The 57,382-nt window shown below is 58.8% G+C and carries 58 protein-coding genes (1 of these 58 cut by a window edge); 54 read left to right on the top strand and 4 right to left on the bottom strand.

The features are described 5' to 3' along the window. The 20 genes from glyS to DW233_RS03585 form a co-directional block, all read left to right on the top strand. Positions 1 to 1,523, top strand: the 3' portion of a protein-coding gene (gene glyS / locus DW233_RS03680; RefSeq protein ID WP_118266752.1) for a glycine--tRNA ligase subunit beta. It extends 574 nt beyond the left edge of the window; only the last 1,523 of its 2,097 coding nucleotides appear in the window; the start codon falls outside the window, past its left edge; its stop codon occupies positions 1,521 to 1,523. A gap of 34 nt (positions 1,524 to 1,557) precedes the next feature. Further along, positions 1,558 to 2,433 carry a pyruvate, water dikinase regulatory protein gene (locus tag DW233_RS03675; protein WP_118266750.1) on the top strand — a complete coding sequence of 292 codons (876 nt, stop codon included), beginning with the start codon at positions 1,558 to 1,560 and terminating at the stop codon, positions 2,431 to 2,433. Positions 2,434 to 2,759: 326 nt separating this feature from the next. Continuing rightward, on the top strand, positions 2,760 to 5,510 hold the full coding sequence (gene ppdK / locus DW233_RS03670) for a pyruvate, phosphate dikinase (RefSeq protein ID WP_118266748.1): 2,751 nt from the start codon (positions 2,760 to 2,762) through the stop codon (positions 5,508 to 5,510). 209 nt (positions 5,511 to 5,719) lie between these two features. Continuing rightward, positions 5,720 to 6,061 carry a 50S ribosomal protein L19 gene (rplS, locus tag DW233_RS03665; RefSeq protein ID WP_006236098.1) on the top strand — a complete coding sequence of 114 codons (342 nt, stop codon included), beginning with the start codon at positions 5,720 to 5,722 and terminating at the stop codon, positions 6,059 to 6,061. 93 nt (positions 6,062 to 6,154) lie between these two features. Beyond that, positions 6,155 to 6,943: a ribonuclease HII gene (locus DW233_RS03660; protein ID WP_055250018.1), complete on the top strand. Its 789-nt coding sequence runs from the start codon at positions 6,155 to 6,157 to the stop codon at positions 6,941 to 6,943. Between the two features lie 189 nt (positions 6,944 to 7,132). Beyond that, on the top strand, positions 7,133 to 7,618 hold the full coding sequence (locus DW233_RS03655) for a YraN family protein (protein ID WP_006236100.1): 486 nt from the start codon (positions 7,133 to 7,135) through the stop codon (positions 7,616 to 7,618). Beyond that, positions 7,618 to 9,141, top strand: coding sequence for a YifB family Mg chelatase-like AAA ATPase (locus tag DW233_RS03650; protein WP_117766659.1), 1,524 nt, complete (start codon positions 7,618 to 7,620; stop codon positions 9,139 to 9,141). The genes DW233_RS03655 and DW233_RS03650 overlap by 1 nt, the downstream gene beginning before the upstream one ends. After that, a complete protein-coding gene (locus tag DW233_RS03645; protein WP_334202454.1) occupies positions 9,138 to 10,073 on the top strand; it encodes a DNA-processing protein DprA in 936 nt (311 codons plus the stop codon). Before DW233_RS03650 ends, DW233_RS03645 begins: the two co-directional genes overlap by 4 nt. 14 nt (positions 10,074 to 10,087) lie before the next feature. Further along, complete coding sequence (gene trmFO, locus DW233_RS03640; RefSeq protein WP_118266746.1) at positions 10,088 to 11,425, top strand: methylenetetrahydrofolate--tRNA-(uracil(54)-C(5))-methyltransferase (FADH(2)-oxidizing) TrmFO; 1,338 nt, start codon at positions 10,088 to 10,090, stop codon at positions 11,423 to 11,425. Next, positions 11,422 to 12,342, top strand: a complete 921-nt coding sequence (locus DW233_RS03635) for a tyrosine recombinase XerC (protein WP_117736674.1) — start codon at positions 11,422 to 11,424, stop codon at positions 12,340 to 12,342. Before trmFO ends, DW233_RS03635 begins: the two co-directional genes overlap by 4 nt. 219 nt (positions 12,343 to 12,561) lie before the next feature. Further along, positions 12,562 to 13,290 carry a 30S ribosomal protein S2 gene (rpsB, locus tag DW233_RS03630; RefSeq protein ID WP_006236109.1) on the top strand — a complete coding sequence of 243 codons (729 nt, stop codon included), beginning with the start codon at positions 12,562 to 12,564 and terminating at the stop codon, positions 13,288 to 13,290. Positions 13,291 to 13,335: 45 nt separating this feature from the next. Then, complete coding sequence (gene tsf / locus DW233_RS03625) at positions 13,336 to 14,205, top strand: translation elongation factor Ts (protein ID WP_022094736.1); 870 nt, start codon at positions 13,336 to 13,338, stop codon at positions 14,203 to 14,205. 117 nt (positions 14,206 to 14,322) lie between these two features. Continuing rightward, the gene (gene pyrH / locus DW233_RS03620; protein ID WP_040359955.1) at positions 14,323 to 15,045 is read left to right on the top strand and encodes a UMP kinase; all 723 of its coding nucleotides are present in this window, start codon (positions 14,323 to 14,325) and stop codon (positions 15,043 to 15,045) included. Positions 15,046 to 15,047: 2 nt separating this feature from the next. Then, complete coding sequence (gene frr / locus DW233_RS03615) at positions 15,048 to 15,584, top strand: ribosome recycling factor (protein ID WP_006236112.1); 537 nt, start codon at positions 15,048 to 15,050, stop codon at positions 15,582 to 15,584. 1 nt (position 15,585) lies between these two features. Then, positions 15,586 to 16,380, top strand: a complete 795-nt coding sequence (locus DW233_RS03610) for an isoprenyl transferase (RefSeq protein ID WP_117637242.1) — start codon at positions 15,586 to 15,588, stop codon at positions 16,378 to 16,380. Between the two features lie 2 nt (positions 16,381 to 16,382). Then, positions 16,383 to 17,297: a phosphatidate cytidylyltransferase gene (locus DW233_RS03605; RefSeq protein WP_233502344.1), complete on the top strand. Its 915-nt coding sequence runs from the start codon at positions 16,383 to 16,385 to the stop codon at positions 17,295 to 17,297. Then, positions 17,297 to 18,484, top strand: coding sequence for a 1-deoxy-D-xylulose-5-phosphate reductoisomerase (gene dxr / locus DW233_RS03600; protein ID WP_118266744.1), 1,188 nt, complete (start codon positions 17,297 to 17,299; stop codon positions 18,482 to 18,484). Before DW233_RS03605 ends, dxr begins: the two co-directional genes overlap by 1 nt. Positions 18,485 to 18,509: 25 nt before the next feature. Next, the gene (locus DW233_RS03595; RefSeq protein ID WP_118266742.1) at positions 18,510 to 19,871 is read left to right on the top strand and encodes an RIP metalloprotease; all 1,362 of its coding nucleotides are present in this window, start codon (positions 18,510 to 18,512) and stop codon (positions 19,869 to 19,871) included. Positions 19,872 to 19,884: 13 nt separating this feature from the next. Then, positions 19,885 to 20,967: a flavodoxin-dependent (E)-4-hydroxy-3-methylbut-2-enyl-diphosphate synthase gene (gene ispG / locus DW233_RS03590; protein ID WP_117779087.1), complete on the top strand. Its 1,083-nt coding sequence runs from the start codon at positions 19,885 to 19,887 to the stop codon at positions 20,965 to 20,967. After that, entirely contained in the window at positions 20,968 to 22,689 is a 1,722-nt protein-coding gene (locus DW233_RS03585) for a proline--tRNA ligase (RefSeq protein ID WP_233502546.1), read from the top strand. Between the two features lie 176 nt (positions 22,690 to 22,865). Here the strand turns inward: DW233_RS03585 and DW233_RS03580 are convergent, their stop codons facing one another. Together DW233_RS03580 and adhE are read right to left on the bottom strand one after the other, a co-directional pair. Further along, on the bottom strand, positions 22,866 to 23,630 hold the full coding sequence (locus tag DW233_RS03580) for an aminoglycoside phosphotransferase family protein (protein ID WP_006236119.1): 765 nt from the start codon (positions 23,628 to 23,630) through the stop codon (positions 22,866 to 22,868). Between the two features lie 88 nt (positions 23,631 to 23,718). Next, positions 23,719 to 26,367, bottom strand: coding sequence for a bifunctional acetaldehyde-CoA/alcohol dehydrogenase (gene adhE, locus DW233_RS03575; RefSeq protein WP_055250041.1), 2,649 nt, complete (start codon positions 26,365 to 26,367; stop codon positions 23,719 to 23,721). 316 nt (positions 26,368 to 26,683) lie between these two features. Between adhE and DW233_RS03570 the strand changes: the two genes are divergently transcribed. After that, positions 26,684 to 27,475 (top strand): transposase, encoded by a 792-nt coding sequence (locus DW233_RS03570; protein WP_147357125.1) that lies wholly within the window; start codon positions 26,684 to 26,686, stop codon positions 27,473 to 27,475. A gap of 196 nt (positions 27,476 to 27,671) precedes the next feature. On the opposite strand, the gene rpmB is transcribed toward DW233_RS03570, so the two are convergent. Beyond that, positions 27,672 to 27,860, bottom strand: coding sequence for a 50S ribosomal protein L28 (gene rpmB, locus DW233_RS03565; RefSeq protein ID WP_022094725.1), 189 nt, complete (start codon positions 27,858 to 27,860; stop codon positions 27,672 to 27,674). A 451-nt stretch (positions 27,861 to 28,311) separates the two neighbouring features. On the opposite strand from rpmB, the gene pyrR reads away from it, so the two are divergent. The 33 genes from pyrR (at position 28,312) to DW233_RS03390 (ending at position 56,665) form a co-directional block, all read left to right on the top strand. Further along, positions 28,312 to 28,896 carry a bifunctional pyr operon transcriptional regulator/uracil phosphoribosyltransferase PyrR gene (gene pyrR / locus DW233_RS03560; protein WP_006236123.1) on the top strand — a complete coding sequence of 195 codons (585 nt, stop codon included), beginning with the start codon at positions 28,312 to 28,314 and terminating at the stop codon, positions 28,894 to 28,896. Positions 28,897 to 28,900: 4 nt separating this feature from the next. Next, positions 28,901 to 29,845, top strand: coding sequence for an aspartate carbamoyltransferase catalytic subunit (locus tag DW233_RS03555; RefSeq protein WP_035138537.1), 945 nt, complete (start codon positions 28,901 to 28,903; stop codon positions 29,843 to 29,845). Beyond that, a complete protein-coding gene (locus DW233_RS03550; RefSeq protein ID WP_118266740.1) occupies positions 29,829 to 31,118 on the top strand; it encodes a dihydroorotase in 1,290 nt (429 codons plus the stop codon). Before DW233_RS03555 ends, DW233_RS03550 begins: the two co-directional genes overlap by 17 nt. 116 nt (positions 31,119 to 31,234) lie before the next feature. After that, positions 31,235 to 32,002: a dihydroorotate dehydrogenase electron transfer subunit gene (locus DW233_RS03545; protein WP_118266776.1), complete on the top strand. Its 768-nt coding sequence runs from the start codon at positions 31,235 to 31,237 to the stop codon at positions 32,000 to 32,002. A 14-nt stretch (positions 32,003 to 32,016) separates the two neighbouring features. Continuing rightward, entirely contained in the window at positions 32,017 to 32,925 is a 909-nt protein-coding gene (locus DW233_RS03540) for a dihydroorotate dehydrogenase (protein ID WP_199574573.1), read from the top strand. Beyond that, a complete protein-coding gene (pyrF, locus tag DW233_RS03535) occupies positions 32,919 to 33,635 on the top strand; it encodes an orotidine-5'-phosphate decarboxylase (protein WP_118266736.1) in 717 nt (238 codons plus the stop codon). Before DW233_RS03540 ends, pyrF begins: the two co-directional genes overlap by 7 nt. Positions 33,636 to 33,874: 239 nt before the next feature. Further along, a complete protein-coding gene (mihF, locus tag DW233_RS03530; protein ID WP_006236130.1) occupies positions 33,875 to 34,183 on the top strand; it encodes an integration host factor, actinobacterial type in 309 nt (102 codons plus the stop codon). Continuing rightward, positions 34,184 to 34,753 (top strand): guanylate kinase, encoded by a 570-nt coding sequence (gene gmk, locus DW233_RS03525; RefSeq protein WP_099431806.1) that lies wholly within the window; start codon positions 34,184 to 34,186, stop codon positions 34,751 to 34,753. A gap of 5 nt (positions 34,754 to 34,758) precedes the next feature. Beyond that, the gene (locus tag DW233_RS03520) at positions 34,759 to 35,040 is read left to right on the top strand and encodes a DNA-directed RNA polymerase subunit omega (RefSeq protein WP_035138532.1); all 282 of its coding nucleotides are present in this window, start codon (positions 34,759 to 34,761) and stop codon (positions 35,038 to 35,040) included. Continuing rightward, positions 35,041 to 36,285 carry a tRNA uracil 4-sulfurtransferase ThiI gene (gene thiI, locus DW233_RS03515; protein ID WP_117758525.1) on the top strand — a complete coding sequence of 415 codons (1,245 nt, stop codon included), beginning with the start codon at positions 35,041 to 35,043 and terminating at the stop codon, positions 36,283 to 36,285. Between the two features lie 213 nt (positions 36,286 to 36,498). Beyond that, positions 36,499 to 37,398 (top strand): helix-hairpin-helix domain-containing protein, encoded by a 900-nt coding sequence (locus DW233_RS03510; protein ID WP_158567796.1) that lies wholly within the window; start codon positions 36,499 to 36,501, stop codon positions 37,396 to 37,398. Beyond that, complete coding sequence (locus DW233_RS03505) at positions 37,388 to 38,761, top strand: ParB/RepB/Spo0J family partition protein (protein WP_199574572.1); 1,374 nt, start codon at positions 37,388 to 37,390, stop codon at positions 38,759 to 38,761. The genes DW233_RS03510 and DW233_RS03505 overlap by 11 nt, the downstream gene beginning before the upstream one ends. Positions 38,762 to 39,070: 309 nt before the next feature. Continuing rightward, a complete protein-coding gene (locus tag DW233_RS03500) occupies positions 39,071 to 39,427 on the top strand; it encodes a hypothetical protein (RefSeq protein WP_199574571.1) in 357 nt (118 codons plus the stop codon). Further along, positions 39,414 to 40,499, top strand: coding sequence for a DNA cytosine methyltransferase (locus tag DW233_RS03495; protein WP_118266729.1), 1,086 nt, complete (start codon positions 39,414 to 39,416; stop codon positions 40,497 to 40,499). The genes DW233_RS03500 and DW233_RS03495 overlap by 14 nt, the downstream gene beginning before the upstream one ends. 4 nt (positions 40,500 to 40,503) lie before the next feature. Beyond that, positions 40,504 to 41,217 (top strand): antirestriction protein ArdA, encoded by a 714-nt coding sequence (locus tag DW233_RS03490; RefSeq protein ID WP_117762132.1) that lies wholly within the window; start codon positions 40,504 to 40,506, stop codon positions 41,215 to 41,217. Positions 41,218 to 41,243: 26 nt separating this feature from the next. Then, positions 41,244 to 42,260: a hypothetical protein gene (locus DW233_RS03485; protein ID WP_233547929.1), complete on the top strand. Its 1,017-nt coding sequence runs from the start codon at positions 41,244 to 41,246 to the stop codon at positions 42,258 to 42,260. Between the two features lie 91 nt (positions 42,261 to 42,351). Further along, on the top strand, positions 42,352 to 42,822 hold the full coding sequence (locus DW233_RS03480) for a PcfB family protein (RefSeq protein WP_015567070.1): 471 nt from the start codon (positions 42,352 to 42,354) through the stop codon (positions 42,820 to 42,822). Then, complete coding sequence (locus DW233_RS03475; protein ID WP_021425361.1) at positions 42,819 to 44,642, top strand: VirD4-like conjugal transfer protein, CD1115 family; 1,824 nt, start codon at positions 42,819 to 42,821, stop codon at positions 44,640 to 44,642. Before DW233_RS03480 ends, DW233_RS03475 begins: the two co-directional genes overlap by 4 nt. Before the next feature lie 89 nt (positions 44,643 to 44,731). Continuing rightward, positions 44,732 to 44,947, top strand: coding sequence for a Maff2 family mobile element protein (locus tag DW233_RS03470; protein ID WP_016306504.1), 216 nt, complete (start codon positions 44,732 to 44,734; stop codon positions 44,945 to 44,947). A gap of 40 nt (positions 44,948 to 44,987) precedes the next feature. Continuing rightward, positions 44,988 to 45,854, top strand: coding sequence for a VirB6/TrbL-like conjugal transfer protein, CD1112 family (locus DW233_RS03465; RefSeq protein ID WP_005927637.1), 867 nt, complete (start codon positions 44,988 to 44,990; stop codon positions 45,852 to 45,854). A 42-nt stretch (positions 45,855 to 45,896) separates the two neighbouring features. After that, positions 45,897 to 46,538, top strand: coding sequence for a septation protein SpoVG family protein (locus tag DW233_RS03460; RefSeq protein WP_015567066.1), 642 nt, complete (start codon positions 45,897 to 45,899; stop codon positions 46,536 to 46,538). A gap of 42 nt (positions 46,539 to 46,580) precedes the next feature. Continuing rightward, positions 46,581 to 47,201, top strand: a complete 621-nt coding sequence (locus tag DW233_RS03455; protein WP_199574570.1) for a hypothetical protein — start codon at positions 46,581 to 46,583, stop codon at positions 47,199 to 47,201. A 44-nt stretch (positions 47,202 to 47,245) separates the two neighbouring features. Continuing rightward, on the top strand, positions 47,246 to 47,632 hold the full coding sequence (locus tag DW233_RS03450) for a PrgI family protein (RefSeq protein ID WP_003500106.1): 387 nt from the start codon (positions 47,246 to 47,248) through the stop codon (positions 47,630 to 47,632). Further along, positions 47,550 to 49,979 carry a VirB4-like conjugal transfer ATPase, CD1110 family gene (locus DW233_RS03445; protein WP_370448033.1) on the top strand — a complete coding sequence of 810 codons (2,430 nt, stop codon included), beginning with the start codon at positions 47,550 to 47,552 and terminating at the stop codon, positions 49,977 to 49,979. The genes DW233_RS03450 and DW233_RS03445 overlap by 83 nt, the downstream gene beginning before the upstream one ends. A 279-nt stretch (positions 49,980 to 50,258) precedes the next feature. After that, positions 50,259 to 51,926: a CD1108 family mobile element protein gene (locus DW233_RS03435; protein WP_118266725.1), complete on the top strand. Its 1,668-nt coding sequence runs from the start codon at positions 50,259 to 50,261 to the stop codon at positions 51,924 to 51,926. A gap of 22 nt (positions 51,927 to 51,948) precedes the next feature. Continuing rightward, complete coding sequence (locus DW233_RS03430) at positions 51,949 to 52,215, top strand: DUF4315 family protein (protein WP_005927622.1); 267 nt, start codon at positions 51,949 to 51,951, stop codon at positions 52,213 to 52,215. Continuing rightward, the gene (locus DW233_RS03425) at positions 52,202 to 52,849 is read left to right on the top strand and encodes a DUF4366 domain-containing protein (protein WP_025543445.1); all 648 of its coding nucleotides are present in this window, start codon (positions 52,202 to 52,204) and stop codon (positions 52,847 to 52,849) included. Before DW233_RS03430 ends, DW233_RS03425 begins: the two co-directional genes overlap by 14 nt. A 194-nt stretch (positions 52,850 to 53,043) precedes the next feature. Next, the gene (locus tag DW233_RS03415) at positions 53,044 to 53,445 is read left to right on the top strand and encodes a cysteine-rich VLP protein (RefSeq protein WP_050005650.1); all 402 of its coding nucleotides are present in this window, start codon (positions 53,044 to 53,046) and stop codon (positions 53,443 to 53,445) included. Positions 53,446 to 53,544: 99 nt separating this feature from the next. Then, positions 53,545 to 54,168 (top strand): hypothetical protein, encoded by a 624-nt coding sequence (locus DW233_RS03410; RefSeq protein WP_050005651.1) that lies wholly within the window; start codon positions 53,545 to 53,547, stop codon positions 54,166 to 54,168. Positions 54,169 to 54,180: 12 nt separating this feature from the next. Further along, positions 54,181 to 54,363, top strand: a complete 183-nt coding sequence (locus DW233_RS03405; protein ID WP_003500078.1) for a DUF4316 domain-containing protein — start codon at positions 54,181 to 54,183, stop codon at positions 54,361 to 54,363. Beyond that, on the top strand, positions 54,363 to 54,704 hold the full coding sequence (gene mobC, locus DW233_RS03400; RefSeq protein ID WP_012741672.1) for a plasmid mobilization relaxosome protein MobC: 342 nt from the start codon (positions 54,363 to 54,365) through the stop codon (positions 54,702 to 54,704). The genes DW233_RS03405 and mobC overlap by 1 nt, the downstream gene beginning before the upstream one ends. 175 nt (positions 54,705 to 54,879) lie before the next feature. Then, complete coding sequence (locus DW233_RS03395; protein WP_005927606.1) at positions 54,880 to 55,170, top strand: CD1845 family protein; 291 nt, start codon at positions 54,880 to 54,882, stop codon at positions 55,168 to 55,170. 79 nt (positions 55,171 to 55,249) lie between these two features. After that, positions 55,250 to 56,665, top strand: coding sequence for a relaxase/mobilization nuclease domain-containing protein (locus DW233_RS03390; protein ID WP_008401432.1), 1,416 nt, complete (start codon positions 55,250 to 55,252; stop codon positions 56,663 to 56,665). Between the two features lie 169 nt (positions 56,666 to 56,834). Here the strand turns inward: DW233_RS03390 and DW233_RS03385 are convergent, their stop codons facing one another. After that, a complete protein-coding gene (locus DW233_RS03385) occupies positions 56,835 to 57,200 on the bottom strand; it encodes a helix-turn-helix transcriptional regulator (RefSeq protein WP_004064252.1) in 366 nt (121 codons plus the stop codon). Positions 57,201 to 57,382: the final 182 nt, after the last annotated feature.

Genomic DNA, 57,382 nt, shown 5'->3' with positions numbered 1-57,382 from the left:
GTCATCGCGTCTTGGGCGCCGGCGACCATGTTGTCGCCAGCCCCGCCGTCTACGAGCAGGTGCTCGAGGACGCCGGCGTGCTTTCTGCCGAGCGTCGTCGTGAGGCCATCCTTGCCGGCATCGCCGAGGTCGAGGCTGTTCGCCCCGGCTGCCATGTTGATACGCCCAAGAAGGTCTTTGAGGAGGTCATCAACCTCTGCGAGTGGCCGACGGTGCTCGTCGGTACCTTCGACGAGGAGTTCCTCAAGGTCCCGCACGAGATTATCTGCGAGTCCATGCTCACCAACCAGCGCTACTTCCCGATCTATGACGGCGAGGGCAAGCTCACGCGTGAGTTCGTGGTCGTTTCCAACAGCAAGCCCGAGAACGCCGATCGCGTGATTGACGGCAACGAGCGCGTCGTGCGCGCCCGTCTGGACGACGCCAAGTTCTTCTACGAGGAGGATCTGAAGATCTCCCTCGACGAGTTCCGTGAGCGCCTGGCCAAGGTCGCCTTCCAGGAGAAGCTCGGCAGCGTGCTTGCCAAGTCCGAGCGTATTGAGCAGCTCGCGCTCGCTATTGCCCGCGAGGCTCACCTGGGTGCTCACCTGGCAGCCGACGCTGCTCGCGCCGCACACCTGTGCAAGGCAGACCTGGTGTCCAACGCCGTCGTCGAGTTCACGAGCCAGCAGGGCATGATGGGCGGTTACTACGCCGCCGCGATGGGGGAGAACGACGAGGTCGCTCATGCTATTCGCGATCACTATCGTCCCCGCTTTGCCGGTGACGAGCTGCCCGAGGGCACCGCTGGCTGCATCGTGGCCTGCGCCGACAAGCTCGATACCATCGCCGGTATCTTTGCCATCGGCGAGCCCCCGACCGGCTCCTCCGACCCCTACGCGCTGCGTCGCGCCGCCATCGGCATCATCAACATCCTGCGCGACCGCCTGCCGATCGACCCCACGTCGCTCATCGACTTCGCCCTCGAGCTCTACAGTGAGCAGGGCATTGAGTTCGAACCCGCCGAGGTCGCCCAACAGGTTCGCGACTTCTTCCACGGCCGCCTTGTGAGCATGGCCCGCGACGAAAAGATCCCGGCCGATACCGTTGCCGCCGTCTCCGCGGTGCACATCATCGCCCCGTCCGTCTTCTTCGCCCGCTGCGCCGCGCTCGACGAGGCCCGCAAGAACGACGCCGAGACGTTCGACAACCTGGCGACCGCCTATGCTCGCGCCGCGCACATCTCCAAGCCCGAGCTGGGTGCGGAGTACGACCGCAGCCTGATGGGCGAGGTCGAGCTCGCGCTCGCCGACGCCTCCGAGGCTGCTCAGACCGCTGTCGATGCCGCCCTTGCTGCCGAGGACTACCCGGCCGCATTTGCCGCCCTCGCCGCCCTGCGCGCGCCCATCGACCGTTTCTTCGACGAGGTCATGGTCATGGACAAGGACGAGCAGCTTCGCGATAATCGCCTTAAGCTGCTCAACCGCTTCGAGGCCGTTTTCTCCGGCATCGCCAACATCGGTGAGCTTGCCCGCAAAAAGTAAGCCAGCCTGCGCGTAAGCGCAAAAGGAGCCCCGCATGGATTGCCCGGTCACCGCTCGTCCCACCGTTATCGTTATCTCCGACTCGCTCGGTGATACCGCTTGTGAGGTGGTGCTTGCGGCTTCCGGGCAATTTGATGAAGGGGCTTTTCATCTCTTGCGCCTGCCCAAGGTGACCTCGGTGGAGCAGGTTAAGTCGTTTGTGGGATCGCGTGTCGATGCAGGCCATCGCGATATCGCCGTGTTCCACACCATTGTCGACCCGGCGCTTCGCGCTCGCGTGCTCGATTACCTTGGCATGCTGCATATCCGTTCGGTTGACCTGATCGGTCCGACGCTCGCCGTGCTGTCGTCGCTTATCGGCGTTGCGCCCAAGGGCGTGGCTGGCGTGATTCATAAGACCGATGACCGCTATTTCCATCGCATCGAGGCTATGGAGTATTTCGTTGAGCACGATGATGGGCGCGGTTGCGATGATCTGTCGGGTGCCGATATCGTGCTGCTGGGCGTATCCCGCACGTCCAAGACGCCGCTGTCGATGTATTTGGCCTATCAGGGTTACAAGGTTGCCAATGTTCCTTTGGCTCATGGCATGGAGCCGCCGAAGTCGATTTACGAGGTCGACCCGATGCGGTTGTTTGGTCTGATTTCGACTGTCGATGTGATCTCCGGGATTCGCGATAGCCGCTTGGGCGATGATTACGCCCGTGCCGTCGCCGGCTCCTATGCCGAGCCCGAGAGTGTGCGCAGCGAGCTTGCTGAAGCCCGCGCGCTCATGAAGCGCCTGGGCTGCTTTGTTGTGCGTACCGACGGCAAAGCCATCGAGGAAAGCGCTGCCGAGATCATTGCTCACCTTGAAGAGATTCAAGAGGCAAGAGCCCGCCGTGCCGTCCGCCGCGCTCAACAAAAGTAGCTCACTTGGGACAAGGTTGTTTGGGTAGCTAATTTGGGACGGGGCTCTTTTTGCTAACCAAAGAGAATACTTGGAAATAATGCTGATAAATGGTAAAGCGATTTAGCAAAGACCATGCATCTGACCTGCATTTTCCTTGTAGTGGTATCTTCATAAGGCAACCACCTTTAGCTACCGTTTACCGCCAGTTTTAGCACGTTTACCAAACCGCGCACCCTCTGCTCAAGCCTGCCCAAAACGCGCCGTATAGTTCCCTCACGGCCCGCATCCGGTGGGTCGATTCGTTACCACGGTCGTGTGCGAGAGCGCATGGAAGGGGAAGTATCGTGAGCGATTGCAAGAGGGTTTACCGTTTTGGAACCGACGCCCAGGGCACCTGTGTCACCGAGGGCGACAAGTCCATGAACTTCGTGCTTGGTGGCAAGGGCGCTAACCTTGCCGAGATGAGCCGTATCGGCCTGCCGGTTCCCGGTGGCTTTACTATTACCTGCCAGACCTGTGTCGAGTACTCCGGTGCCGGCAACGTCTGGCCCGAAGGCGCACTCGATGAGATCGTTGCCGCCGAGGCCGACCTCGAGGCCCGCTGCGGCAAAAAGCTCGGCGACGCCTCCGATCCGCTGCTCGTGTCGGTCCGCTCGGGCGCTCCGTTCTCCATGCCCGGTATGATGGACACGGTCCTCAACCTGGGCCTCAACGACGACTCCGTTCAGGGTCTTATTGCCCAGACGCAAAACCCGCGCTTTGCTTGGGATAGCTATCGCCGCTTTATCCAGATGTTTTCCAACGTCGTCATGGGCGTTGACGCCGACCTGTTCGAGAACGCCCTGACCCAGGCCCGCCTGGTCGCCGGCGTTCGCGTCGATTCCGAGCTTTCGGCCGAGGACCTGCAGGAACTCGTCGAGACCTTCAAGGGCATCTTCTCCGAGAACGTCGAGGCTGCCCTGTATCCCGAGCTCGAGGTCGCTGACGGCAAGCCCGTCTTCCCGCACGACCCGGAGCTTCAGCTACGCCTTGCCATCCAGGCCGTCTTTGGCAGCTGGATGAACGAGCGTGCCTGCATCTACCGCAAGCAGCACGGCATTTCCGACGAGCTCGGCACCGCCGTCAACGTCCAGGCCATGGCCTTTGGCAACAAGGGCGAGACCTCTGCGACCGGCGTCGCCTTTACGCGCAACCCGGCCGACGGCACCAAGGAGTTCTATGGCGACTTTTTGGTGAATGCCCAGGGCGAGGACGTCGTCGCCGGCATCCGAAACACCGAGCCCATCGCCGACCTCAAGACCACCCCGGGCCTCGAGTCCGCAGGCGAGGAGCTCGAGCGCGTGTTCCTGACGCTCGAGGATCATTACCGCGATATGTGCGATATCGAGTTTACCATCGAGCAGGGCAAGCTCTGGATGCTCCAGACCCGCGTGGGCAAGCGCACCGCCACTGCCGCCCTGCGCATTGCTATCGAAATGGTCGAGGAGGGCCTCATCACCCGCGAGGAGGCTGTGAGCCGCATCGATCCCGCGCAGCTCGACCAGCTCCTGCACCCGCAGTTCGACGCCTCCAAGAAGTACGAGGCCCTGGCCAGCGGCCTTAACGCCAGCCCTGGTGCCGCCGTGGGCGAGGTCGTGTTCTCGAGTGATGACGCCGTCGCGCGCGCCAACGAGGGCCACAAGGTCATTCTGGTCCGCTGGGAGACCAACCCCGACGACCTGAAGGGCATGGTCGCCGCCGAGGGCATCCTGACCAGCCACGGTGGCAAGACGAGCCATGCCGCCGTTATCGCCCGCGGCATGGGTACGCCCTGCGTTTGCGGCGTTGAGCGCTTCCACATTGACGCGGCAGAGAAGGTCGTGCGCATCGAGGGCAGCGACCGCGTGCTGCGCGAGGGCGATGTCATCTCCATCGACGGCACCCAGGGTATCGTCGTCGACGGCGCGGTCGACCTGGTCTCTGCAGAGCTCACCGGCGACCTGGACACCATCCTGTCCTGGGCCGATGAGATCCGTTTGGACGAGACCTGCGGCCACGCCAACCACGTGCGCGTCAACGCCGACAACCCCGAGGATGCCGAGCTCGCGCTCGAGTTTGGCGCCGAGGCCATCGGTCTGTGCCGCACCGAGCACATGTTCCTGGGCGATCGCAAGAACATCATCCAGAGCTTTATCCTGTCTGACGATGAGGCCGTGAAGCAGCAGGCCCTGGCCGACTTGCTCAAGGTTCAGACCGAGGACTTCCTGGCGATGTTCAAGACCATGTCCGGTCGCGATGTGGTCGTCCGCCTGCTCGATCCGCCGCTTCATGAGTTCCTGGATAATCCTCGCGAGCTCGAGGTCGCCATCACCAAGAAGGAGGCCGCCGGCGCTCCCGAGGAGGAGCTCACTGCCCTGCGCGCCCGCCTGCGTCGCATTGACGGCATGGTCGAGTCCAACCCCATGCTGGGCTTGCGCGGCGTGCGCCTGTCCGTCGTCTTTGGCGATCTGCCGCTCATGCAGGTTCGCGCCGTCGCCACGGCCGCTGCCCGCCTTATCAAGGAGGGTGTCGACCCGCGCCCCGAGATCATGGTTCCGCTCGTTTCCATCACGGCCGAGCATGTCCAGACCCGCGAGGTTATCGAGTGCGTGATCGCCGAGGTTTCCGCCGAGGAAGGCGTCGAGCTCAATATTCCCGTGGGCACGATGCTCGAGCTGCCGCGTGCCTGCATGGTCGCTGACGAGATCGCCCATCATGCCGACTTCTTCTGCTTTGGCACCAACGACCTCACCCAGACGACCTTTGGCTTCTCGCGCGATGACGCCGAGGCCAAGTTCATCCCGCTGTACATGCATAAAAAGATCCTGAAAGACAACCCCTTCGAGACCATCGACGCGGCGGTGCTGGAGCTCGTGCGCTTGGCCGTCGAGAAGGGCCGCGCCACCAATCCCGACATGCACTTTGGCGTGTGCGGCGAGCACGGCGGCGACCCCAAGTCCATCAAGGGCCTGTTTAACGTGGCCGACGTGGACTACGTGTCCTGCTCGCCCTATCGCGTGCCCCTCGCGCGCCTGGCTGCCGCTCAGGCCAAGCTCGAGGCCAAGCGTTCCGCCTAACGTTTTGGGTTTAGACGCCTAGCGTAGCCCCCTTCATGCCGCCCGTCTCATTCGTGAGACGGGCGGTTATCATGTGCGGGTTTTGTCTTTTTGTCTGCGTGAAAAAATGTTCTTGCAGCAGAAACCCGCGCGTGTATACTCGAATACGTTTGTTCAACTACGTGCCGGCCAAGGTGGTACGGCACCTCTAGAAGAGTAAGGAATTGCACATGGATTACATCCGCGCAATCGAGCGTCAGCAGATCCGCGAGGACATTCCTCAGGTTCGCGTCGCCGACAACGTCAAGGTTCACTACCGCATTAAGGAAGGCGACCGCGAGCGCATTCAGGTCTTCCAGGGCGACGTCATCCGCATGGCCGGCGCCGGTGCCCGCGAGACCTTCACCGTCCGCAAGATGTCCTTCGGTGTCGGTGTTGAGCGTACCTTCCCGCTTCACAGCCCCAAGATCGCCAAGCTCGAGGTCGTTCGTCATGGTCGCGTCCGTCGCGCCAAGCTGTACTACCTCCGCGACAAGGTGGGCAAGGCTGCTCGCATCCCCGAGAAGCGCTAAGAAGATCGCAGCGTCTGTCCACTCGTTTGGACACAAGGGTCACCTTCGGGTGGCCCTTCTTTTTATCTGATTTGCATGCAAGGAGGGCCTGGTATGGCCAACATGACGAGCTCGGTTTCGGCATCGCAGGTTGCCGGCGAGCTGGCGAGCGCCACGTTCGAGGAGATTCCCGCCCTCGTGGAGCATTATCGCGAGGATCCGCGCCAGCAGGTTATCAAGGCTTGTGAGCGTGCCCTTAAGCGCCATGCCAAGGAGCTTGCCGAGCGCGAACGTGTTAACGATATGTACGAGCTCATGCATGAGCTCGGTGGCGATGGGGTGGTCGTGGGCGTCGACGAGGTGGGCCGCGGATCGGTGGCCGGTCCTTTGACGGTATGCGCCGTCTGTCTTCCTATGGAGCCGCGCGTCTGGGGTATCAACGATTCCAAAAAGCTCACGCCCGCGCGCCGCGAGTTGCTCTCAGTGAAGATTGCCGAGGTGGCGACGGCGATCGGTTTTTGCCATATCGCGCCGAAGGATATCGATGAAATGGGCATGGCCCGTGCTATCCGTACTGCCGTTGCGGGCGCCGTGGCCGATACGGGACTTGAGCCCGACTGCGTCCTCATGGATGGTAACCCCTTGGGCGCCGTTCCTAACGAGCGCGATGTGGTGAAGGGCGATGCCAAAATCGCCTGCATCGCCGCGGCGTCCATCATGGCCAAGGTCACGCGTGACGAGATGATGGTCGAGTACGACGCCGAGTATCCCGAGTACCATCTGGCCGAGTCGAAGGGCTATGCAAGCCCCGAGCATATCGAGGCCATTCGCAAACATGGACTTTGTCCACTGCACCGCGTGAGCTTTTGCGGAAACTTTCTGCAGACTGAGCGCCTTTTCTAGGTCAATTGTGGAGACAGGGACCTCTGGGGTTTTATAAACTTGCTGGTAACGGGCCGTATGCAACACCATTGCTGCGTACGGCCCGTTTTTTGACGGCATTTGGTCAGCTTTTGGTTTGCTTCCGGTACTTACCCGCATGAAAGGTGCCCTCATCATCGGGGCAATGCAGCGTGCGGGAAAGGAGACCCCATGAGTGCCGCAAGCAAAAAGAGCAAGACGCAGCAGCTCAAGGAGCGTTGGGAAAACGGCGAGCTCGACTGCGGGGCGATGACGCCCGAGTTTATCAAGGGACTCAGTCCCCGCGAGCTGGGCATGCTGGGCGAGCTGATCACCATCGACTACTTTAACGAACGCGGCTACACCTTGCTGGAGCAGGGTTATCGTTGCACCGAGGGCGAGGCCGATCTGGTGCTGCTCGATGAGCTCGACGATGTCGTGGTGATGGCCGAGGTCAAGACCAGACGCGTCGCACTGGATTGCAACACGCGGGTCTTTCCCGAGGAGGCCGTGGACGCTCAAAAGCAACGCCGCTACCGCCGCATCGCAAGCTGCTATCTTATGGAGCATTATCCGCTCAAGGCGATTCGCTTCGATGCCGTGGGTGTCACCATTCGCGGCGGGCATATCGCCGAGATCGAGCATCAGTACAACGCGTTCGATTGGCAGGTGTCGTGATGGCGTTCGAGACGTTTGCCGTTCACGCGGCCTGCATCCGTGGCGTCGAGGCGATTCACGTCACGGTCGAGGTCTCGCTTGCCGGTGGCGTTCCGGGCATTCAGATGCTCGGTATTCCGAGTATGGAGGTGATGGAGTCACGCGGTCGTATTCGCTGCGCGATGCGCTCCGCCGGGTTCGAGATCCCACGCTCGGGCATTACGGTCAACCTAGCGCCCGGTGATATTCGCAAGACCGGTAGCGGCTTTGATTTGCCCATCGCCATCGCGGTTCTGGCGGCCGATGGGCAGATTCCCCGCGACAACCTCGATCGCTGCCTTATCGCCGGCGAGCTCGGCTTGGACGGTACGGTGCTTCCTGTCAAGGGCGAGGTGGCGTTTCAGCTATTGGCGCGTGATATGGGGCTGTCCTTTATCGCCGGCAGGTCCGATCAGCATGTGCCGCTTGCGGGCGTGGATTGTGGATTCATCGATCATTTGTCTCAGCTTGCCCATGGCATGGGCGATGCCGCGCGGCACTACTTGGATTCTGAAGTGCTCGAGGCGACCTTTGAGCCCGAGCTCGACTATGCCGACGTGCTAGGGCAGGAGGTTGCCAAACGCGGCATGGCGCTTGCGGCGGCAGGAGAACTCGGTTTGCTTATGATCGGGTCCCCGGGATCGGGCAAGACGATGCTCGCGCGTCGTATGACCGGCATCCTGCCCGAGCTTTCCGTTGAGGATCAACAGGAGGCGCTGTGCATCCATTCGGTTTTGGGTGAGAACATTGATGGCTTGTTGGCGGGGCACCGGCCCTTCCGCAGCCCCCATCACAGTATTTCGACCGCAGGTCTTATCGGCGGTGGGCGCCCGGTGCACCCGGGTGAGATCAGCCTTGCTCATGGCGGCGTGCTATTTTTGGACGAGCTTGCCGAGTTTCCCACGGGTGTGCTGCAGACGCTGCGTCAGCCCATCGAACGCGGCTATGTGAGGATCGTGCGCGTCGACGGGGCTTTTACCTTCCCGTCGCGCTTTCAGCTGCTGGCTGCGAGCAATCCCTGCCCCTGCGGCTTTTTGGGCGATCGTGAGGTACCGTGTCGCTGCTCGGCGGCGATGGTCGAGCGCTATCGGTCTAAACTGCGCGGTCCTTTGGCCGACCGTATCGACATGATGATCGATGTGACCCGTCCCGACCCTCAGGTGATTATCGAGGGCGCGGAGGGTATGTCGTCTGCCGAGTTACGTGACTACGTTGTGCGCGGTCGCGCTTTTCGCGCTTGGCGCGAATCCCGTATGGACGATGCGGATGCCGAGGCCGAGGATGACGAGACACGGTCCATTGACGGCGTCGTTTCGACCTTTGAGCTCGATGATGCGGCGGAGAAGTGTGTGCTCGGCCTGTCGAAGCGCACGCATCTCACGGGCCGCGGCATCGTGCGCCTGGTGCGTATCGCGCGTACCATCGCCGACGTCGCCGAGAGCGAGCAAGTGACGCAGGACCACGTGCTCGAGGCGGCGATGTACCAGGGAAGGAGGGACCAATGATGGCCGAGGGGACCTTCGAGCTGCATCCAGGTGACGCGTTGTATCCCGAGACCGTTTTGGAGCTTTCTGATGTACCCCAGACACTCTATGTGCGCGGCAACCCCGAGGTGCTTTCGACGCCCGCGCTCTCCATCATCGGCGCGCGCAAGGCCTCTCCGTATGGTCTTGCCGTGGCAGAGCTTGCGGCAAAGGTTGCGGTCGAGGCGGGCGTGACGGTAGTTTCGGGCGGCGCGGTCGGTTGTGACCAGGCCTCGGGTTGGGCTGCGGTCAATGCCGGCGGCAAACACGTCGTGGTGCTGGGGACGGGCGCCGACGTGGTCTACCCGCGTTCGAGCGCGGGGCTTATTACGCGCACGCTCGATACGGGTGGCGCGGTCGTGTCGATCTCTCCGTGGGGCATGGGTCCGCGCAAGTTTGCCTTTCCGCGCCGCAATCGCGTAATCGCGGCCCTGTCGCAAGCCCTCTTTGTATCCGAGGCGGGTATGCCTTCCGGGACGTTTTCTACAGCCGAGGCTGCTATGGATTTGGGGCGAGAACTTCTTGCCGTGCCAGGGTCGATCCTATCGCCCGAGTCGCGTGGCACGAATTACCTCATTGCGAACGGTGCCTGCTGCATCATCGACGAGGAATCTATCGAGATGGCTATTTCACGCATCTACGGCACCCTGCGCTACTCGCGCCCCGATGCTCCCGGCATTGCCGACCTGGATCAAACACAGCAGACCGTGATGCATGCGCTCATCGCCTCTCCGCTCAAGGTCGACGACATCGCGGCGCTCGTCTCGCTCGATGCCGTCGGCGTACTCAAACTCCTGGGTTCGCTTGAGCTCGAGGGTCTTATCGAGCGCATGATGGATGGAAGGTATGCGCCCTCCAAGTTTGCCCTTCACGCTCAGACACCCTTCGGTCACAATGGAAAACATGTCAATTAGAAAGGTGTTTGCAGATGCTGTTTGATCAGGTGACGGTTATCGGTGGCGGTCTGGCGGGTTCGGAGTGCGCGATTCAGCTTGCAGATCGCGGGTTCGCCGTAAAGCTGTGCGAGATGCGCCCCCAGGTTAGCTCCCCGGCCCACCATACCGATCACCTGGCAGAGCTCGTCTGTTCCAATTCGTTTAAGTCGACCCGTCCGGATTCTGCGGCTGGATTGCTGAAGGCCGAGCTTGAGCGCATGGGTTCAGTCCTACTCGATTGCGCCCATCGCGCGGCTGTTCCCGCCGGTGGCGCCTTGGCGGTCGACCGCGTCAAGTTTTCCGAGTTTGTCGAGGCCGAGGTTGCCGCCCGTCCCAATATCGAGATCGTTCACGGCGAGGTCACGCAGATTCTCGAAGGTCACGTTGTCATTGCCGCCGGCCCCTTGTGCTCGCCGGCGTTGAGCGAAGAGGTCATGAAGCTCGTCGGTGGCGACGCCCTTGCGTTCTTCGATGCCGCGGCGCCGATCGTCGATGCCTCCACGCTCGATATGGACGTGCTGTTCTCGCAGTCGCGCTACGAGGAGCAGGGGAGCGGCGACTATCTCAACGCTCCGCTCAACAAGGAAGAGTACGAGGCCTTTATCGAGGCGCTTACCACGGCCGACCGCGTGGTGCTCAAGGACTTTGAGGGCGGCGATCTGTTCCAGGCCTGCCAGCCTGCCGAGGAAGTTGCGCGCACCGGCAAGGACGCCATTCGCTTTGGCGCCATGAAGCCCGTCGGCCTCACCGACCCGCGAACCGGTCGTCGTCCCTGGGCGGCGATTCAGCTGCGTGCCGAGAACAAGGAGAAGACCGCCTATAACCTGGTGGGCTTCCAGACCAACCTGACCTTTGGCGAACAGAAGCGCGTCTTCCATATGGTGCCGGGCCTGGAGAACGCTGAGTTCTTCCGCTACGGTGTCATGCACCGCAATACCTTTGTCGATGCGCCGCACGTGCTCGATGGCACCTTTGCCGTGCCTGGTACCGGCGTGCGCCTGGCCGGTCAGATCACCGGCACCGAGGGGTACATGGAAGCCGTGGCGACAGGTCTGCTCGCGGCACTCAACACCTATGCCGAGGCTGTCGGGGCCGCTCCCGTCGAGCTGCCGCGCGTGGGTGCTTTGGGCGCGCTCGTGGGCTATGCTACCGATCCGGCCACGGTGGGCTATCAGCCTATGCATGTCAACTTTGGCCTGGTGCCGCCACTCGAGGGTGGTAAGCGCCGCAGCAAGCGCGACCGCTACCAGGCCTATGCGGACCGTGCGCTCGAGGCCCTTGATGCCTATCTGGCCACTCGCCCCGATCTGTTTGGAGGCGACCGGTCATAGCCTTTGACCTGTACGACACCGTCGACTCGTTTATCGCCTATATCGCACGTGTCGAGGGGCTTTCTCCCAATACGGTGACGGCCTATGGCTCGAGGCTGGAGCGCTTTGCTGCCTGGTGCGAGCGCGAGGATATCGATGCTTTCGCTGCCGACGTGCGCACCATTCGTCGCTATCTTGCCGAGCTTTCGCGTGAGCAGGTGGCTCCCCGAACGCTTGCGGCGCATCTGTCGGCTATCCGATCGCTCTATCGATGGATGGCTGCCGAGGGGGTCGTGGAGGGCGATGTGGTCTCGGCAATTTCCTCGCCCAAGCTTCCGCGCGATCTACCCGGTGTGCTGACGACCCAACAGGTGGAGGCGCTGCTCAAGACGCCTGATACCTCAACACCCGCGGGACTGCGCGATGCGGCGATGCTCGAGCTGCTCTATGCCTCGGGCGCCCGTATCTCTGAGCTCGCAGCACTCAATGTGGAGTCCATTGCGTGGTCCGAACGCACGCTGCGCCTGTGGGGCAAGGGGAGCAAAGAACGTATCGTCCCTCTGTATCGTCGTGCGCTCGAGGCGACGCGTCTCTATATTGAGGAGGGAAGGCCGGAGTTGCTCGCTCAGGCAAAGCGTCGTGACCCCGTTACCGGGCCGCATCCGCTGCTTATATCGGCGCGCGGTAATCGCATGAGTGCCGCCATGCTCAGGCGGCGGTTTCATACGCTGGCGACGCTCGCCGGCATGCCTGCCGACATCGCCCCGCATGCGATGCGCCATACCTTTGCGACCGACTTGCTCGAGGGCGGTGCGGACCTGCGCTCGGTTCAAGAGCTGCTGGGCCATGCGAGCCTGTCCACGACGCAGATCTACACGCATCTCACACCCGATCGGCTTAAGCGGGCTGTGGCTCAAGCCCATCCCCGCGGCGAATAGTGGCTGGGACGTCCCGCGCCGCGCTCAGGTGTGTGGTTTTGATTGCGGGTTGGCAGGAAGATGCATTCCTGCTATCATTCATCGGGTTGCTTCACGGCAACAGGTTTTTATCACGCACGCGCGGCTACTTCATACCGTGGTGCCCGGGCTTTGGTAGCACATGTCCGGGTTGGTTTTGGAGGATGACCCCGCGCGGAGGCAAACCACAGGAGGTTTAACATGGCTACCAAGATTAATATCCGCACCCTGCTCGAGGCCGGCTGCCACTTCGGTCACCAGACCCGTCGCTGGAACCCCAAGATGAAGCCGTTCATCTTCGGTGAGCGCAACGGCATCTACATCCTCGACCTTAAGCAGACCATCCTTGACGCCGACCAGGCCTACACCTTCGTCAAGAACGTCGCCAAGGGCGGCAACGTGCTGTTCGTCGGCACCAAGAAGCAGGCTCAGGAGGCCGTCAAGAACGCTGCTGAGCGCGCTAATATGCCCTACATCAACCAGCGTTGGCTCGGCGGTATGCTGACCAACTTCGTCACCATCCGCTCCCGCATCAACCGCATGGAGGAGCTCGAGGCCATGGTCGAGGACGGCCGCATGGCAGTGCTCCCCAAGAAGGAGCAGGCTGTGCTCGGCAAGGAGCTCACCAAGCTCCAGACCAACCTCGGTGGCGCCCGCGACATGAAGGGTCTGCCCCAGGCTCTCTTCGTCATCGACACCAAGCGCGAGGAGAACGCCATCAAGGAGGCTCAGCGCCTGAACATCCCCGTCGTCGCTCTGATCGACACCAACTCCGATCCCGACGAGGTCGAGTACGGCATCCCCTGCAACGATGACGCTATCTCTGCTGTCACCCTTATGTGCGAGCTCATGGCTGACGCCTGCCTCGCTGGCTCCGGCAAGGAGCAGGTCTCCGAGGCCGAGATGGCCGCTGAGCCCAAGGCCGAGTAAATCAGTCTTAGTTAATTCTTTTTCATCTCTTTGAAAGGAACCACAATGGCCCAGATTACCGCCGCTATGGTCAAGCAGCTCCGCGAGATGACCGACTCCCCGATGATGGAGTGCAAGAAGGCTCTCGTCGAGGCTGACGGCGACATGGACGCCGCTGTCGACGTTCTGCGTAAGAACGGCCTTGCCAAGGCTGCCAAGAAGGCTGGCCGTGAGACCAACGAGGGCGCTGTCGCCGCGTTCGTCTCCGAGGATGGCAAGACCGGCGCTCTGCTCGAGCTCTCCTGCGAGACCGACTTCGTTGGCTCCAACGCCAAGTTCACCGGCTTTGCTTCCAAGGTCGCTGAGGTTGTCGCTACCACCGAGCCTGCTGACGTCGACGCTCTGCTCGAGAAGCCGATGGGCGAGGAGACCGTTTCCTCCGAGCTCACCGAGATGATTCACATCATGGGCGAGAACATGAAGATCTCCCGCTTCGCTGCCCGCAAGGCCGAGAACGGCGCGCTCGCTTCTTACATCCACATGGGTGGTAAGATCGGCGTCCTCGTCGAGTTCGCCTTCGAGAAGGCCGAGACCGCTCAGGCTGAGTCCTTCAAGACCTTCGCTCACGACGTTGCCCTTCAGGTTGCCGCCGTCGCCCCGATCTGCGCTACCCGCGATCAGGTTCCGGCCGAGACCGTCGAGCACGAGAAGCAGATCTACATGGCCCAGGCTGCCGAGTCCGGCAAGCCCGAGGCTATCCAGGAGAAGATGGCTGTTGGCCGTCTGGAGAAGTTCTACAAGCAGTCCGTGCTCACCGAGCAGGAGTTCATCAAGGACAGCTCCCTCACCATCAAGAAGTACGCTGAGCAGGTCTCCAAGGAGCTCGGCGACACCATTACCGTCGTTGCCTTTGACCGTCTGGTCCGTGGCGAGTAAATAAGCTCTTGTAGCTGGTAATGAGCAGGCTGTGGGTTTTACTCACAGCCTGCTTTTTCATGGCTCTTATCAGAGCCTTTGATATCATATTGAGAGTCTAATTAAAGGAGGATCGCTTTGTCCGACATCCGATATAAACGCGTGCTTCTTAAGCTTTCCGGCGAAGCACTGATGGGCGACGGCCAATATGGCATCGACCCCAAGGTTACCGATCATCTTGCCAAGCAGGTCAAGGAACTGCTCGCCGTTGGCCATGAGGTCGGCGTCGTTGTCGGCGGCGGCAATATTTTCCGCGGCATGGCAGGCGCTGCCGGTGGCATGGAGCGTGCTCAGGCCGACTACATGGGGATGCTGGCAACCGTTATGAACGCGCTCGCCCTGCAGGATGCCTTCGAGCACAACGATGTTCCTTGCCGCGTGATGAGCGCTATCCAGATGAACGAGATCTGCGAGCCCTATATTCGTCGCCGCGCTATCAACCATCTGTCCAAGGGCAACGTCGTCATCTTCGCTGCCGGTTCGGGCAATCCGTACTTTACGACCGACACCGCCGCGGCTCTTCGTGCGTGCGAGATCGGCGCCGAGATTCTGATTAAAGCCACCAAGGTTGACGGCATCTACGACAAGGATCCCGTCAAGTGCGCCGATGCCGTCCGTTTTGACAAGATTACCTATCACGAGGTTCTCGTCCGCGGTCTGCAGGTTATGGATTCCACGGCTACGGCACTGTGCCAGGATAACCGTATGCCGATTTTGGTCCTCAACATCGATGGCGAGGACACCGTCAAGCGCGCGCTCGCGGGTGAGCCCGTCGGCACGCTCGTCTATCAGGAGGATTAAGCATGGCAGAGAACATCACCGCCCATATGGACAAGTCGCTCGAGTCCCTCAAGCATAACTTCTCCAAGGTCCGTACCGGTCGTGCCAACGCCAACATTCTGTCCGACATCACCGTCGATTATTACGGTGTCCCCACGCCGGTCACGCAGGTTGCCGCCGTCAAGACCCCCGAGGCTCACATGCTGCTCATCGAGCCGTGGGATAAGGCGCTCATCAATGCTATCGTCAAGGCCATCGGCGCTTCCGATCTGGGTATTACCCCCAACTCCGATGGCACCGTCGTTCGTCTTCCGTTCCCGGCTCCCACTGAGGAGCGCCGTCGCGAGCTCGTCAAGGAGTGCCGCGAGTACGCCGAGCAGGCCAAGGTGTCTATCCGTAACATCCGTCGCGACTTCAACAACAAGCTCGAGCGCGATGAGGAGCTCACCGAGGACGACGTACGTCGCGAGCAGGCCAAGGTCCAGAAGCATACCGATGAGTATGTCGCCAAGGTCGAGGAGCTTCTGAAGGAAAAAGAAGCCGAGGTCATGGAGATCTAAGGTGCAATACGACGAGCATAAACTGGTCGAGTACTTTGCCGACGCCCCTGCGGGCGTCGGTTTTTCCGACCTTGACCTCAATAACATTCCGCACCATATCTCGTGCATCATGGACGGCAACGGTCGTTGGGCCACGTCGCGCGGTCTTGCACGCACCGAGGGCCACAAGGCGGGTATCGTCTCGCTGCGCGAGATCATTACCGCCTGCGTGCGCCTGGGCGTCGACGTGCTTTCGGCCTATGCATTTTCGACCGAAAACTGGAATCGACCGCAGCACGAAGTCAACGTTCTGATGCACCTGTTTGCCAAGACGTTTATCGACGAGCTGCCGCTTCTGAAGCGCGAAAATGTGCGCGTAGTCTTTTTGGGTGACATTTCCGCGCTGCCCAAGAAGACTCGCGACGTTTTTGAGCGTGGTCTTGCCGAGTGCGCCGATCACACCGGTATGACGCTGGCGCTTGCCGTCAACTACGGCGCGCGTGCCGAGATTACCCGCGCTGTCCGTCAGATCGCATCCGACGCTGCCGCCGGTAAGATCGATCCTGCCGCAATTGATGACGACATGGTGGCTTCCCACCTCTATACCGCCGGTCTTCCCGATCCCGAACTTGTGATTCGCACCTCTGGTGAGCTGCGCCTTTCGAACTATCTGCTGTGGCAGGTGGCTTATTCCGAATTCTACGTCACCGATACCTATTGGCCTGACTTTGATCGTTGGGGCCTTGTCGACGCCATTTTGGCCTATCAGGGCCGTGACCGTAGGTTTGGTGGACTGAGCAAGACCGAGGAGGCTTAATCGTGTCCGATCGTCCCAAGGCATCTGCTCCCAAGACGCCAGTTTCCGCGGCGCCTGCGCGCAAGGCTGCCACTGCGGGAGCGCCTGCAGCGAAGAGCGGCACCGGTTCGTGGCTGGCGGGCTTTATTACCCGTGCCGCCGCCGGTATCGTCTACGCCGTTGTCTTTATCCTGTGCCTGGTTTTGGGTATCGTGCCCACGGCCATCTTTGTTTCTGTCATGAGCGGTCTGTGCTGCTATGAGTTTTTCCGTATGACAAGGCTCGATGGCAAGATGGCTAACGAGCGCATGGGTATCGCTGCCGCCGTACTCTTTCCGCTGTCGGCGTTGGGCGATTCGATGTTGCTGAATGCCCTGCTTTTTGCCTTGATGCTCGCTGTGGGCATTTGGTATGTCTGGTCGCCGCGTACCCGCATCTCTGATGTGGCCGTGACGCTCATGGGTCCCATCTACACTGGCTTTATGCTGTCGGCTATCGTGCTGCTGCGCGATGCCGTGCCCGGTTTTGCCGGCGCCCTGCTTTCAGTGGGCGTTTGCGCGTCCCTTTGGGTCTCCGATTCGTTTGCCTACATCGTGGGCAGCCGTATCGGCAAGCACAAGATGGTTCCCAAGATCTCCCCCAAAAAGAGCTGGGAGGGGTTTGCCGGCGGCATCTTGGGCTCGGTTTTGATTTGGCTCATCCTGTGGGCGACGCACTTCTACAAGCTCAGCCTGCCCTATGCGCTGCTGTGCGGCGTGGTCGTGTCCATTCTGGGCGTTATCGGCGACCTTATCGAGTCGCGCATCAAGCGCGGTGTGGGCGTCAAGGATTCCGGCAACCTTATCCCGGGCCACGGCGGAATGCTCGATCGTAGCGATTCGCTTATCTTCGGTTGCATCACCGCACAGCTGTTGCTGATGATCGGAGGCGTGCTGTAATGTCCTTCCAGACGACGTATGGCCCCGATGGACGCCTTCGCGTTGCCATCCTGGGTTGTACGGGCTCTATCGGCACCCAGGCGCTCGATGTGTGCCGCCAGCATGCCGATCGCCTGCAGGTGACGGCGCTGTCCGTTAACTCCAGCACCTCGGAGCTCGTTGCCGCTGCCCGCGAGTTCTCGGTTCCGGCGGTTGCCGTTGCCGATGTCGCTCATGGCGATGACGCCGTGCTGCAGGAGTTGCCCGAGGGAACGAAGCTCGGCGTTGGCGCGCAGGCGGTTTGCGAGCTCGCGCATCGCGACGATGTCGACTGCGTGCTTGTCGCTATTGTGGGCGCAGCCGGTCTCGAGGCGAGCCATGCGGCCTTGACCTCGAATAAGCGCCTTGCCCTTGCCAACAAGGAGTCCCTCGTCGTCGGTGGCGACTTGCTTATGCCGTTGGCACAACCGGGCCAGCTTATTCCGGTCGACTCTGAGCATTCCGCCATCTACCAGTGCTATCTGGGGGAGAACCCGCGCGAGGCCCACTGCATTTGGCTCACCTGCTCGGGCGGTCCGTTCTTTGGCCGCACGCGCGACGAGCTCGATCGCGTGACGCGTGCCGATGCCCTCGCGCATCCCACGTGGGCCATGGGTGCCAAGATCACCATTGACTCCGCCACCCTCATGAACAAGGGCCTGGAGCGCATTGAGGCCATGCATCTGTTTAGCTGCGACCTCGATTTCATTAACGTGGTCGTGCAGCGTCAGTCCAAGATTCACTCTATGGTCGAGTTCGCCGACGGCTCCGTGATGGCGCATCTCGGTGCATCCGACATGCGTATTCCCATCCAGTTCGCGTTCTCGTATCCCGAGCGTTGGGATACCCCGGCGCCTCGTATCGATTTCCGCGAGCTGGGGCAGCTCACGTTTGATGCTGCCGACATGGATACCTTCCGCTGTCTGGCACTGGCCGAGCGTGCCGGCAAGACGGGTGGCACCATGCCGTGCGTGCTCAATGCCGCCAACGAGGTCGCCGTCGATGCCTTCCTGCACGATGGCTGCAGCTTTACCGATATCGATCGCATTGTGGAATCCTGCATGGACGCCCACGATATGCAGGTGGTCGATTCGTTTGAGCAGCTTCGCTACATCGATGCGTGGGCGCGTGAAAAGGCTGCGCAGGTGCTCGCCGCAACCCGTTCCTAACCCATAAGGATTGCTTTTTCGTTTTATGGATACTGTTCTGAGCGTTCTCTCATCGGTCTTTTGGGGCCTGCTGATGCTTTCCGTCCTCGTGTTTTTGCACGAGGGCGGCCACTTTTTGGCGGCGCGTGCCTGCGGCGTCCGTGTGACCGAGTTCTTTTTGGGTCTGCCGTGCCGCTTTGACATCCATTACACGTCGCGTCGCATTGGAACCAAGTTTGGCGTGACCCCGCTGCTGCTGGGTGGCTACGCTGCCATCTGCGGTATGGATCCGACCGATGTTTCGTGCGCCGATCGCGTGCTCGCGGCTATCTATCGTCATGGTCGCGTGACCGTGGCCGACCTTGCTGTCGAGCTCGAACTTTCCGAGGAGGATGTGCTCGAGGCATGCGCCCTTTTGCTGGGCTGGGGCTCCATCGCGCCCTGGTATGAGGAAGGGGAGAAGCCCTCGCCGAGCTACTATCCCACCAAATATCAGACGTTGCCACGAGACACGGCAGGCTATACCACCTTTGATGGTCGCCGTTTCGATCGCGAACATGCGACTGCCGAGGGCGATGTGTGGGAGCTGCCGTGCGGCGAGGCCGAGTTCCTTGCGCAAGAACGCTCGCACACCTATCTTGGCCAAGGCTTTCTCAAGCGCGCCTTTATGCTGCTCGCAGGCATTATCGTCAATATCTTGACGGGTTTTTTGCTCCTTATGAGCATCTATTCCATTGCGGGTGTCACCGTGCCGATGGATACCAACGCGATCGGTCAGGTTGACGAGGGGTCTATTGCCGCCAAGGCGGGTATCGAGGCCGGTGATGCGATCCTTTCGGTTGACGGTGTCTCATGTTCTACTTGGATGGATGTCTACGATGCCATCGGCAAGGCCGCCGGTAAGGACGATATCGCCATCGAGTACGAGCGTGACGGCAAGCAGCATTCGACCACGGTTGCGCTCAAAGAGGACGAGCGCCTAGGTGTGTATGCCTCTACGCAGGTGGTCCGTATAGACCCGATCACCTCGGCGCGTCTGTCATTCTCCTATGTTGTACAGACGGCGGATGGCGTGATGCGCCTACTCCAGCCGCAGCATACGATGGAGATTCTCGATCAGTCTTCTTCGATCGTGGGTATTAGCGTTATGTCCTCACAGGCTGCTGCTGCCGGCCCTGCCACGTTCCTTTCGTTTGCCGCCCTCATTTCATTCTCGCTTGGCTTTATGAACCTGCTGCCCATCCCGCCACTCGATGGCGGCAAGCTAGTCATCGAGATCATTCAGAAGATTGCGGGCCGCGAGCTTCCGCTCAAGGTCCAGACGATTGTGAGCTATGTGGGCATCGCGCTCTTTGCGCTGCTGTTTGTCTATATGCTTCGTTCCGACATCCTTCGATTTATTCTGTAGGGGAGTGTTTGGATTGTCTTTATCCCATCCTTTGCCTCGCGAGCTGACGCGCCCCGTGCATGTGGGCGGCGTGCAGATCGGTGGCGGCGCGCCGGTGGTGGTCCAATCTATGACCTGCACCGATACCGCTGATGCCCAGGCAACGCTTGCGCAAGTGTGCGCGTTGGCGCAGGCTGGCTGCGATATCGTGCGCGTGAGCGTGCCCTCCGAGGCCGCGCTTGAGGGCTTCCGCACCATCTGTGCCGAGTCTCCGGTGCCGATTGTCGCCGATATCCACTTTAACCATAAGCTCGCCATTGGTGCTGTTGAGGCCGGTGCCGCCAAGCTGCGCATCAATCCCGGCAATATCGGCGATTGGGCCAAGGTTGACGCGGTGATCGATGCTGCGGGTGCCGCGGGCTGTGCGATTCGCATTGGCGTGAACGCGGGCTCGCTTGAGCAAGATATTGCCGAGCGCGACGACCTCACGCAGCCCGAAAAGCTCGTGATGTCGAGCGAGCGCTTCGTCAAGCACTTTGAGGATCGCGGCTTTACGAATATTGTGCTTTCGGCCAAGGCCCATAGCGTGCAAACGACGCTCGATACCTATCGAGCCCTGTCACGTGAGATTCCCCACGTTCCGCTTCACCTGGGCGTGACGGAGGCGGGGACCAAGCTTCAGGGCACCATCAAGAGCTCTGTAGGCTTGGGTATCTTGCTTTCCGAAGGCATTGGCGACACCATGCGTGTGTCGCTCACGGCCGATCCGGTTGAGGAGCCGCCGGTCGCCTGGGGAATTCTACAGTCGCTGGGCCTGCGTCGCCGTGGTCCCGAGATTGTCTCGTGCCCCACGTGCGCCCGCTGCCAGGTTAACCTCATTCCCATCGCCGAGGAGGTCACCGAGCGGCTTAAGAACTATTCCGCGCCGCTTTCGATTGCCGTCATGGGATGTGCCGTTAATGGCCCCGGTGAGGCTTCTGATGCCGACCTGGGCGTTGCTTGCGGACGTGGTCAGGCCTTGCTCTTTTCGCATGGCCAGATCATTGGTAAAGTAGCTGAGGACCAAATTGTCGACGCGCTTATGGCAGAGGTCGACAAGCTTATTGAGGAGAAATAAATGACCCGAGCAATGTATATGTCTAAGCTCTATGCGCCGACGCTTAAAGAGGATCCGGCGGACGCTGAGCTCGCCAGCCACCGCCTGCTGCTCCGTGCCGGCATGATCCGCAAGGAGGCCGCCGGCCTGTATTCCTATCTGCCGCTTGCTTGGCGCTCGATCCGCAAGATTGAGAACATCGTGCGCGACGAGATGGACGCTGCCGGCGCCCAGGAGCTTATGATGCCCATCATGGTCGATGCCGAGCTGTGGCGTGAGTCCGGCCGTATCGACGCCTATGGCAAGGAGCTTGTGCGCTTTGACGACCGTCACGGCCGCGAGTTTGTGCTCGGACCCACGCACGAGGAGACCGTCACGGCCCTAGTGCGCAATGAGCTGCGCTCCTATAAGCAGCTGCCCGTCAACCTGTACCACATTCAGGACAAGTTCCGCGACGAGTTCCGCCCTCGCTTTGGCCTGATGCGCGGTCGCGAGTTCATCATGAAGGATGCCTACAGCTTCTCCGCCACGCAGGAGAGTCTGCAGGAGGAGTACGACAAGATGAAGCAGGCCTACGCCAACATCTGCGAGCGCTGCTACATCAAGGCTCTGCCCGTTGTCGCCGACTCCGGCGAGATCGGTGGCGATACCTCCGTCGAGTACATGGCTTTGGCCGACGCCGGCGAGGCTTCGCTGGTCTACTGCGACGATTGCGGCTTTGCTGCCGATGACGAGGCGGCAAGCACCAAGGTCGTCGTGACCGAGGGCCCCGGCGACGGTACGCTCACCAAGGTCGAGACTCCGGGCATGGGCACCATCGAGGCCGTTGCCAAGTTCTTTGGCTTCCCCGAGAACGGTACGCGAAAGTCGCTGGCGTTGATCGATGCCGAGGGCAAGCCAGTCGTGGCCATTGTCCCGGGCGATCATGAGCTCAACGACTGCAAGGCCGAGCATGTCTTTGGCAAGGGCTATCGCATGATGACCGACGAGGAGCTCCAGACCTACGGTCTGCACAAGGGCTTTATCGGACCGGTTAACTTGCCCGAGGGCATCCGTCTGGTGTGCGACGAGAGCCTGCGCGAGTCCAAGCAGTGGGCCTGCGGTGCCAACGAGGTCGATTATCACTTTACCGGTGCCTGCCCCGAGCGCGACTTTACCGTCGATGAGTGGGCAGATCTGGTCACCGTCGTTGCCGGCGATCCCTGCCCGCACTGCGGCAAGCCGCTCTCTGCTGCTCGCGGCATCGAGGTCTCGCAGGTCTTCCAGCTGGGTACCAAGTATTCCGAGGCCATGGGCGCCACCTTTATGGACGAGGACGGCAAGGAGAAGCCGCTTATCATGGGTTGCTACGGCGTGGGCGTGTCCCGCTCGCTTGCTGCCGTCGTGGAGCAGCACAACGACGAGCACGGTATCGTCTGGCCGGTTTCCGTTGCCCCGTACGAGGTCGCTGTGATTCCGCTCGATCCCAAGAAGGAGGAGTGCGCAACCGTCTGCGACCAAATCGTCGAGGGCTTGTGCGCCGAGGGTATCGAGGTCGTCGTCGACGACCGTGACGAGCGTCCCGGCTTTAAGTTTGCCGATAACGACCTTATGGGATTCCCGTATCAGGTGGTGCTTGGCAAGCGTGGCCTTAAGAATGGCACCGTTGAGCTCAAGGACCGTGCCACGGGCGAGCGCGAGGACGTGGCGATTGACGAGGTCGTCGCCAAGGTTGCCGAGCTTGTTAAGGCGGCCCGCCGTTAATCGACGTTTCTGCTATTAGATGTAATTGCGGGACTGCTCCGTATCTCTCTTAGGAAGAGATGCGGAGCAGTCTATTTTGTTGCGTGAATAAACTCGATGGGTAAAGGAAAACCCCACAGCCCATATGAGCTGCGGGGTTTTCTTGTGCCTCCGATGCGAAATAAATCGCTCAGATATTACTGATAATCGACGACGTCGATCCAGTTCTTCAGGAACTCATCGTTCACGTTGCGCTTACGAGCGAGCTCGGAAGCGGCGACGATGCTCGTCCACTGACGCACGACCTGCATGGGCATGTCGGCGCGGTCGCAGTAGAGCTCCAGGTAGGCCTCAGCCTGGTCCTTGCTGTTGAGGGCGAAGAGCAGGTAGGTGGTGGCAACGTCGGCAGCAGGGGAGCCCTGGGTGGCGTGTGCCCAGTCGCACACATAGAGCTGGCCGTCGTCGCCGACGATGACGTTGGAGGGGTTGAAGTCGCCGTGGCAGACCTTGAACTCCTTGGTCATGCCGTCCAGACGCTCCTGAAGGTTGTAGCGCGTGGTGGCATTGAGCTGATCAAGGCTATCGATCATGCGGGCGAACTTGTCGCGCTGACGGTTGAGCAGCGGGGAGGTGTAGCCGTGGATCTCGATCTGGAGGTCGACGAACATCTCGAGATACTCACCAAAGCGCTGGGGCTCGGCAGTCATCTTCTCGGCAAGGGTGGTGCCCGGAACCTTCTCGGTCACGAGCGCCCAGCCGTTGGCGTTCTCGAGCTGGGAAACCTCGAGAGCCTTGGGGCTGCGGATGCCGCACTCATTGATGCGGGCAAGATTCAAAGCCTCGTTGAACACGTCGGAGACAGGCTTGGTCTCGTTAAAGACCTTGACGATCTTGTCGCCCAGGTCGTAAACGACCTTGTTGCCACGGCGGACGAGCTCGGTCTTGGAATCGGGTAGCAGCATGGTTGCATCCTTTCAACGATGCGATAGAAGCGACGGCGGGGGTGTGTGAAACACCCGTGCACCCCCGCCGTTAAAAACCGTGCTAAAACTAGCAGACGGCGTAGTCCTGAGGCTCGCGGCCGTAGTAGGCGTCCAGATAGAGCTCCTTGATCTCGCTCATGAGCGGGTAGCGCGGGTTGGCGCCGGTGCACTGGTCGTTGAATGCCTGCTCGGTCATCTCGTCGAGGGTGTCGAGGAAGTACTGCTCGTCAACACCGTAGTCGGCGATGGTCTTCTTGACGCCGATGAAGTCCTTGAGCTCCTCGAGCTTCGTGATGAAGTTCTCGAAGACCTCCTTGTCGTCCTTGCCCTCGATGCCGCAGTACTTGGCCATCTCGGCGTAGTTGTGCAGCGCGTTGGGGTAAGGATACTGGGAGAAGGTACCCATCTTGACGGGAGCCTCGGCGGCGTTGTAGCGCATAACGCGGGTCAGGATGACGGCGTTGGCGAGGCCGTGGGGCAGGTGATGGAAGGCGCCGAGCTTGTGAGCCATGGAGTGGTTGAGGCCCAGGAAGGCGTTGGCGAAGGCCATACCGGCCATGCAAGAGGCGTTGTGCATCTCCTCGCGGGCATGCGGGTCCTTGGCGCCGTTCGTGAAGCTGGAGGGCAGGTTCTCGAAGACGAGCTTAGCAGCGCGCTCGGAGAGGCCCTTGGTGTAGTCGGAAGCCATGATGGAGACGTAGGACTCGATGGCGTGGGTCATGACGTCGATGCCGGAGGCAGCGGTCAGGCCGCGCGGGGCGGTCATGCAGTTGTCGGCGTCGACGATAGCCATGTTGGGGAGCAGCGCGTAGTCGGCGAGCGGCCACTTGATGCCGGTCTCCTTGTCGGTGATGATGGCGAACGGCGTGCACTCGGAGCCGGTACCCGAAGAGGTCGGGACGGCGACGAAGTAGGCCTTCTTGCCCATCTCGGGGAAAGTGAAGATACGCTTGCGGATGTCCATGAAGTCCATGGCCATGTCCTCAAACTTGCACTCGGGGTGCTCGTACATCATCCACATGATCTTGCCGGCGTCCATAGCGGAGCCACCGCCGACGGCGATGATCACGTCAGGCTCAAAGAGAGCCATCTGCTTGGCGCCGCGACGTGCGCACTGCAGCGACGGATCGGGCTCGACGTCGTAGAAGCAGTCGTGGGCGATGCCCATCTCGTCGAGCTTGGCCTCGATGGCGCGGGTGTTGCCATTCTTGAAGAGGAACTGGTCGGTGACGATGAAGGCGCGCTTCTTGCCCATGACGGTACCGAGCTCGTCGAGGGCGACGGGCGTGGAACCCTTCTTGAAGTAGACCTTCTCGGGAGCGCGGAACCACAGCATGTTCTCACGGCGCTCGGCCACAGTCTTAACGTTGATCAAGTGCTTCACCCCAACGTTCTCGGAGACGGAGTTGCCGCCCCAGGAGCCGCAGCCCAGGGTCAGAGACGGCTTCATGCCAAAGTTGTACAGGTCACCGATGCCGCCGTGCGAGGACGGGGTGTTGATGACGATACGGCAGGCCTTCATGACGTGCTCGAACAGGCTGATCTTCTCGGCCTGGGCGGGGTGCACGTACAGAGAGGCGGTGTGGCCCGGGCCACCGGCGAGCACCAGGTGCTCGGCCTTGTCGACGGCCTCCTGGAAGTCCTTGGCGTGATACATGGCCAGGACCGGGGAGAGCTTCTCGTGGGAGAACTCCTCCTTGGCGGGGTCGGTGGAGGTGACCTCGGCGATCAGGATCTTGGTCTTGGCGGGAACCTCGATGCCGGCGAGCTCAGCGATCTTGGCAGCAGCCATGCCGGGGATGCGGTGATCGAGGGCGCCATTCTTGAACATGGCGGCACGCAGTGCCTCCATCTCGGCACCCTGCTTGACGAAGTAGCAGCCGCGCTTCTGGAACTCGGCCTTAACCTGGTCATAGATGGTGTCGATGACGGTCACGGACTGCTCGGAAGCGCAGATCATGCCGTTGTCGAAGGTCTTGGAGTGGATGATGGAGTTGACGGCGAGCAGCACGTCGGCGGTGTCGTCGATGACGACCGGGGTGTTACCGGCGCCAACGCCCAGGGCGGGCTTGCCCGAGGAGTAGGCGGCCTTGACCATGCCCGGGCCACCGGTGGCGAGGATGATGTCGACGTCGCGCATGACCATGTTGGTCAGCTCGATGGAGGGGACATCGACCCAGCCGATGATGCCCTCGGGGGCGCCGGCCTTGACGGCGGCGTCAAGCACGAGCTTAGCGGCGGCGATGGTGCACTTGGCGGCAGCCGGGTGCGGGGAGATGATGATGGCGTTGCGGGTCTTCAGGCTGATCAGCGTCTTGAAGATCGCGGTGGAGGTGGGGTTGGTCGTCGGGATGACGGCGCCCACGATACCGATGGGCTCGGCGATCTTGGTGATGCCATAAGCCTCGTCGCGCTCCAGGACACCACAGGTCTTGGTGTTCTTGTAAGCGTTGTAGATGTACTCTGCGGCGTAGTGGTTCTTGATGACCTTGTCCTCAAGAACGCCGCGGCCGGTCTCCTCGATGGCCATCTTCGCCAACGGGATACGAGCCTTGTTGGCGGCCATGGCGGCCTCATAGAAGATCTTGTCGACCTGCTCCTGCGTGTACGTAGCAAAAAGCGCCTGGGCCTCTCGCATCTGAGCGAGCTTAGCCTCAAGCGCCTCTACGTTGTCCACAATTGCGGGAGTAGTGTTTTCCGGTGACTTTTTCACCATTTGTGTCTCCTTGCGATCGGAGATTTACCCTACGTCTTGCATGATAGCAAGAAATTATTCGGCGAACGGCAAGATTCCCGTAAAAGGCATACTAAAACGCTTCAATAAACTGAAGCGTTTTAACTAAAACTATCTGCCAGTGCATCGCCCCGCTCATTGGGGACAGACTTACATGAGTGGTTTCACTCATTTGGGACAGACATCGATTTGCGATTTTGTCGTTTTGGGCCTGTTTTTGTTGCTGATCGGATATAAATAGGTCACAGGCTCAGCATTTCGCGTTTCTTCTCTCCTTTTAGGTGTTGCCTGTACGGCTTTGAAAGGAGAGACCATGCCCCGATGCGCCCGCGAAATATCGCTCACCGGCTATTACCACGTCTTTGACCGCGGTAACTCCAAACAGATCATTTTTGAAGATGATTCCGACCGCTATCGTTTCCTATCGGACATATCGGACAGGTTTGCGTGCCATGACGTGGCGGTGTTGGCCTGGTGTCTTATGGACAACCACTTCCATTTGATGGTTGATGACCCATATGACAACCTTTCAAAGGCAATGCAGTGCGCGCTGACGGCGTATGCCAAGTATTTCAATGGGAAAACGGGAAGAACGGGCCATCTGTTTGACAATCGCTATTCGCGGGTCGCGGTTGAGTCGGACACGCAGGCAGTGCAGCTGCTCGACTATATTCATCTCAATCCCGTGAAGGGTGCGCTTGACTCGCTCGAGGCGTACCGCTGGTCAAGCTATAAGGCGTATCAGCTGGGCTATGATCCCTTTGACATCTGTGATGCGGCCCCTATGCTTGATGTTGTCGGAGGCTCCCGTCGCTATTGCGAGCATCTCAAGAAAGTTGCCGGGCGCATCTGGTCAGTGGAGGTTCTTCCGCGCCGGCGGATCCCTGATGAGGAGGCCCTTTTCGTTGCGCGCGAAGTCCTGACGAGCATAGATCCTGCGTTGCTCAAGGCCCTGCCACGCCCCGAACGCGATGCCTGCCTGCTGAGGCTCAGGCGGGCACATCTCACGGTCAAGCAAATTGCCCGTATCACCGGTATCGGCGCCACAAGCGTGACCAAGGCTACTGCAGGCTGGAAGGATGCAGCGTGAGATAGGGGCCGGAGCCGATCGGGACGCCGCATGCGTGCGTCATGTCTGTCCCCAATGCGTGAAAACACTCATCTAAGTGTGTCCCCAATGAGTGCAAAAAGGCGCCCTCCGTGGGGGAGAACGCCTTTGGTAAGTTCTATATGAACGCGAGGTCTTTGACCCGGAGAGTCCGAGGTACTTGTTGGTAAGACCTTATTTAGGAGCGCGCAACCTTGCCGGACTTGAGGCAGGTGGAGCAAACGTTCATCTTGCGACGGTGACCATCGACGACGACGTAAACGCGCTGGATGTTGGGGCGGAACTTACGGTTGGTGACGCGGTGAGAGTGGCTGATGGAGCGACCGGCAACGGGGTGCTTACCGCAAACTTCGCAAACTTTGGACATAACTGACCCTCCTTGGGCGACAAACGAACATGTCGCGTTAACAAACAAGCCTGAACTATAGCACAGAAGCAGCTCCCTGTGCGTAATCTACACAGAGATATTCCTCTTTTGGCGATAGTGCTCACGCCACGGCCCTGGACGTAGATCCGATTTGCGTGCAGCAGAGGGGATTATGCCAGCTCGTGCGTGCGTTTTCAAGCTCGTCCCACAAATATATATAGGTTTATGGAGCACCTGCGCCCGTTTACGGATTGTTCTGTATTTATGCTCGCAATTAAGCTCGAGGTTGGCTACACTATCCCTTGACCATTAAAGGGGTACGAGATACCCACATGGAATTACATAGCTGCCAAAGAGCAGCCCTTCCTGTGGGTGTCTGGTCCGCTTTAAGCGGTCGGGCATCTATTTTTTTGACTGTGTCAGCAGTCAAGACATGTGAGGAAGGAGATCGATGGGCACGACTTCCCCCAAGGCGGTCATCATGGACGAGACCGCCGTCAATCGAGCGATGACCCGCATCGCGCACGAGATTCTCGAGCGCAACGAGGGCTGTGAAGACCTCGCTCTGGTCGGCATCGTCACGCGCGGCGACCTTCTGGCAAAGAAACTCGCCGAGGAGATCAAGGAGATCGAGGGCGTCGACGTTCCGCTCGGCAGCCTGGACATCAGCTTCTACCGCGATGACTATGCGACCAATTTCGCTCCCGCGATCCACGCTACCAACATTCCCTTCAGCGTCGATGGCAAGCGCGTCGTGCTGGTGGACGACATCCTGTATACGGGCCGTACTATCCGCGCCGCTCTGGATGCCGTCATGGACCTGGGCCGTCCGAGCCGCATCGAGCTGGCAGTTCTCGTTGACCGCGGTCACCGTGAGCTCCCCATCTCGCCGGACTTTGTCGGCAAGAACGTTCCCTCGTCGCATGAGGAGAACGTGCACCTATATATGAAGGAAGTCGACGGCCACACCGCCGTCGAGATTAACGACGTCGCGCCGGGTTCCCACGTGGGCTCCGCGCCGCTGGGAGGTGAGTAGTACCGTGGCGTTCAACCATAAGCACCTGATCGACATTACCGAGTACTCCGAAGAGGATATCAAGCTCATCCTCGAGACCGCCAAGGCGTTCTCTGAGGTCAACGAGCGTGCGATCAAGAAGGTCCCCACGCTCAAGGGCAAGACCATCGTCAACATGTTCAACGAGCCCTCGACGCGCACCCGCAGCTCCTTCGAGCTCGCCGAGAAGCGCCTTTCGGCCGACAGCCTCAACTTTGGCGGCTCCTCGACCTCCACGGTCAAGGGCGAGAGCCTCGTCGACACCGTCGAGACCCTCAACGCCTACAAGATTGATTGCATCGTCGTTCGCGATAAGCACGCCGGTGCTCCCTACATCGTCACGCAGAACTCGCCCGCGAGCGTCATCTGCGCCGGCGACGGCAAGCACAACCATCCCACGCAGGCCCTGCTCGACCTGTACACCATCTGGGAGCACAAGGGTGACTTCCACGGTCTGAAGGTCGCCGTCGTCGGTGATATCGCGCACTCCCGCGTGTGCGGCTCGCTGATCCCCGCACTTAAGATCATGGGCTGCGAGACCTACGCCGTCGCCCCCGGCACGCTGCTGCCGCCGGCGCCCGAGGTCCTGGGCTGCGACCACGTGACGAGCGACCTCGATTCCGTCCTGCCCGAGCTGGACGTCGTCTACATGTTGCGCGTGCAGCAGGAGCGCCTCGAGGGCGCACCGTTCCCCACGATTCGTGAGTACCACAAGCTCTTCGGTCTGACCAAGGACCGCGAGAAGCTCATGAAGCCCGATGCGATTATCTGCCACCCGGGCCCCATCAACCGCGGCGTTGAGTTCGACTCCTATATGGCCGACCACCCGCAACGCTCCGTCATCCTGGAGCAGGTCTACGCCGGTATCTGCGTGCGTATGGCTATCCTGTATCTGCTGCTTGGAGGTGCCGATAATGGCCTTGCTTCTTAAGAATGCCCACGTCGTCGATCCGTCCGTCGAGCTTGACGGTGTCGTCGACGTCCTGATCGACGGTGACAAGATCGCCGAGGTCGGCGAGAACCTCGCCGCCGAGGGAGCCGAGGTCCGTGACCTTTCCGGCAAGTATCTCGTCCCCGGCCTGGTGGATATGCACGTGCATCTGCGCGAGCCTGGCTACGAGGTCAAAGAGGACATCGAGAGCGGCACCCGCGCTGCTGCCAAGGGCGGCTTCACCGGCGTGTGCGCCATGCCCAACACCGATCCCGTCACCGATAACGGCACCGTCGTGGAGTTCGTCAAGTCCCGCGCTGCCGAGGTCGGCCACTGCCGCGTCTATCCGTCGGGCGCCATGACCCGCGGTCTTAAGGGCGAGGCCATGTCCGAGATGGGCGATATGGTCGCCCACGGCGCCGTCGCCTTCACCGACGATGGTCGCGGCGTGCAGGGCGCGGGCATGCTCCGTCGCTGCATGGACTACGGCAAGATGTTCGGCAAGGTCTTTATGAGCCACTGCCAGGACGAGGATCTGGTCGGCCACGGCCAGATCAACGAGGGCAAGGTCTCGACCCGTCTGGCCCTCGAGGGTTGGCCGGCCGCCGGCGAGGAGCTTCAGATTGCCCGCGACATCGAGATTGCCAAGCTGACCGGTGCCAAGCTGCACATCCAGCACATCTCCACCGCTCATGGCCTGGAGCTCGTGCGTGCCGGTAAGGCTGCCGGTGTCCAGGTGACCTGCGAGGCTACCCCGCACCACATGTTCCTGACCGAGAACGACCTGGACGAGACCTACAACACCTCGCTCAAGGTCAATCCGCCGCTGCGCACCGACGAGGATGCCGAGGCCATCCGTCAGGGTGTCATCGACGGTACCGTCGACGCTATCGTTACCGACCACGCTCCCCACACCCCGTGGGAGAAGGCCCGCGAGTTCGAGCTTGCGCCCTTTGGCATGATCGGCCTCGAGACCTCGCTGTCGCTTGTGCTCTCCGAGCTGGTCAACACGGGCAAGATGAGCATGGGCCGCATGGTCGAGCTCATGGCCATCAAGCCGCGTGAGATCCTGGGCCTCGACCAGGTTCAGGTCAAGGCGGGCTCCGTTGCCGACCTGACCGTGTTCGACCCCTCCGCAACCTGGACGGTTGGCGAGGACGGTTACGAGTCGCGTGCCGAGAACTCCGGTTTTGCCGGCCGCACGCTCACCGGTCGTGCCACCGATGTATTTGTCGGTGGCAAGCAGACGCTCGCCGACGGCTGCATCTGCTAGCATAGCCTTATCGCTTTTGTGCGCGGCGCCCTTGCGGTGCCGCGCTTTCTGTTCGTTTAGACCATGCAACCGCATGGGGGATTGGAGCGTCTATGCCCACACCTTCCACTGCACGCATGCACGACTTCGAGGTCGTCTCGAACCGGGAGATCGCCGACGGCATCTTCTCGCTCGTCATCTCGGCCCCCAAGCTTGCAAGTGCGCTCAAGCCCGGTCAGTTTGTGAACATCGCCGTCCCCGGCGATGCGTCTTCTCTGCTTCGTGTGCCCTTGAGTTTCTACCGCGCCGACGCCGAGGCCGGCACCGTCGAGCTGTGGTACGCCGTCGTGGGCGACGATACCCGCCGTTTGTCCCAGATGGGCCCCGGCTCCACCTCTAACCTGCTGGGCCCCGGTGGTCGTGGCTGGATGGTACCCGAGGGCACCAGGAAGGCTTTGCTCGTCGCCGGTGGTATCGGCGTTCCGCCTGTGCTTTGTCTTGCCGGTATGCTTGCCGAGCAGGGTGTTGATGTGGACGTGTGCCTGGGCTTTGGCACCGCGTCCAAGGCCGTGGGTGTCGAGGAGTTCCGCGCGCTGGGCGCCACGGTTAATGTGTGCACCGACGACGGTTCGCTCGGCACGCACGGTTTTTGCACCGATCCTGCCGCAGAACTGCTTGGCGAGGGCGGCTACGACTACGTGGCCAGCTGCGGCCCCGCCGTCATGATGAAGAAAGTCGCCGCCGCTGCCGCTGAGGCCGGTGCGTACTGCGAGGTGTCGCTCGAGCGCATGATGAGCTGCGGTTTTGGCGCCTGCAACACCTGCAATGTCGAGACGGTCGACGGTATGAAGGGCGCCTGCATGTGCGGCCCCGTGTTCGATGCTTCCAAGGTGGTGGTCTTCTAGTGGGTACCGTGAACATGGCCGTCGATTTCGGCGGCGTCAAGATGCGGAACCCCATCAACACCGCAGCCGGTACCTTCGGCTACGGTTGGCAGTTCCAGAATTTCTTCGATGTTTCCCAGCTGGGCGCCATTACCACCAAGGGCTGTGCCGCCGAGCCCTGGCCGGGCAACCCTGCGCCCCGCATGGCCGAGATTCCTGGCGGTATGATCAACTCCGTGGGCCTGCAGAACCCCGGTGTCGCCGCCTTTGCCCGTGAGTCCGGCCCGTGGCTCGAGCAGCTGTCCAAGGACGGTTGCCAGGTCATTTGCCAGGTTGCCGGGCACTCCGTTGATGAGTTTGTGCGCGCGCTCGAGATGTATGTCGAGCTGTGCCCCTGGGCTGCCGGCTACGAGATCAACGTGAGCTGCCCTAATATCGCCGCCGGCGGTGCCGCCATGGGCTCCACGCCCGAGGGCGCCTCTTCCGTTATGGCTGCTTGCCGCAAGGTGACCGATAAGCCGCTGTTCGTGAAGATGGCGCCGGTCAACGTCGCCGAGATCGCCAAGGCCCTCGAGGCTGCCGGCGCCGACGGCCTTTCGGTCATCAACTCCATCCAGGGCATGGCCATCGACGTCCATACCCGCAAGTCCCGCGTGGCCAAGCCCAAGGGCGGCCTTTCGGGCCCGCTGTGCCACCACATCGCCGTGCGCATGGTCTGGGAGGTTGCCCAGGCCGTCGATATCCCCATCAACGGTGTCGGCGGTGTCATGACTGGCGAGGATGCGGCTGAGTTTATCCTGGCCGGCGCCACCTGCGTGTCGGTCGGCATGGCCAACTTCGTCGATCCGTGCGCTTCGCTTAAGATCGCGCATGAGCTCGAGGCCTGGGCCGAGTCCCAGGGCGTAAAGGACATCAACGAGCTGGTGGGTGCTTTCGAATGCTAGAGAATGATGCCCGCGACCGTGTTATCGTCGCCCTCGACTGCGACCGTGAGCGCGCGCTCGAGCTCGCCCACGAGCTTTCGGGCCATGCCGCTTGGCTCAAGGTCGGCATGACGCTCTATTACGCTGAGGGTCCCCAGATCGTCAAGACCTTTAAGGACCTTGGCTTTAAGGTCTTCCTCGACCTTAAGTTCCACGACATTCCGCATCAGGTGCGCGGCGCTGCCCGCTCGGCCTCGCTTGCCGGTGCCGACCTGCTTTCGGTCCACGGCCTGGGCTCGGGTGCTATGCTCGCTGCCTGCCGCGAGGGTGCCGAGGAGGCGCGTGAGGACCGCGCCAAGCTCGTCGCCATCACCGTGCTCACGAGCATGAATCAGGATGCTTTGAGCGAGATCGGCGTCGAGTCTCCCGTGGCCGAGGAGGCCGCCCGCTTGGCAAAGCTTGCTCAAGCCACTGGCATCGATGGCATCGTGTGCTCACCGATGGAGGCTCACGACATGCGTGAGCTGCTGGGTCCTGATGCCCTGATCGTGACTCCGGGTGTGCGTCCGGTGGGTGCCGCCCTTGGTGACCAGTCCCGCGTGGCGACGCCTTCCCAGGCTATCGAGCGTGGCGCAAGCCACATTGTGGTGGGCCGTCCCATCACCGGTGCCGACGATCCGGTTGCCGCCTTTGACGCCATCGTCGCCGAGCTGGTCGAAAACGTCGCGTAAAAGATTCCCCTAAGTCACCACTTTTGGGTCTCATTAGCACAAAATAGCCCCTGTGCCTGCGTAAACTTTCCCATCCTTTGTGTGGAATCGCAGGTCAGGGGCTTAACTTTGGGCGCAGTATATTGCACTTTTTGCGGGTATCGTCTAACCTATGGAGCCGCGATTAGGCATTTTGTACGTTCTACGTGCTAAAATGCCAATTATTGAATCAGATATAACCCAACTATTTGGAGGTACGAATGGCACTCCCTCAGCTTACCGACGAGCAGCGCAAGCAGGCTCTTGAGAAGGCTGCTGCCGCACGTCACGCCCGCGCTGAGCTTCGCGAGCAGATCAAGAAGGGCGAGAAGTCCCTCGAGTCCGTGCTCAACTCCGATGACCCCATCGCTTCCCGCATGAAGGTTTCCACCCTCATCGAGTCTCTCCCCGGTTATGGCAAGGCCAAGGCCGCCAAGATCATGGAGGAGCTCGGTATCTCCGCTACTCGTCGCGTCCAGGGCCTCGGTGTCCGTCAGCGCGAGCAGCTCCTCGAGCAGCTGACCAAATAAGTGAGCGCTCAGGATTCCAAGCTCTTTGTGATTTCTGGACCGTCAGGCGCAGGCAAGGGTACGCTCGTCACTCGTGTGCGCGAGCGCCGCTCGAACCTGGGTCTGACGGTTTCGGCTACCACGCGAGCACCACGCAAAGGTGAGGTCGACGGCGTCAACTACTTTTTTCTGACGCGCGAGGAGTTCGACCGCCGCGTGGCAAACGGTGAGTTTGTTGAGTGGGCTGAGGTCCACGGTAACTGCTACGGCACGTTGGTGAGCGAGGTCACATCCAAGCTCGCCTCGGGCTCGTCTCTGATTTTGGAGATCGATGTCCAGGGCGCCCTGCAGGTGAAGGAGCGTTTCCCCGAGGCCGTGCTGATCTTTATCAAGCCGCCTTCGCTTGAGGTGCTCCGCGAGCGTCTGGTCGGTCGCGGTACCGAGACGCCCGAGACGATTGAGCTGCGTATGGCAAACGCCGCCGATGAGCTTGCCCTTGCCGACCGCTACGACGACGTCGTGGTGAATGACGATCTCGACCGCGCGACCGATGAGCTCGTTCGCGTTCTCGATATGCATGAAAGGATCTGAGGTCCGTGTCCGTTGTAAAGCCTTGCATTGACGATCTTCTGGAGAAGACCGATCACAACCGCTTCCTGCTCGCTTCGCTTGCCTCTAAGCGCGCCTGCGACATCAATAGCATGCTGCGTGGCCAGCACAACCGCGTGCTTGCCGTCCAGGATGTCGATGACATCACCATCGGGCTTTCCGGTGCCGATACCATCTCGATGGCTATGGACGAGATTGTCGACGGTGACATCTCTTACGACGAGGCCCGTTACGAGAAGGCGCTCGGCCACAAGGTTGCTGAAGCCTAAATGGCGGCTCGCGTCTGCCTGGTCCACTATCACGAGGTTGGACTGAAGGGCAAGAACCGCGCACATTTTGAGCATATCCTCATGGATAACATCAAGGCGGCCTTGGCCGCCTTTTCCGTGAACGCCGTGTCTCGAATTTCCGGTTATATCCTCGTGACCTTTAACGAACATCAGGCCGACGAGGCGGCGCGTGTCATTCGCACCGTTCCCGGCGTTGCCCGTGTGTCTTTGGCGTATCACACCAACCGCGACCCGCAGGAGTACTGCGCCGCCGCCGTGAAGGCGCTGCGCGAGTTTGGTTCCTTCGATTCGTTTAAGGTGCACGCCAAGCGCTCCAATACTGACTATGAGCTCACCTCGATCGATATCAATCGTCAGGTGGGCGAGGTACTGTGTGAGGCCTTCCCCGATAAAAAGGTTCAAATGCACGACCCCGATGCAATGGTGCACGTACTGGTGGTCCAGGGTAGCGTTTACGTGTACGCACGCTCCGAGCGCGGCGTGGGCGGTCTGCCGGTGGGTTCTGCCGGCAAGGTCGTGACGCTGCTGTCCTCGGGTATCGATTCTCCGGTGGCGACCTGGATGCTCGCGCGCCGCGGCGCGGTTTGCGTGCCGGTACATTTCTCCGGTCGTCCGCAGACGCCCGATACGAGTGAGTATTTGGTGCAGGATATCATCCGTGCGCTTGAGCCGGGTGTCCAGATCGGCCGCCTGTACGTGGTGCCGTTTGGCGACTGCCAGCGTGAGATTTCGGTCACCTGTCCCAGCAACCTGCGCGTGATCATGTATCGCCGCATTATGTATTCGGTTGCTGAGCGCATTGCACACATCGAGGGTGCCAAGGCCATCGTTACGGGCGAATCGCTTGGACAGGTTGCTTCCCAAACGCTTGAGAACATCATGGCCGTCAACGAGGCCGTGAAGATCCCCGTGTTCCGTCCTCTCATCGGTTCGGACAAGCAGGAGATCATCGCGCGCGCCGAGGAGATCGGTACGTTCGATATCTCGACTGAGGCCGCTCCCGACTGCTGCACGCTGTTTATGCCGCGCCGTCCCGAGACACACGCTAAACTCGATGCCGTGCATGAGGCCTGGGAACTGTTTGATCACGAGGAGATGATTGAGCGCCTGCTCAAGCAGACCGAGTACATCGACTTCGAGAGCAACACATATAAGGCCCCTAAGACCTTAAAACGCAAACATTCGGAGCTTGCTCCGCGTGAGATTTACCAAGATTACGAGTAAATTTGTGCATAGACCGACGATGCGCCTGCATCGTCGGTCTTTTGCTATCTGGGCATTTTGCGGCTAAGTGTTCATTTGCTGACGTGTGCCTGAATAAATGGACAGATTTGTGCAAGGTTTTGGTCAGCTTTTGTTTTGACCTCGAAAACCGGTTTTGGGGCGTGGCTGTTGCGGAGCTCCTTTCCTGACACGATGATGTTGGGAGGTTTTGCTATGGCGCAGCGCGAACAACACGAACGAGTCAAAAAGATGGACCGCTGGGCGGGCAAACTGCTCGGTCATAAGGCAGTGGTGATGGCGATACTGGTCGTCATTGCGATGGCGAGTGGACTGGCAATGGCGAACTTTGGCGGCGGTGCCGGCGGTGTGTCGTTTGAGCGCACTGATGGTTCGGGCACGTTAGTGGAGCCGGGATCCGGCGATGCTTCGAGCGGAAAGACATCCGAAGGCTCTTCGCCTAAGGCGTCTGCCGCGGCAGAGGTCTATGTCGATGTTGATGGCGCCGTGGTGTCACCCGGTGTATATCGCCTCAAAGACGGGGCGCGGGTGGCTCAGGCGATTGATGCCGCCGGCGGGCTGGCGCCCGAAGCAGACGTTACGGGGCTTAATCGTGCATCCAAGGTCACTGATGGACAAAAAATTCACGTTCCAACGGTAGGGGAGCAGCAGGTGTCCATTGCGGAAGCCGGTGTTGATGGTGGGGCTTCCGCATCATCAGGCGTCGGTGGCGCAACAGGCCTAGTAAACATTAATACGGCAAGCTCGGCAGAGCTGCAGACGCTCTCGGGAATCGGTCCCTCAATGGCACAGTCGATTATCGATGAGCGGACAAAGAACGGTGCTTTTGCTTCGGTTGACGATTTGATGCGCGTGTCGGGAATCGGCGAGAAGAAACTTGCCAAAATCAAAGATTGCAACGGTGTACAAAGGGAACATAATAAAAAACTTAATAATGGACTGCCAATCTTACACAAAGTACCGCCCAAACGAGACTACGGGCGGTATTTTTGTATCATGGCGGAGAAAGGAGGAACTTCCCACGGGGGCTTGACTGAAAAGTTGAGCCTCTTTTTTCATGCCAAAAAACAGGAGGTAAATGCTTATGGCAGATGATAAAACCACAAAAACGCCGGAACAGCCGGTAACGGATAGCGGGCCGGGCAAGGAAACGCCTCCCGCTCCCCAAAAAGAGCCGGAGAAGGTTTCCGTTTCCCCGGAGCCGGAAAAAAAGACGGAACCAGAGGTAAAGACCCCACAGGTTTCTGTCTATAACTTCACTGAAATTATGAAGGAAAAGAAAGCCGAGGAACGGGCGGCAGCTCCCGGCGTGGAAAAGCCTGACCCGGCAAAAACGGAAAAATCGGAAAAGCAGCCGGAGGCTCCGAAGAAAGCGGAGGAAAAACCCAAAGAGCCGGAACAGCCGAAGCGCCGGGGCCGTCCCCCGAAAGAAGATAAGGACAAGGCCGCAGCCCCGAAGCCCAAAGCTCCTGCACAGAAACCGGAAAAGGCGGTCAAAAAGGAACCGGAGAAAAAAACGGCTCCAACGGTACAGGCCGCTCCCGCTCCGAAGGAATCCGAAAAGCCGAAGGATGCACCACGCCGGGGCAAGGAGCAGATCGTCTATATCAAGCTGAACGAACTCCACGCCTTTAAGAACCATCCCTTTGAGGTCCGGGATGATGAAGAAATGCGAGCTATGGTGTCCAGCGTCAAGGACAAGGGCGTTACCCAGCCTGCTATCGTCCGTCCCCGTGAGGATGGCGGCTATGAGATTGTGTCCGGCCACCGCCGCCAGAAGGCCAGCGAGCTTGCCGGATATGCGGATATGCCCTGTATTGTTCGCAATCTGACGGACGATGAAGCCATCACGCAGATGGTCGAGGACAATCTCAACCAGCGTGAAGAAATCCTCCCCAGTGAGCGGGCCAAAGCCTTGAAAATGCAGCTTGAGGCCATCAAGCACCAGGGCTCCCGCACTTCGGGCCAGATTGACCCGAAGGACGCAGGAAAACGCTCCAACGAAATTGTAGCCGAGCGCAATAAGATGGCGGTCAAGCAGGTGCAGCGGTATATCCGGCTCAATGAGCTGGTTCCCGACCTGATGAAGCTGATGGATGAAAAAAAGCTGGGCTTTACTACGGCGGTGGAGCTTTCCTATATCGGCAAGAAGAACCAGAACTATATCGCCGTCGCCATTGACAGCCAGCAGTCCTCGCCTTCACAGGCGCAGGCAAAGCGTATGCGTGAGCTGGACGAAAAGAAGCTGCTCAACGGGGATGTGATCGACGGCATTATGATGGAGGACAAAAAGGAGGTAGACAAAGTGATTTTGACAGGTGCGGAACTGAGCAAGTATTTCGGCAAGGAAACTACGCCGAGGGAAATGAAGGACCAGATCATCAAGCTGCTGGACGACTGGAAGGGTCAGCAGAAGGAACATGAAAAGCCGGAGAAGAAAACCGAACAGGAAAAGTAAGCCCAAACTTCGGGTCAGCATGGCACGAGGATTGCGGGGCTCTGCCCCGCGCCCCGAAGCTCTGGAGATATAAATTATTCCCCGTCGCCAGTTATTCCGTAGCATAGCCGGGAAAATCAGTCAAGGGCAGCGCCGCCGCAGGCGGTGCCAGAGGCACCCTTGACGGATTTCTCCCGGTTATGCTTTTTCCCGGTCAAGCGACGGGGATATAAATTCTCCAGAGCCGTTCCCCTTCCCGGGGGAAGGGGCGGAGGGGTTGGGCGAACTCTTGCTTTTCCCTAAACCAAAACAGAAATGGAGGCTCAACCAATGAAACGACCTTTAGCATACCTGACCGCCGCATGGAGCGGCGAGCCGGATGTTGATATGGAGCTGGCGGCCCACTACTGCCGTCTTGCTTATGAGGCGGGCTTTTCCCCGATCTGCCCGCTCTTGTATCTGCCGCTGTTTTTGAATGACAGCATTCCCGAGGAACACAAGGCCGGGATTGATATGCGCCGGGATATGCTGCGGCGCTCCCACACCCTGATTGTCTGCGGCAGCGCTGTGGACGAGGATGTAAAAAATGATATTGCGGTTGCCGGGCGGCTGGGCATTGCGGCGACCACACTGGAAGGGGTGCTTGCCGTGAAGGGACACGGCACCCCGGGCCATGCCGGACATTAAGCTGGGAAGCCTTTTCGACGGGATTGGCGTGTTCCCTCTGGCTGCTTCCCGGTGCGGTATCCGTCCGGTATGGGCCAGTGAGATTGAAAAAGCGCCCATCTCTATAACCAAAAGGCACTTTCCCGACATGGTGCATTTGGGGGATATTACGAAGGTGGACGGCGGGAAAATCCCGCCGGTTCATGTAATTACCTTCGGTTCCCCCTGTCAGAACCTTTCTCTGATCGGCAACCGCTCCGGCCTTGCCGGGGCAAAATCAAGCCTGTTCTATCAGGCGTTTCGTATCATACAGGAAATGAGGGATGCTACTGATAACCTATATCCAGCTATCGCTGTTTGGGAAAACGTCATGGGAGCGTTTTCTACAAATGACCGGATGGACTTTAGAGCCGTCTTATCCGCCTTCTCGGACACCGAAGTTCCAATGCCTCCTTCGGGAAGATGGGGAAACGCCGGAATGGTGCGAGGGGGAACGCCTGATGTGTGCTGGCGACTCATGGACGCCCAGTATTGGGCAGGCTCCCGAAGGCTGGCACGAAGGCAGCGGATTTTCGTCGTGGCGGATTTTGGAGGCAGACGTGCCGCAGACATACTATTTAAGCCCCGTCCAATGCTCCCACTTTCTCCGCCTTGCGGAGAGGGCGGGTGGGCCGCCGCCGAAGGAGATCGAACAGCTTCTTTTGAAACAGGGCGGCAGATACCAGTCATCCACCCCTTTCAGTGCTTCCGTATGCGGGGAGCGGCAAAAAGGCAGGAAGAAACGGCCTTCCGAAACAGCTTCGGATTACCAACTGACCCTTTTCCCACTCTTTTAGCCAGTGATGTAACGCCCTTTGCCTTCTGGTATGAGGGCGACCCGAAGGGCGGCTGTATCCGTTTTCTGACGGAAACGGAAAGCGAACGGCTGATGGGGCTGCCAGAGGGCTGGACAAAGTACGGGGCGGACGGCGTGGAGATCCGGCCTCTGCAACGCTACAAGGCACTGGGAAACGCGATTGCCCTCCCTTGCGCCGATTACATTATGGCCGGGATTTATGAGGTGCTGGCTGACCGGGCCGGAAAGGAGGAATGAGCCCATGTTTGAAGCCTATATAACCAATACAGCCCTATACCCCTTAATGGGGATTGAGGTAGGGACAACGGTACATTTCCCCATGACGACACAGGAGTTGCAGGCCGCCCTTGCCAAAATCGGGATAGACGGGAAACGGTACAGCGAAGTGTTCTTTACCAGCTTTGACAGTGATGTGCTGGGGCTCTACGATTATCTCTACGAATGTGAGAACATCGACGAGCTGAACGAGCTGGGCCACGCCCTGCTGGAAGTACGGGATAAGGGCGGACTGGAAACCTTTGAAGCCGCTCTTGTCTTGGGAAACCACACAAGGAGCGTGAAGGATTTGATAAACCTGACGCAGAACCTTGACCTTTACCGCTTTTACCCGGATATTTCCGATGATGAAGGGCTGGGCCGTCTTTACGCCGACGAGCTTGGGACTATCGACATACCGGAGCACATTCAGAACTACTTCGATTATGAGGCATACGGGCGGGATGTGCGTATCAACGAGGGCGGCGTATTCGCTCCCGGTGGGTATGTGTCGGCAGTCCCGGAGGGCTTCAAGGAGTATTACCACGGGCCGCAGGACATTCCGCCGGAACACCGGATATTTGCCTATCCTGAAAAGGCCGAGCCTGTCCACTCCATTCTCGCTACACTCAAACGGTTTCAAGAAGCCCCACCCGCTCCGAAAAAGGACAAGACGGAGACTTCCCATGAAGAACGGTAAGACTTCGGGCCAGCATGGCCCGAAGCATGAAGGAGGTGCATACCATCAACTATTACCCTATCAATGAAGGGGCCGCCCGCCGGGCAAAAGAAATGAACAGCTTTTCCGACTACAAGGAAGGGAGCGCAACGGCGGAATACCGGGCAATGGTGGACAAGGCCGCCGCCATAGCGGAACAGCAGAAATCCCGGGTGGACCCCATGTACCATGAGAAGATCGACCATCTGTTAGACACCTACGCCCGCAAGCTGGCCGAAAACATGAACCAGGGCTTTGCCATTGACGCAAGGGTTCCCTCTGTGATGATCGCCGGACCTGCCAATTTCCCGGTGGGAAAGAAGGAAAAACAGAACCGGGCGCGGGACAGCAACATGGAGGAATGGCGGCATATTCAAGGGCTGCTGGATAAGATACGCAGCACCGGCATGGGCGGGATCAGCGCCGATGACCCGGCAGCGATTGAAAAGCTCCAGAAGAAGCTGGACGGGCTGGAACGCTCCCAGCTCATTATGAAGGAGGTCAACGCCTATTACCGCAAGCATGGCAAGCTGGACGGCTGTGCGCTGCTGTCGCTGGACCAGATTGAAAAGCTGAAAGCAAGCATGGCGTCAAGTTGGCGAAGCGACCCGAGGCCCTTTGAAAGCTACCAGCTAACCAACAACAATGCGGAGATCCGCCGGGTAAAGGCCCGTATCGAACAGCTTTCCAAACAGGCACAGCAGGAATTTTCCGGCTGGGAGTTCGATGGGGGTCGTGTGGAAATGAACCGGGAGGACAACCGCTTGCAGGTGTTCTTTGACGGAAAGCCTGACGCGGACACCCGGGCCGAGCTGAAAAGCAGCGGCTTTCGTTGGGCTCCCAGCGTGGGCGCATGGCAGAGGCAGCTCACAGACAACGCCATCCGGGCGGCTGACCGTCTGGAATGTATCAAGCCGCTGTCCGGCGAAAAGCCCTCTATCTTGCAGACCATGCGGGAACAGGGCGAAAAAGTCCAGACGGAGCCGGAAAAGAAAGCTCCGTCCGGCAGAGATGCCGAGCGGTAAGCCTCGGGCCACATTGGCCCGAGGTTTTCTGTTCCCCGAGATTGTACGGGGGCCTCCCGGATAGCGGGAACCCCGACGGAAAGGAGGTTTTATGCAGGAAGAAGTAAACCAAAAAACGGTTGCCCTTTCAATCAGGACAACGAAGCTCACGGGAAAAGTGCTGGCTGCCGCTCTTGGGAAGGTAGCGCGGGCGCTGCAAAAGCACCACCGGAAGGCGCTGACCCCGCAGGGACGCCAGAGTGTAAAAAAGCTGATGAACCACTATGGCGGCAAAAGCGCCATGCCCTATGTGGGAGCCCCAAAGGATTTTGACCGGATCGCAAAGGAGTTCCATGTGGACTACGCTTTCCATAAAGTGAGCCCCGGTCATTACCTGCTGTTCTTCAAAGCCAATCAGGCGGACGCTATCACGGCGGCCTTCCAGAAGTACAGCGCAAAGGTGCTGAACAAAGAGCAGGACAAGGCTTCCATCCTCGGCCAGCTTCGGAAATTCACGGAGCAGATCAGGACGCAGGCAAAGGAAAAGCAGCGAACCAGAGAGGCGGTGAAGGACGGACGTTGAGTGACAAGATTAGAAAATATGTGCTCCCAAACCTGCCGTACCTCTTTGTGTTCTGGTTCTTCTCCAAAATCGGGACGGCATACCGGATCGCCCCCGGCACAGACTTCGGGACAAAGCTCATGGGGATGCTCGATACCTTCCCCAAAGCCTTTGAAACCTACTGGCCGGGGCTGGGAGGTATTGACCTGCTGGTGGGCCTTGCCGGTGCGGCTGGGGTGTATCTGCTGATACAGTCAAAGATCAGGCAGGCGAAAAAATTCCGGCGGGATGCAGAGTACGGCACTGCCCGCTTTGGAACAAAGGAGGATATAAAGCCGTTTGTAGACCCTAAATTTCAGAACAATGTCATTCTGACCGGGACGGAGTTCCTTACCATGAACACCCGTCCGAAGATACCCGCCAATGCCCGGAACCTAAACGCCTGTGTCATCGGATCGTCCGGCTCGGGAAAGACAAGGTTCTGGTTGACCCCGCAGCTCCTTCAAGCCCATTCCTCGTATGTGGTGGTAGACCCGAAGGGCGGCACTCTCGACCAGTGCGGGCGGTTTCTGCAACGGGAGAAATACAGGGTGCGGGTGTTCAACAGTATCGACTTTTCAAAATCCATGCACTACAATCCGCTGGCCTATATCAAGACGGAAAGCGATGTTTTGAAATTTGTTACCGCCCTGATTGCCAACACCAAAGGCGACGGCAAGGAGGGCGACGAGTTCTGGACAAAAGCAGAAACCCTCTTGTACTGTGCCCTTGTGGCCTACATCGTCTTTGAGGGGCCGGAGGAAGAACGCAACATGAATACGCTGGTGGAAATGATAAACAGCATGGAAGTCCGGGAGGATGACGAAACCTTCAAAAACGCGGTGGACTATATGTTTGACGGGCTGGAACGCCGCAGCCCCCAGCACTTCGCCGTGAGGCAGTATAAGAAATACAAGCTCGCCAGCGGCAAGACAGCCAAAAGCATCTTGATTTCCTGCGGTGCAAGACTGGCTCCCTTTGATATTCCCCAGCTTCGGGAGATCATGTCTTATGACGAGCTGGAGCTTGATAAGCTGGGGGACGAAAAATCGGCGCTGTTCTTCCTTATCAGCGACACGGACACCACCTACAACTTTTTGGTTGCCCTTGCTTTCTCGCAGATGTTCAACCTTCTGTGTGAACGTGCTGACAACACCTATGGCGGGCGTCTGCCCTACCATGTGCGGGTGCTGTGGGACGAGGCTGCCAACACCGGGCAGGTGCCGGGGCTGGAAAAAATTGTGGCCGTCATCCGCTCCCGGGAGATTAGCCTGACGCTCTTTTATCAGGCTATGAGCCAGTGCAAGGCATTGTACAAAGACCATTCCGAAACCATCATGGGCAACATGGACAGTATCGTATTCCTCGGAGGCCGGGAGGCTTCCACCCTAAAGGATATTTCGGAAAACTGGCTGGGCAAGGCCACCATCTCTATGCAGACCGAGGGCCGAAGCCGTGGACAGTCTGAAAGTTACAGCCAGAATATGCAGCGGCTTGGCCGGGAGCTGATGACCACCAGCGAGATCACCACCATGCCCGGGGATAAATGTATCTTGCAGCTTCGGGGGCTCCCGCCCTTCCTGTCCCCGAAGTATGACTTGAAAAAGCACCCGAATTACAAGTACACAGCCGAATTTGATAAAAAGAAAAACGCCTTCCGCTTGGAAAGCCTGTTCCGCCACCGGCCATTGAGACTAAAGCCGGAGGACGAATACACGGTGTACGAAGTGGACGGCTCCGACACGGACGAAGAAGCTGACCTGTTGAACTTCGATGATCTGGACAGCGACGAGTTTGTGTAACTTCGGGCCATGATGACCCGAAGCGCCGCCGATGTGGGCGGCTTTTTTTGTACCCAAAACCATCAAACAAACAAAATGGAGGAACGTATATGGAATTTTTCAATCAGGCAATCGACATTCTCAAAATTCTGGTTATGGCTCTTGGTGCCGGTCTGGCGGTATGGGGCGTCATCAACCTTCTGGAAGGTTACGGGTCGGACAACCCTGCGGCAAAATCACAGGGCATTAAGCAGCTCATGGCTGGCGGCGGTGTCGTTCTGATCGGTCTTCAGCTTATCCCTCTGCTGTCCGGCCTGTTCAGCTAAGTGTCACCCGTTGTCCCTTTTCCAGAAAAGGAGCTGATGTATGGACTTTATCATCGACGCAATCGTTGAATGGCTGAAAGGTCTGCTCGTCGATGGTATCATGGGAAATCTGGATGGCCTTTTCGATAACGTCAATCAGAGCGTTGGCGAGATCGCCACACAGGTAGGCACGACCCCGGCGGACTGGAACGCCGGGGTCTTTTCCATGATACGACAGATCTCTGAAACTGCCATCCTGCCAATCGCCGGGGTCATCCTCACTTTTGTAATGACTTATGAGCTGATACAGATGCTCATAGAACGCAACAACCTCCATGAAGTTGACACATGGATGTTTTTTAAGTGGGTGTTCAAAACCTTTGTGGCTGTGATGATCCTGACGAACACCTTCAATATCGTGCTGGCGGTCTTTGATGTGAGCCAGCATGTGATACAGCAGTCAGCGGGCATTATCCAGAACGGGACAGAGATCACGCCGGATGTGCTGGACAGTTTGCGGACAGAGCTTGAGGCGATGGAGTTAGGTCCTCTGTTCGGACTCTGGCTACAATCCTTCCTGATCCAGCTTACCATGATTGCCTTAAACATCGTGATCTTCGTCATCGTATATGGCCGTATGATTGAAATTTATTTACTCACAAGTTTAGCGCCTATCCCGTTTGCCACAGTCCCCAACAGGGAAACCGGACACATGGGGCAGAACTATTTCCGCTCCCTCTTTGCAGTAGGCTTTCAAGGCCTATTGATTTTAGTCTGTGTCGCCATCTATGCGGTGCTGATCCAGAGTATCGCCACCGACGGCGACCCCATCGGGGCAATCTGGGGCTGTGTGGGATATACGGTGCTGCTGTGTTTTACCTTATTCAAAACAGGCAGTCTTGCAAAATCCATCTTCGGCTGCCATTAAAAGACTTCGGGCCATGCTGACCCGAAGAGGAAAGGAGGCGGTATGCCTCGGCGTTACAAACAGGGTGCGGACGGACAGCCGCACCCGGCTTTCTACGGAAAGCTCCCCGAAGAATTTTCTAAAGCAGACACCATGCGCTTTATGGTGGAAACCGATCTGAAACTGTCCGGGTGCGTATCGGCGGACACGCTGGCGGCACTCCGGGCGGAAGGCTATGACTACAAGGACGGGAACCTTGTTCCCGCCGGAAAGGAGGAAACCATGCAGGAAAAGGTTGCAAACACCACCCCGGCCGCACCGTTGAAGCTGGATGTAAGCGTGCGGGTCATCGAACCTGTGAAAAATCTGATGGGCTTTGCCAGCGTGAAATTCAATGACTGTTTTGTGGTGGAAAATCTGAAAATCGTACAGGGCAGCAAGGGGCTCTTTCTTGGGATGCCCAGCCAGCCAGACGGCAAAGGCGGCTACCGGGATATGGCCTACCCTGTCACAAAGGAGTTCCGGGAACAGCTCAACACCGCTGTTCTGCAAGCCTATGAGGCAAAGCTGGAACAGATGGCGGAGCGCGGCTCTGTGGGGCGTGCGTCCATTAGCGACCAACTCAAAGCCGGAAAAGCGGCTGCCGAACAGGCAAAGGCAGAACGGCCTCCGAAGGAAAAGCCCAGCCGCAGCGCAGAGCGTTGACCTCGGGCCATGCTGGCCCGAAGCAGAAAGGAGGCGGGAACCATGCCACGCAAACGGACGGGCTATGACGCGGCCTGCTATTACGACGGAAAACTGCTGGGCCGCTGTACCAAAGCGGACAGCGACGCCTATACCCTGTTGATGAACGCCTGCGGCGGGGAGGCCGCCCGGGTCCTGCGGGAATATGCCTATTTTTCCCCGGAACTGAAAGCCATCTTAGAAAAGGCGGCGCTCATGCAAGCGGACCGGAGCCGGACGGGCGGAATGTTCCATGCGCCGAAAAGTTCCCCGTGGGGCGAGGTGCAGAGCTGTGAAACCCTCTGTCCGGGGGTGTTTCTGGTATCTACCGCCAGCCACGGCGGAACGATGGTGGCAAATGAGGTAGCCGCCGTCCTCTCCCCAGCGGCGAAAAAGTGCGGCTTCAAGGATAAGGGCTATATCTGCTATGAGGAGGACGCACAGGAAAGTGTGGTGCTCCGGGAGCTGCTGGACAAAAAACTGTGGAACATCCCTGACCGCATTAAGGACAAAGGACAGTTTGAAGAAAAGCTCAATCAGTCCATCCGGCAGTATAATCCCGAATACTGGCGGGCAAGGCAGAGCGGACGAGAAGCCGTCGAAGCTGCCCGCAGCACAGCCCCGGCCAAAGAAGCCGCAAGATAACCTCGGGCCATGCTGGCCCGAAGCAATAAAGGAGGTGTACCAAAATGGCCTATGTGCCAGTACCAAAAGACCTTTCCAAAATCAAGACAAAGCTGGCCTTCAACCTAACGAAGCGCCAGCTTGTTTGTTTTTCCAGCGCGGCGGCGGTGGGCCTCCCGGCTTACCTGTTTTCCCGTGGCAGTATCGGGAACAGTGCCGCCATGTTCCTGATGATCGGCCTCATGCTCCCGTTCTTCTTTCTGGCTATGTATGAACGAGACGGTCTGCCGCTGGAAAAAGTGCTGAAAAACATCATCCGCACCCGGTTCCTCTATCCCCGTGTGCGGCCTTACAAAACCGAAAACTTCTATGCGCTGCTTAGCGCCAGAAAGGAGGCGCAGCCGATTGCAAAACAGCAGAAGGGCCGGAAAGCCCGCAGGCAAAAAGCCTGAAAAGCAGAGCCTTCTCGGCCTGTTCACAAAGGGAAAGAACATTCCCACCACCGCCCAGCAGACCCTCCCTTACCGGGAAATGTACCGGGACGGGGTGTGCCGGGTAGCGGACCGCTATTACACCAAGACCATTGAATACGAGGACATCAACTACCAGCTCGCACAGTCCGAAGATCAGGCGGCCATCTTTGACGGGTGGAGCGCCTGCCTCAACTACTTTGATAGCAGCCTTCCGTTCCAGCTTTCCTTCCTCAACCACCGGAGCCGCCCGGGCAGCCGGTACAGCGTGAACATCCCCATGCAGGACGATGATTACAACAGCGTCCGGTGTGAGTATGTGGAAATGCTGGAAAACCAGATCGCCAAAAGCAACAACGGCATTGTCCGCACAAAGCTCCTGACCTTCGGCGTGAATGTGGACGACCTTTCCACCGCCAGGGCAAGGCTGGAACGTGTAGAGGCGGACATTTGCGGGAACTTCAAAAAGCTGGGCGTCAAGTGCCGATCCCTTTCGGGGCTGGAACGGCTGGAGCTTCTTCACGGGCAGCTCCACCCCGGCAGCGGCTCCCCCTTCCGGTTTTCATGGGATATGATCCCCAAAACCGGGCTTTCCACCAAAGACTTTATCGCCCCGGACAGTTTCGATTTCCGTTTCAGCCGACTGTTCCGGGTGGGGACGACCTGGGGCGCTGCCTCCTACTTGCAGATTTTGGCCTCGGAGCTCTCGGACAAGCTGCTGGCGGAGCTTTTGGAAATGGATGCGGAAATGACCATCACCCTCCATATCCAGACCGTCGATCAGGCCGCCGCCGTAAAATCCATCAAGGCCAAAGTCTCCGACATTGACAAGATGAAGGTGGAGGAACAAAAGAAGGCAGCCCGGTCAGGGTACGACATGGACATACTTCCACCCGACCTTGTAACGTACAGCAACGACGCAAAGACCCTCTTGGAAGATTTACAGAGCCGGAATGAGCGAATGTTCCTTCTGACCTTCCTTGTGGTAAACATGGCCCCGACCCGCCGGGAGCTGGACAATGATCTGTTCACGGTGTCGGGTATCGTCCAGAAATACAACTGCACCTTGAAGCGGCTGGACTTCCAGCAGGAGGATGGTTTTCTTTCCAGCCTTCCGCTGGGCCATAACGGCATTGAGATCAAGCGCGGCATGACCACCAGCTCCACGGCTATTTTCGTTCCCTTTATGACGCAGGAGCTCCGCATGGACGGCGAGGCCGTCTATTACGGGCTCAACGCTCTTTCCCATAACGTCATCATGGCAAACCGGAAAAAGCTCAAAAACCCCAACGGCCTGTTCCTCGGCGTGCCGGGTTCCGGCAAATCCTTTGCCGCAAAGCGGGAGCTTGTGAATGTGTTCCTTGCCACCCGTGACCGGATCATTGTGGTGGACCCGATGGGCGAATACTCGCCCCTTATCAAGCGGCTGGGCGGACAGGTCATCGAGATCGCCCCGGACAGCCCCCACCACATCAATCCGATGGACATTGACCTGAGCTTTGACGAGGAAAACCCGATGGCGCTGAAAGCCGACTTTATCCTGTCACTGATGGAGCTGATCGTTGGCGGCAAGGATGGCTTGCAGCCGGTGGAGCGGACCGTCATTGACCGCTGTGTGCGCCAGATGTACCGGGAACACTTGCAGGACCCGGAAACAAGCAAAATGCCGACCCTCCAAACCCTGTATGACCTGCTCTGTTCCCAGCCGGAGGGCGAGGCGGTACGGCTGGCAACTGCCCTTGAAATCTATGTGTCGGGTTCCCTTAACGTGTTCAACCATGAAACCAATGTGGACCTGAACCGCCGTCTGGTATGCCTTGACTTAAAAAAGCTGGGGGCCGGACTTCGGACGATTGCCATGCTCATTATGCAGGACTTGGTAAACTCGCAGGTGTCCATGAATTTCCTGCGCGGTATCGCTACATGGTGCTACTTCGACGAATTTCATGTGCTGCTCCGTGACCGTCTGACGGCAAGCTATTGTGTGGCGATCTGGAAAATGCTGCGAAAAAAAGGGTGCGTTCCCAGTGCTTTAACGCAGAACGTAAAGGATTTTCTGGCAAGCCCGGAGATTGAGAACATCTTTGAAAACTCGGACTTCCTTGTGCTGCTCTCGCAGGCACAGGGGGACCGGCAGATTTTAGCCAAACAGCTTGGGATCAGCCCCCACCAGCTTTCCTATGTGACCCATACCAATTCCGGCGAAGGGCTGCTGTTCTTCGGGAACACCACCATCCCGTTTGTTGACCGCTTCCCGCAGAACACCGAGCTGTACGCCATTATGACCACCCGCCCGGAGGACAAAAAACAGGAAATGAACCGGGCATAACACACTTCGGGCCATGATGGCCCGAGGTTTGGAAAGGAGGGATACATCATCGGAAAGAAACCGGACAAACGGAATTTTCAAAGGCCGGGGCCGACGGAGGATACCGGGAGCAATCGCCCCGGACCGGCTGAACGGGAAGGGCCTTCCCCCGCACCATCCCGACGCCTGCGGTTTAAGGACGAGGATACCGGGCAGGACAGTCCTTCGGGCCACAATGGCCCGAAGTCCAAAAGCGGTAAGTTTCAAGAGGACAGCCGGAAAAGCCGTCCCTCTGACCGCATGAGGCAGGAAGATGAAGCGGGCGGGCCGCAGGATACCGGCAAGGCACAGGAGCCGGAGGGCTCCGCCGAGAAGGCCGGGAGCAAAAAGGACAAGTACCAGAAAGCACAGGCAAAAGCGGAACACGCCGGGGAAAAGCTGGGAAAGGCCCGGGAGAAACTGGACAAGATCGAGGCAAAACGGGCAGCGAAGAAGCCGCCGGGGCTTGCAAAAAAGGCAGTCCGGGGAGCCCGTACAGAAGCGTGGTTCTATGTCCACAACAAGATACACGAGGTTGAGCATGAAAATGTGGGTGTGGAAGGAGCCCATAAATCCGAGCTGGCCGCAGAGGCCGGAGCCCGGAAACTGACCCGCTATGCCAAATGCCGCTGGCGGGAACACCCAGCCCGGAAGGTGGCAAAGTGGGAACGGAAGGACATAAAAGCCCGGGCCAATGTGGATTTTCAAAAGATGGCCTCCGAGCACCCGGAACTTGCCAGCAATCCGCTTTCCCGTGTGCAGCAGAAATGGAAACTGAAACGCCGGTATTCCAAAGAAGCAAAGGCGGCTGCAAAACAGGGCGCAAAGGCCGCAAAGAAAACCGCTGCCGCTTCGGGAACTGCGACCCGTCGGGCGGCGCAGTTTGTGACCCGTCATCCCGTGGCGGTGCTGGTCCTGCTCCTGCTGTTGCTGCTCTGTTTTCTTGTGTCGGCGGTAAGCTCCATCTTTCCCACGCTTGGCAGCGGCCTTGCCAATGCGTTATCCGGCACCTCCTACGCCTCGGAGGATACGGACCTGCTGGGCGTGGACGAGGACTACACGGCACTGGAAAACGAGCTGGCGCAGACGGTAGCGAACATCGAAAGCACCCATCCCGGCTATGACGAGTACCGCTATTCCGTGGACGAGATCGGCCATAACCCCTATGAGCTGGCATCCTATCTCTCGGCAAAGTACCATGTGTATTTCCGGGAACAGGTGCAGGACGAACTGCGGGAGATCTTCGAGGCACAGTATGAGCTGACCTTGACGGAGGAAGTCGAGATACGCTACCGCACCGAAACCAGCACCGACCCGGAGACCGGGGAAACCACCACCGAGGAAGTCCCCTATGAGTATTACATCTTAAATGTGACCCTCACAAACAAGACGCTGCCCGCCGTGATCCTGCCGAGGCTTAACGAACAGCAGCGGGAAATCTACACCGTTATGCAGCAGCTCAAAGGCAACAAACCCTATCTGTGGGAAGGGATTTACAACGGCGGCGAAGATACCGGCCCCAGCTATGAGATACCCGGCGAGGCGCTGGATGACCCGGCTTTTGCGGCGCTCATGGAAGAAGCCACAAAGTACATCGGCTGGCCCTATGTGTGGGGCGGCTCCAGCCCGTCCACCTCCTTTGACTGTTCGGGCTTTGTCTGCTGGGTGTACACGGCCAGCGGCGTCCACAACCTGCCCCGTACCACGGCGCAGGGCATTTATAACCAGTGCGCTATCATTTCCCCCTCCGAGGCAAAGCCCGGCGACATTATCTTTTTCACGGGAACCTATGACAGCCCCGGCCCTGTGTCCCATGTGGGGATTTATGTGGGCGACGGGATGATGCTCCATTGTGGTTCGCCCATCCAATACGCAAACATCAATTCAAGCTACTGGCAGACACATTTCTATGCCTTCGGGCGTTTGTGAGCCAGAGGAAAGGAGTCCTTGCATGAACAAGATCGACAAGCTCGATAAGGAATTGGAAAAAGCCCGGGAGAAGGCTGCCGAATGGCAGGCAAAAATCCGGGAGCTGGAAAAGCAGAAACAGGAGGAAGAAAACAGCCAGATCGTGCAGGCGGTGCGCTCGCTCAAACTGACCCCCGCCCAGCTTATGGCTTTTCTGAATGACCCCAAAAACAGCCTTACCGCTTCGGGCCATACTGACCCGAAGCCGGAGGCACCCGAAAAGGAGGACACAGCCCATGAAGAAAATTAAATACCGCAGGCTGGCGGCGATGGCTGCCAGCCTTTTGTGTTGCCTGAGCTTTACGGTCCCGGCCTACGCTCAGAGCAGCGAGCCGCAGCCGGAGACAACGCCCGCCCCGGTGGAAACCGAAGCGGAGCCGGAAACCCAGAACCCCTTTACCCCGGACGGGACGGGAACCGTGGTGGACAACGCCACCGACGCGGATGGAAAGGAGTTCTACACCATCACGACCGCAGACGAGAGCGTGTTTTATCTGGTGATCGACAAACAGAAAACCAGCGAGAACGTCTATTTCCTCAATACCGTTACCACAGACGACCTTCTTCCTCTTGCCGAACAGGGTAAGGAACCGCCCAAAGAAGTGACCCCGGAGCCAGAGCCAAAGCCCACCGAACCGGTGGAGGAAGTACCGGAACCCGAGCCGGAGAAAAAGGACAGCCCCCTTCTCTCTCTGCTCCTGATCGGTGCGGTGGTGCTGGCCGGCGGTGGGATTGGTTACTATTTCAAGATTTACAAGCCGAAGCATGAGGCCCCGGATTTGGAAGATGATTACTGCGAATATGAGGACGGGGAGCTGGAGGAGATCGCAGAGGAACCCGAGGACGAAGATACCCCGCCGTGGGAGGAAGATACGGAGGAATGAGAATGAATTTTACAAGCAGCCCTTTTGAACGAATGATGAAGGAAGTACCGCACCCCGGCTGGGACAATGACGACCCTTGTAAGGGATGCCGTTATTACAAGGAGTGCAAAGGAAAGAAAAAACAGTGCCGGAAGAAGTTCCGGGCGCTGATCGTGGAGCCCCGCCCTTCGGGCCATCGTGGCCCGAAGTCTTAAATGGACGCCCGGGAGCTGACCCGTGACGAGAAGAAGAAAATCCGTACTCTGGTCACGGGGATGTGCGCCAACTATGACCGGGAAAGCGGCCTGTGCCTTCCTCTTGACTGTGCCTGCTATATGCTGCACAAGTGCTGGACAGGGGCGTACTGCCGTTATTTCCGTGAGGCTGTCCTGCCTCTTAACCCGGAGCTTCAAGCGTCGTTGACAACGGAAGGCATCTCCCCGGAGCTGCGAGCCTGTGCGGTCTGCGGAAAGGCGTTTTTGCCCGAGGGGCGTCAAGCCTACTGTTCCGACGCCTGCAAGGCCGAAGGGAACCGCCGAAAAAGCCGGGAACGCATGAGGAAAATGCGGGAGAAAAGGCCGGGCGGCTGTTACGATTTGCCGCCTCCAAAGGCTTGACATTCCGGGCTTTTTTGAGGGTGTTTCCGGGGTGGGAATATCTTATTACATTTCTCCCCGGTCTGCCCTCTTATTTCGTAACATCCAGCACTTCGGGTCATGTTAGCCCGAGGCACAGAAAGGAGGTATCTCTTGGAGACAGTACAAGGATATGTGATTTTGAAAGCTGCCACCTTTGAAACCGGACACGGCTTTGCGCTGGGGCATAATCCGGGAGCGCCGAGCCCCTTTGTGACCTGGCAGTTTACCGAGGGGGAAAACGGCCATCGGGATTACTACTGGGGTCGCTATGGAACCAGTCAGGCATGGGCGCAGAGGGACTTTGACCGCCGGGTGGACGACTATCAGCAGTTTTACCATGCGGCGGTCAAGCATACCGAGCTGGGACCGGAGGGCGTTTACCGCTATTATTCCACCCAGCGGCCCGTGGACATAGGAACTTACCCGAAGCCGCCGGATAACCAGCCTCTTTCCATCGTCAACTACGATGATGACAGGCGGCGTCCTGTGGCAGACGGCAGGCTGATGGCATGGGGCGAACTGACCTACGCAAAGCCGCTGACCGAAAAGCAGATGGAGGATTATGAGCTGAAACCAGCACCGGGCAATCCTGACCGGGTGCGCCCATCCATTACTGCCCGGCTCAAAGATGAAACCAGAGGGCAGGAACCCCCGAAGGAGCCCGGCCAGAAGCGGAGCCATAAAAACCATGAGGAACGATAAAGGAGGATCGCCATGCACGAAAAAGACAACTATCTGAAAACCGCCGAGCTCTCCACAGAGCAGAACTGCAACATGATCGACGGCGTACCCAACAACACGCCCATCCCGCCCACGCCCCCGGAGCTGGACGCAAAACCGCTTGATAAGGTAAAGGAACCCAAAGAGCGCCGGAAAGGCCGGGAGCTGGAACGCTGATGGAGAACCGCAAGCGGAATGTCCATCTGCACGTCATGGTAACGCCGGACGAGCTGGCAGCCATCCATGAACGGATGGCTGAGGCGGGCATTTCCAACGCCGGGGCTTATGTACGGAAAATGGCTCTGAATGGGTATATCCTGCACATCGACCTTGCGCCCGTAAAAGAGCTGATCTCTCTGCAACGGCGCTGTTCTAACAATCTCAATCAGGTTGCCATACACGCACATACCTATGGCGTGTACCCGGAGGAAATCGACGGATTGAAGCGGGACTATGAAAAGCTGTGGGGCGAGGTGTCAAAGGTGCTGCGGGAGCTCTCCGAGCTGGTGGCAAAGTAAGACGAGGGCGGCAGGCTTCCGTTGCGGGGCTTGCCGCCCTGCTCTTTTTTTACCACTTCGGGCCAGTATGACCCGAAAGTTTGGGACAGGATTTACTAATCTTTCGCAACATTTATGTCCCCGGGCAGGCATGATAAAATAGAGGTAGGAAGGATAGATAAAGGAGGTTTTGAAGATGAAGATACTGCTGAAAATATTGGTTGCTCCCTTTGCTTTAGCGTTGTCCCTTCTGGCGGCTCTGCTGGTGTTCCTATTTGATATTTGTGCCGTCCTGCTGACGATTGCCTCTGTGATCCTGACGGTGCTGGGTGTCGCTCTCTTTTTCACGCCGACGCCCATAGGCGGGATTGTATTTCTGTTTCTTGCCTTCCTTCTTTCGCCGTATGGACTGCAAGCGGCGGCGGGCTCCCTTCTTTGGGCGCTGGACGGAGGCAAATCCGCTCTGTACCGGTTTCTGGCAAGTTAAGCAGCCTCGGGCCATACTGGCCCGAAGTCGGGGCGGTCTGAATGGGCCGCCCCTTTCTCATGGAAAGGAGGAATGATTTTTGGCTACCACAACTTTGTTACAGCGCCATGCGGGCGAAGGCGAAACGATTGCTGAGGCTATCCGGGATTGTCTGGACTATGGCAAGGACCCGGAGAAAACAGAAAGCGGAAAGTATATCTCCGCTTATGAATGTGATCCGGCCACCGTGGCGGACGAGTTCCTTTTGGCAAAGGCCAGCTATGCCGCTATGACGGGCCGGGAACAGAAGAAAGAAAATAATGTGCTGTGCTATCAGATACGACAATCCTTCTATCCGGGCGAGATCACCCCGAAGGAGGCGAACCGTATCGGCTATGAGCTGGCTATGCGCTGGACAAAGGGGCGGCACGCTTTTATCGTTACCACGCACACCGATAAGCAGCACATCCATTGTCACATTTATTACAACTCCACCACCCTTGACTGCACCCGGAAATTCCGAAATTTTTGGGGCTCCAGCTTCGCCCTTCGGCGGCTCTCTGACAGGCTGTGCCTTGAAAACGGGCTATCCATCGTGGAGAACCCAAAGCCCCGGAGCAAGGGCAAGTATCGGAACTATGGAGAGTGGCAGAAAGACCGGAAAGGGCCGCTTTCCTATCAGGACAGGCTGCGCCTTGCCATTGATACTGCGTTGGCGGAACGCCCCGCTGATTTGGACGAATTTCTCAATTTGATGAAGCGGGCCGGGTATGAGGTCAAGACGGTTCGGGGCGGCGGTATCAGCTTCCGGCTGACCGGGCAGGGACAGGAACGCTTCACCCGTCTGCGTGCCTCCACGCTGGGGGACGGCTACGACTTGCAAGATGTTCTGTCCGCCATTGAGGGCAAAGAAAAACGCCCCGGGCGCTCGGAGCGGAAAATCAGTCTGGCGGTGGATATTCAAGCAAAGCTGGCTGCCGGTAAGGGGCCGGGATATGAACGCTGGGCGAAGGTATTTAACATTAAGCAGATGGCCGCCGCTCTTGCCTATATACAGGACAATAACCTGACCGATTATGAGCAGTTGGCGAAGAAAGCCACCGAGGCGGCAGACCGTTTCCATGTTATTTCCGAACAGGTCAAGCAGACGGAGCAGGCCATGAAAACCAATGCCGGGCTAAAGGCCGCAACGGTTCAGTATGCCAAAACCCGCCCAGTCTTTGAGCAGTATAAGGCGACGAAGTACAGCCGGAAATTCCTTGCGGAGCATGAGGCCGACCTTGAACTGTACCGGGCTGCACAAGCGGAAATGCGCTCTCTGCTGGGCGGGGCGAAGCTCCCTAAAATGGATGTGCTGAAGGAGGAAGGCCGCAAGCTCACAGCAAAGAAAAAACAGCTCTATGGAGAATACCAGAAGGCACGACGGGATATGCAGGAGATCGTCACGATCAAGGCGAACATTGACACTCTGATGGGCTACACCGAACCGGGAAGAAAGCAGGAAAAGGAGCGTTAAGGTTATGAAAACAAGGAGCAAAGCGACGCTGACACTTCGGGCCATGTTGGCCCGAAGATACGGGTTTGGGGCGAGCCCCAACAAGCCGCCTTTGTGCCACTTGTGGCCACAGAGGCATTACTTGCCACTTAGCGGCAGCCCCTAAAATGGCGCAAAAAAACAGAGGCCCTTATTCTGGAACCTCCGTTTCTCTGGCTTTCTTAATGCCCTCGGCTGTGGCTTCTATCACGACAAGCTCTTTTTCATTCATGGAGTTTAGAAGTACATCAATGTGCTTTCTGCAAGAGCTTGACCTTGCCCCTCCGTCCGCATGAATAAATTGGTCAACTGAAACGTCAAACATGGTAATGAGTTTAACAAAAAGGTCGAAACTGGGATACTGACCTTTGTTCTCAATATTCATAATGGTACGGGAGTCACGGTCTACTAATTCCGCAACATAGGCTTGTGTCCAGCCCTTTTCTTCTCTGGCTCTTTTGAGAGCCGCCCCGAGGCCGTGAAAGTCAAACCTTCTTTCATCTTGGTTCATTCTCATATCACCCTATATCATTGTACATTTCGGGTTGGATTATGAAAATGTAATGAAATATGATGTAAGGTGGTATTTCATTTCCGCTATGTTTTCTTGAACCTTGAAAACACAAACATCCATTCATTCATTGACATTATTTTTGGCTCTGTTAGACCAAGGTTGACATAAAAACGATGTCACCGCGA

The sequence above is a fragment of the Collinsella sp. AM20-15AC genome, from assembly GCF_003471405.1.
Lineage (GTDB): Bacteria > Actinomycetota > Coriobacteriia > Coriobacteriales > Coriobacteriaceae > Collinsella.
This window is presented reverse-complemented; position numbering and strand designations above follow the sequence as displayed.

Coding starts and splice junctions, on each gene's coding strand:
- DW233_RS03675 (WP_118266750.1), top strand. CDS start 1,558: ATGGATTGCCCGGTCACCGCTCGTCCCACCGTTATCGTTATCTCCGAC.
- rplS (WP_006236098.1), top strand. CDS start 5,720: ATGGATTACATCCGCGCAATCGAGCGTCAGCAGATCCGCGAGGACATT.
- DW233_RS03660 (WP_055250018.1), top strand. CDS start 6,155: ATGGCCAACATGACGAGCTCGGTTTCGGCATCGCAGGTTGCCGGCGAG.
- DW233_RS03655 (WP_006236100.1), top strand. CDS start 7,133: ATGAGTGCCGCAAGCAAAAAGAGCAAGACGCAGCAGCTCAAGGAGCGT.
- DW233_RS03650 (WP_117766659.1), top strand. CDS start 7,618: ATGGCGTTCGAGACGTTTGCCGTTCACGCGGCCTGCATCCGTGGCGTC.
- DW233_RS03645 (WP_334202454.1), top strand. CDS start 9,138: ATGATGGCCGAGGGGACCTTCGAGCTGCATCCAGGTGACGCGTTGTAT.
- trmFO (WP_118266746.1), top strand. CDS start 10,088: ATGCTGTTTGATCAGGTGACGGTTATCGGTGGCGGTCTGGCGGGTTCG.
- rpsB (WP_006236109.1), top strand. CDS start 12,562: ATGGCTACCAAGATTAATATCCGCACCCTGCTCGAGGCCGGCTGCCAC.
- tsf (WP_022094736.1), top strand. CDS start 13,336: ATGGCCCAGATTACCGCCGCTATGGTCAAGCAGCTCCGCGAGATGACC.
- frr (WP_006236112.1), top strand. CDS start 15,048: ATGGCAGAGAACATCACCGCCCATATGGACAAGTCGCTCGAGTCCCTC.
- dxr (WP_118266744.1), top strand. CDS start 17,297: ATGTCCTTCCAGACGACGTATGGCCCCGATGGACGCCTTCGCGTTGCC.
- DW233_RS03595 (WP_118266742.1), top strand. CDS start 18,510: ATGGATACTGTTCTGAGCGTTCTCTCATCGGTCTTTTGGGGCCTGCTG.
- DW233_RS03585 (WP_233502546.1), top strand. CDS start 20,968: ATGACCCGAGCAATGTATATGTCTAAGCTCTATGCGCCGACGCTTAAA.
- DW233_RS03580 (WP_006236119.1), bottom strand. CDS start 23,630: ATGCTGCTACCCGATTCCAAGACCGAGCTCGTCCGCCGTGGCAACAAG.
- adhE (WP_055250041.1), bottom strand. CDS start 26,367: ATGGTGAAAAAGTCACCGGAAAACACTACTCCCGCAATTGTGGACAAC.
- rpmB (WP_022094725.1), bottom strand. CDS start 27,860: ATGTCCAAAGTTTGCGAAGTTTGCGGTAAGCACCCCGTTGCCGGTCGC.
- pyrR (WP_006236123.1), top strand. CDS start 28,312: ATGGGCACGACTTCCCCCAAGGCGGTCATCATGGACGAGACCGCCGTC.
- DW233_RS03550 (WP_118266740.1), top strand. CDS start 29,829: ATGGCCTTGCTTCTTAAGAATGCCCACGTCGTCGATCCGTCCGTCGAG.
- DW233_RS03545 (WP_118266776.1), top strand. CDS start 31,235: ATGCACGACTTCGAGGTCGTCTCGAACCGGGAGATCGCCGACGGCATC.
- DW233_RS03540 (WP_199574573.1), top strand. CDS start 32,017: ATGGCCGTCGATTTCGGCGGCGTCAAGATGCGGAACCCCATCAACACC.
- pyrF (WP_118266736.1), top strand. CDS start 32,919: ATGCTAGAGAATGATGCCCGCGACCGTGTTATCGTCGCCCTCGACTGC.
- mihF (WP_006236130.1), top strand. CDS start 33,875: ATGGCACTCCCTCAGCTTACCGACGAGCAGCGCAAGCAGGCTCTTGAG.
- thiI (WP_117758525.1), top strand. CDS start 35,041: ATGGCGGCTCGCGTCTGCCTGGTCCACTATCACGAGGTTGGACTGAAG.
- DW233_RS03510 (WP_158567796.1), top strand. CDS start 36,499: ATGGCGCAGCGCGAACAACACGAACGAGTCAAAAAGATGGACCGCTGG.
- DW233_RS03505 (WP_199574572.1), top strand. CDS start 37,388: ATGGCAGATGATAAAACCACAAAAACGCCGGAACAGCCGGTAACGGAT.
- DW233_RS03500 (WP_199574571.1), top strand. CDS start 39,071: ATGAAACGACCTTTAGCATACCTGACCGCCGCATGGAGCGGCGAGCCG.
- DW233_RS03495 (WP_118266729.1), top strand. CDS start 39,414: ATGCCGGACATTAAGCTGGGAAGCCTTTTCGACGGGATTGGCGTGTTC.
- DW233_RS03490 (WP_117762132.1), top strand. CDS start 40,504: ATGTTTGAAGCCTATATAACCAATACAGCCCTATACCCCTTAATGGGG.
- DW233_RS03485 (WP_233547929.1), top strand. CDS start 41,244: ATGAAGGAGGTGCATACCATCAACTATTACCCTATCAATGAAGGGGCC.
- DW233_RS03480 (WP_015567070.1), top strand. CDS start 42,352: ATGCAGGAAGAAGTAAACCAAAAAACGGTTGCCCTTTCAATCAGGACA.
- DW233_RS03470 (WP_016306504.1), top strand. CDS start 44,732: ATGGAATTTTTCAATCAGGCAATCGACATTCTCAAAATTCTGGTTATG.
- DW233_RS03465 (WP_005927637.1), top strand. CDS start 44,988: ATGGACTTTATCATCGACGCAATCGTTGAATGGCTGAAAGGTCTGCTC.
- DW233_RS03460 (WP_015567066.1), top strand. CDS start 45,897: ATGCCTCGGCGTTACAAACAGGGTGCGGACGGACAGCCGCACCCGGCT.
- DW233_RS03455 (WP_199574570.1), top strand. CDS start 46,581: ATGCCACGCAAACGGACGGGCTATGACGCGGCCTGCTATTACGACGGA.
- DW233_RS03450 (WP_003500106.1), top strand. CDS start 47,246: ATGGCCTATGTGCCAGTACCAAAAGACCTTTCCAAAATCAAGACAAAG.
- DW233_RS03445 (WP_370448033.1), top strand. CDS start 47,550: ATGCGCTGCTTAGCGCCAGAAAGGAGGCGCAGCCGATTGCAAAACAGC.
- DW233_RS03435 (WP_118266725.1), top strand. CDS start 50,259: ATGAGGCAGGAAGATGAAGCGGGCGGGCCGCAGGATACCGGCAAGGCA.
- DW233_RS03430 (WP_005927622.1), top strand. CDS start 51,949: ATGAACAAGATCGACAAGCTCGATAAGGAATTGGAAAAAGCCCGGGAG.
- DW233_RS03425 (WP_025543445.1), top strand. CDS start 52,202: ATGAAGAAAATTAAATACCGCAGGCTGGCGGCGATGGCTGCCAGCCTT.
- DW233_RS03415 (WP_050005650.1), top strand. CDS start 53,044: ATGGACGCCCGGGAGCTGACCCGTGACGAGAAGAAGAAAATCCGTACT.
- DW233_RS03410 (WP_050005651.1), top strand. CDS start 53,545: ATGTTAGCCCGAGGCACAGAAAGGAGGTATCTCTTGGAGACAGTACAA.
- DW233_RS03405 (WP_003500078.1), top strand. CDS start 54,181: ATGCACGAAAAAGACAACTATCTGAAAACCGCCGAGCTCTCCACAGAG.
- mobC (WP_012741672.1), top strand. CDS start 54,363: ATGGAGAACCGCAAGCGGAATGTCCATCTGCACGTCATGGTAACGCCG.
- DW233_RS03395 (WP_005927606.1), top strand. CDS start 54,880: ATGAAGATACTGCTGAAAATATTGGTTGCTCCCTTTGCTTTAGCGTTG.
- DW233_RS03385 (WP_004064252.1), bottom strand. CDS start 57,200: ATGAGAATGAACCAAGATGAAAGAAGGTTTGACTTTCACGGCCTCGGG.